59 protein-coding genes (1 of these 59 cut by a window edge) are annotated in these 53,757 nt (G+C 73.3%); 42 read left to right on the forward strand and 17 right to left on the reverse strand.

The window, feature by feature from the left end; genetic code table 11:
- The first annotated feature begins 207 nt into the window (after window positions 1-207).
- From ACW14Y_RS30690 to ACW14Y_RS30700, 3 genes are all read left to right on the forward strand, one after another.
- Complete coding sequence (locus ACW14Y_RS30690) at window positions 208-2,262, forward strand: oxidoreductase (RefSeq protein ID WP_456984118.1); 2,055 nt, start codon at window positions 208-210, stop codon at window positions 2,260-2,262.
- Window positions 2,263-2,315: 53 nt separating this feature from the next.
- Window positions 2,316-2,897 (forward strand): PadR family transcriptional regulator, encoded by a 582-nt coding sequence (locus ACW14Y_RS30695; RefSeq protein ID WP_380309713.1) that lies wholly within the window; start codon window positions 2,316-2,318, stop codon window positions 2,895-2,897.
- 92 nt (window positions 2,898-2,989) lie between these two features.
- On the forward strand, window positions 2,990-3,793 hold the full coding sequence (locus tag ACW14Y_RS30700) for a hypothetical protein (protein WP_456984119.1): 804 nt from the start codon (window positions 2,990-2,992) through the stop codon (window positions 3,791-3,793).
- Between the two features lie 19 nt (window positions 3,794-3,812).
- Here the strand turns inward: ACW14Y_RS30700 and ACW14Y_RS30705 are convergent, their stop codons facing one another.
- Window positions 3,813-4,367 carry an RICIN domain-containing protein gene (locus tag ACW14Y_RS30705; RefSeq protein WP_380309709.1) on the reverse strand — a complete coding sequence of 185 codons (555 nt, stop codon included), beginning with the start codon at window positions 4,365-4,367 and terminating at the stop codon, window positions 3,813-3,815.
- Between the two features lie 295 nt (window positions 4,368-4,662).
- On the opposite strand from ACW14Y_RS30705, the gene ACW14Y_RS30710 reads away from it, so the two are divergent.
- Together ACW14Y_RS30710 and ACW14Y_RS30715 are read left to right on the forward strand one after the other, a co-directional pair.
- On the forward strand, window positions 4,663-5,691 hold the full coding sequence (locus ACW14Y_RS30710; protein ID WP_456984120.1) for an ArsR/SmtB family transcription factor: 1,029 nt from the start codon (window positions 4,663-4,665) through the stop codon (window positions 5,689-5,691).
- A 528-nt stretch (window positions 5,692-6,219) separates the two neighbouring features.
- Complete coding sequence (locus ACW14Y_RS30715) at window positions 6,220-6,672, forward strand: hypothetical protein (RefSeq protein ID WP_456984122.1); 453 nt, start codon at window positions 6,220-6,222, stop codon at window positions 6,670-6,672.
- A gap of 192 nt (window positions 6,673-6,864) precedes the next feature.
- Here the strand turns inward: ACW14Y_RS30715 and ACW14Y_RS30720 are convergent, their stop codons facing one another.
- Window positions 6,865-7,653, reverse strand: a complete 789-nt coding sequence (locus tag ACW14Y_RS30720) for an NAD(P)H-dependent oxidoreductase (protein WP_456984124.1) — start codon at window positions 7,651-7,653, stop codon at window positions 6,865-6,867.
- A gap of 97 nt (window positions 7,654-7,750) precedes the next feature.
- On the opposite strand from ACW14Y_RS30720, the gene ACW14Y_RS30725 reads away from it, so the two are divergent.
- Together ACW14Y_RS30725 and ACW14Y_RS30730 are read left to right on the forward strand one after the other, a co-directional pair.
- Window positions 7,751-8,617, forward strand: coding sequence for a helix-turn-helix transcriptional regulator (locus ACW14Y_RS30725; protein ID WP_380391240.1), 867 nt, complete (start codon window positions 7,751-7,753; stop codon window positions 8,615-8,617).
- 867 nt (window positions 8,618-9,484) lie between these two features.
- A complete protein-coding gene (locus ACW14Y_RS30730) occupies window positions 9,485-10,156 on the forward strand; it encodes a hypothetical protein (RefSeq protein ID WP_380309012.1) in 672 nt (223 codons plus the stop codon).
- Here ACW14Y_RS30730 and ACW14Y_RS30735 read toward each other — a convergent pair.
- A complete protein-coding gene (locus ACW14Y_RS30735) occupies window positions 10,101-10,967 on the reverse strand; it encodes a helix-turn-helix domain-containing protein (protein ID WP_456984127.1) in 867 nt (288 codons plus the stop codon). The genes ACW14Y_RS30730 and ACW14Y_RS30735 overlap by 56 nt on opposite strands.
- Window positions 10,968-11,562: 595 nt before the next feature.
- On the opposite strand from ACW14Y_RS30735, the gene ACW14Y_RS30740 reads away from it, so the two are divergent.
- The 8 genes from ACW14Y_RS30740 (at window position 11,563) to ACW14Y_RS30775 (ending at window position 21,683) form a co-directional block, all read left to right on the forward strand.
- Window positions 11,563-12,342 (forward strand): alpha/beta fold hydrolase, encoded by a 780-nt coding sequence (locus tag ACW14Y_RS30740; RefSeq protein WP_380309016.1) that lies wholly within the window; start codon window positions 11,563-11,565, stop codon window positions 12,340-12,342.
- A 144-nt stretch (window positions 12,343-12,486) separates the two neighbouring features.
- Window positions 12,487-13,179 (forward strand): type 1 glutamine amidotransferase domain-containing protein, encoded by a 693-nt coding sequence (locus ACW14Y_RS30745; protein ID WP_402721943.1) that lies wholly within the window; start codon window positions 12,487-12,489, stop codon window positions 13,177-13,179.
- 191 nt (window positions 13,180-13,370) lie between these two features.
- A complete protein-coding gene (locus ACW14Y_RS30750; protein ID WP_380309021.1) occupies window positions 13,371-14,072 on the forward strand; it encodes a phosphoribosylanthranilate isomerase in 702 nt (233 codons plus the stop codon).
- Window positions 14,072-14,752 (forward strand): uracil phosphoribosyltransferase, encoded by a 681-nt coding sequence (gene upp / locus ACW14Y_RS30755; RefSeq protein WP_266273789.1) that lies wholly within the window; start codon window positions 14,072-14,074, stop codon window positions 14,750-14,752. Before ACW14Y_RS30750 ends, upp begins: the two co-directional genes overlap by 1 nt.
- 185 nt (window positions 14,753-14,937) lie before the next feature.
- Window positions 14,938-15,615, forward strand: a complete 678-nt coding sequence (locus ACW14Y_RS30760) for an NAD(P)H-dependent oxidoreductase (protein ID WP_380309024.1) — start codon at window positions 14,938-14,940, stop codon at window positions 15,613-15,615.
- A 103-nt stretch (window positions 15,616-15,718) separates the two neighbouring features.
- The gene (locus tag ACW14Y_RS30765; protein WP_456984130.1) at window positions 15,719-19,879 is read left to right on the forward strand and encodes an amino acid adenylation domain-containing protein; all 4,161 of its coding nucleotides are present in this window, start codon (window positions 15,719-15,721) and stop codon (window positions 19,877-19,879) included.
- A gap of 68 nt (window positions 19,880-19,947) precedes the next feature.
- Window positions 19,948-20,898 carry a pseudouridine-5'-phosphate glycosidase gene (locus ACW14Y_RS30770; RefSeq protein ID WP_380309035.1) on the forward strand — a complete coding sequence of 317 codons (951 nt, stop codon included), beginning with the start codon at window positions 19,948-19,950 and terminating at the stop codon, window positions 20,896-20,898.
- A gap of 68 nt (window positions 20,899-20,966) precedes the next feature.
- Window positions 20,967-21,683 (forward strand): methyltransferase, encoded by a 717-nt coding sequence (locus ACW14Y_RS30775; protein WP_456984132.1) that lies wholly within the window; start codon window positions 20,967-20,969, stop codon window positions 21,681-21,683.
- Window positions 21,684-21,750: 67 nt separating this feature from the next.
- Here the strand turns inward: ACW14Y_RS30775 and ACW14Y_RS30780 are convergent, their stop codons facing one another.
- Window positions 21,751-22,626, reverse strand: a complete 876-nt coding sequence (locus ACW14Y_RS30780) for a LysR family transcriptional regulator (protein WP_030391735.1) — start codon at window positions 22,624-22,626, stop codon at window positions 21,751-21,753.
- Between the two features lie 267 nt (window positions 22,627-22,893).
- Here ACW14Y_RS30780 and ACW14Y_RS30785 point away from each other — a divergent pair, with 267 nt between their 5' ends.
- The 4 genes from ACW14Y_RS30785 to ACW14Y_RS30800 all read left to right on the forward strand — a co-directional run bounded on the left by ACW14Y_RS30785 (window position 22,894) and on the right by ACW14Y_RS30800 (window position 26,833).
- Window positions 22,894-23,535 (forward strand): mycothiol-dependent nitroreductase Rv2466c family protein, encoded by a 642-nt coding sequence (locus tag ACW14Y_RS30785; RefSeq protein WP_456984135.1) that lies wholly within the window; start codon window positions 22,894-22,896, stop codon window positions 23,533-23,535.
- A gap of 96 nt (window positions 23,536-23,631) precedes the next feature.
- On the forward strand, window positions 23,632-24,573 hold the full coding sequence (locus ACW14Y_RS30790; RefSeq protein WP_380309031.1) for an EamA family transporter: 942 nt from the start codon (window positions 23,632-23,634) through the stop codon (window positions 24,571-24,573).
- 125 nt (window positions 24,574-24,698) lie between these two features.
- Entirely contained in the window at window positions 24,699-25,916 is a 1,218-nt protein-coding gene (locus ACW14Y_RS30795; protein WP_380309033.1) for an MFS transporter, read from the forward strand.
- Window positions 25,917-26,332: 416 nt separating this feature from the next.
- Window positions 26,333-26,833, forward strand: a complete 501-nt coding sequence (locus ACW14Y_RS30800; protein ID WP_380312287.1) for a hypothetical protein — start codon at window positions 26,333-26,335, stop codon at window positions 26,831-26,833.
- A gap of 7 nt (window positions 26,834-26,840) precedes the next feature.
- Here the strand turns inward: ACW14Y_RS30800 and ACW14Y_RS30805 are convergent, their stop codons facing one another.
- Both ACW14Y_RS30805 and ACW14Y_RS30810 read right to left on the reverse strand, forming a co-directional pair.
- Window positions 26,841-27,485, reverse strand: a complete 645-nt coding sequence (locus ACW14Y_RS30805) for a hypothetical protein (RefSeq protein WP_456984137.1) — start codon at window positions 27,483-27,485, stop codon at window positions 26,841-26,843.
- Window positions 27,486-27,646: 161 nt separating this feature from the next.
- Window positions 27,647-28,396: a GNAT family N-acetyltransferase gene (locus ACW14Y_RS30810; RefSeq protein ID WP_456984139.1), complete on the reverse strand. Its 750-nt coding sequence runs from the start codon at window positions 28,394-28,396 to the stop codon at window positions 27,647-27,649.
- Between the two features lie 112 nt (window positions 28,397-28,508).
- Between ACW14Y_RS30810 and ACW14Y_RS30815 the strand changes: the two genes are divergently transcribed.
- From ACW14Y_RS30815 to ACW14Y_RS30830, 4 genes are all read left to right on the forward strand, one after another.
- Entirely contained in the window at window positions 28,509-29,408 is a 900-nt protein-coding gene (locus ACW14Y_RS30815; protein ID WP_456984141.1) for a LysR family transcriptional regulator, read from the forward strand.
- Window positions 29,409-29,539: 131 nt separating this feature from the next.
- A complete protein-coding gene (locus tag ACW14Y_RS30820; RefSeq protein WP_456984143.1) occupies window positions 29,540-30,388 on the forward strand; it encodes a S1 family peptidase in 849 nt (282 codons plus the stop codon).
- Window positions 30,389-30,632: 244 nt separating this feature from the next.
- A complete protein-coding gene (locus ACW14Y_RS30825) occupies window positions 30,633-31,865 on the forward strand; it encodes a hypothetical protein (RefSeq protein WP_456984145.1) in 1,233 nt (410 codons plus the stop codon).
- Between the two features lie 179 nt (window positions 31,866-32,044).
- The gene (locus tag ACW14Y_RS30830; protein WP_456984146.1) at window positions 32,045-32,443 is read left to right on the forward strand and encodes a RidA family protein; all 399 of its coding nucleotides are present in this window, start codon (window positions 32,045-32,047) and stop codon (window positions 32,441-32,443) included.
- Between the two features lie 56 nt (window positions 32,444-32,499).
- Here ACW14Y_RS30830 and ACW14Y_RS30835 read toward each other — a convergent pair whose 3' ends face one another.
- From ACW14Y_RS30835 to pnuC, 3 genes are all read right to left on the reverse strand, one after another.
- Window positions 32,500-33,303 (reverse strand): class I SAM-dependent methyltransferase, encoded by an 804-nt coding sequence (locus ACW14Y_RS30835; protein WP_456984148.1) that lies wholly within the window; start codon window positions 33,301-33,303, stop codon window positions 32,500-32,502.
- A 179-nt stretch (window positions 33,304-33,482) separates the two neighbouring features.
- Window positions 33,483-34,580: an AAA family ATPase gene (locus ACW14Y_RS30840; protein ID WP_456984150.1), complete on the reverse strand. Its 1,098-nt coding sequence runs from the start codon at window positions 34,578-34,580 to the stop codon at window positions 33,483-33,485.
- Window positions 34,577-35,161 (reverse strand): nicotinamide riboside transporter PnuC, encoded by a 585-nt coding sequence (gene pnuC / locus ACW14Y_RS30845; RefSeq protein ID WP_380312658.1) that lies wholly within the window; start codon window positions 35,159-35,161, stop codon window positions 34,577-34,579. The genes ACW14Y_RS30840 and pnuC overlap by 4 nt, the downstream gene beginning before the upstream one ends.
- A 342-nt stretch (window positions 35,162-35,503) precedes the next feature.
- Here pnuC and ACW14Y_RS30850 point away from each other — a divergent pair, with 342 nt between their 5' ends.
- Entirely contained in the window at window positions 35,504-35,929 is a 426-nt protein-coding gene (locus ACW14Y_RS30850) for a hypothetical protein (protein WP_380312656.1), read from the forward strand.
- Between the two features lie 63 nt (window positions 35,930-35,992).
- On the opposite strand, the gene ACW14Y_RS30855 is transcribed toward ACW14Y_RS30850, so the two are convergent.
- On the reverse strand, window positions 35,993-36,175 hold the full coding sequence (locus tag ACW14Y_RS30855) for a hypothetical protein (RefSeq protein ID WP_380391155.1): 183 nt from the start codon (window positions 36,173-36,175) through the stop codon (window positions 35,993-35,995).
- On the reverse strand, window positions 36,162-36,650 hold the full coding sequence (locus tag ACW14Y_RS30860; protein ID WP_456984153.1) for an ATP-binding protein: 489 nt from the start codon (window positions 36,648-36,650) through the stop codon (window positions 36,162-36,164). The genes ACW14Y_RS30855 and ACW14Y_RS30860 overlap by 14 nt, the downstream gene beginning before the upstream one ends.
- Window positions 36,651-36,777: 127 nt before the next feature.
- Between ACW14Y_RS30860 and ACW14Y_RS30865 the strand changes: the two genes are divergently transcribed.
- The 3 genes from ACW14Y_RS30865 (at window position 36,778) to ACW14Y_RS30875 (ending at window position 38,296) form a co-directional block, all read left to right on the forward strand.
- Window positions 36,778-37,659 (forward strand): helix-turn-helix domain-containing protein, encoded by an 882-nt coding sequence (locus tag ACW14Y_RS30865; RefSeq protein WP_456984155.1) that lies wholly within the window; start codon window positions 36,778-36,780, stop codon window positions 37,657-37,659.
- Window positions 37,656-37,838, forward strand: coding sequence for a DUF397 domain-containing protein (locus ACW14Y_RS30870; protein ID WP_380391163.1), 183 nt, complete (start codon window positions 37,656-37,658; stop codon window positions 37,836-37,838). Before ACW14Y_RS30865 ends, ACW14Y_RS30870 begins: the two co-directional genes overlap by 4 nt.
- Before the next feature lie 167 nt (window positions 37,839-38,005).
- Entirely contained in the window at window positions 38,006-38,296 is a 291-nt protein-coding gene (locus ACW14Y_RS30875; RefSeq protein WP_456984157.1) for a DUF397 domain-containing protein, read from the forward strand.
- A gap of 161 nt (window positions 38,297-38,457) precedes the next feature.
- On the opposite strand, the gene ACW14Y_RS30880 is transcribed toward ACW14Y_RS30875, so the two are convergent.
- Window positions 38,458-38,835: a hypothetical protein gene (locus ACW14Y_RS30880; RefSeq protein ID WP_380312707.1), complete on the reverse strand. Its 378-nt coding sequence runs from the start codon at window positions 38,833-38,835 to the stop codon at window positions 38,458-38,460.
- Window positions 38,836-38,895: 60 nt separating this feature from the next.
- Between ACW14Y_RS30880 and ACW14Y_RS30885 the strand changes: the two genes are divergently transcribed.
- The 3 genes from ACW14Y_RS30885 (at window position 38,896) to ACW14Y_RS30895 (ending at window position 41,230) form a co-directional block, all read left to right on the forward strand.
- A complete protein-coding gene (locus ACW14Y_RS30885; RefSeq protein WP_380312710.1) occupies window positions 38,896-39,267 on the forward strand; it encodes a hypothetical protein in 372 nt (123 codons plus the stop codon).
- Between the two features lie 289 nt (window positions 39,268-39,556).
- On the forward strand, window positions 39,557-40,156 hold the full coding sequence (locus tag ACW14Y_RS30890) for a hypothetical protein (protein ID WP_380312713.1): 600 nt from the start codon (window positions 39,557-39,559) through the stop codon (window positions 40,154-40,156).
- Window positions 40,157-40,558: 402 nt separating this feature from the next.
- Complete coding sequence (locus ACW14Y_RS30895) at window positions 40,559-41,230, forward strand: hypothetical protein (RefSeq protein WP_456984160.1); 672 nt, start codon at window positions 40,559-40,561, stop codon at window positions 41,228-41,230.
- A gap of 264 nt (window positions 41,231-41,494) precedes the next feature.
- Here ACW14Y_RS30895 and ACW14Y_RS30900 read toward each other — a convergent pair whose 3' ends face one another.
- Window positions 41,495-41,869 (reverse strand): MerR family transcriptional regulator, encoded by a 375-nt coding sequence (locus ACW14Y_RS30900; protein ID WP_328954261.1) that lies wholly within the window; start codon window positions 41,867-41,869, stop codon window positions 41,495-41,497.
- Between the two features lie 69 nt (window positions 41,870-41,938).
- On the opposite strand from ACW14Y_RS30900, the gene ACW14Y_RS30905 reads away from it, so the two are divergent.
- Together ACW14Y_RS30905 and ACW14Y_RS30910 are read left to right on the forward strand one after the other, a co-directional pair.
- Window positions 41,939-42,865 (forward strand): aldo/keto reductase, encoded by a 927-nt coding sequence (locus ACW14Y_RS30905; RefSeq protein ID WP_456984162.1) that lies wholly within the window; start codon window positions 41,939-41,941, stop codon window positions 42,863-42,865.
- A gap of 119 nt (window positions 42,866-42,984) precedes the next feature.
- Entirely contained in the window at window positions 42,985-43,614 is a 630-nt protein-coding gene (locus ACW14Y_RS30910) for a class I SAM-dependent methyltransferase (RefSeq protein WP_456984163.1), read from the forward strand.
- Between the two features lie 59 nt (window positions 43,615-43,673).
- Here ACW14Y_RS30910 and ACW14Y_RS30915 read toward each other — a convergent pair whose 3' ends face one another.
- Window positions 43,674-44,768 carry a sensor histidine kinase gene (locus tag ACW14Y_RS30915; protein WP_456984164.1) on the reverse strand — a complete coding sequence of 365 codons (1,095 nt, stop codon included), beginning with the start codon at window positions 44,766-44,768 and terminating at the stop codon, window positions 43,674-43,676.
- A gap of 86 nt (window positions 44,769-44,854) precedes the next feature.
- Window positions 44,855-45,514: a response regulator gene (locus ACW14Y_RS30920; protein WP_456984166.1), complete on the reverse strand. Its 660-nt coding sequence runs from the start codon at window positions 45,512-45,514 to the stop codon at window positions 44,855-44,857.
- Window positions 45,515-45,849: 335 nt separating this feature from the next.
- Here ACW14Y_RS30920 and ACW14Y_RS30925 point away from each other — a divergent pair, with 335 nt between their 5' ends.
- The 5 genes from ACW14Y_RS30925 (at window position 45,850) to ACW14Y_RS30945 (ending at window position 48,490) form a co-directional block, all read left to right on the forward strand.
- Window positions 45,850-45,981, forward strand: a complete 132-nt coding sequence (locus tag ACW14Y_RS30925; RefSeq protein WP_380312036.1) for a hypothetical protein — start codon at window positions 45,850-45,852, stop codon at window positions 45,979-45,981.
- A 23-nt stretch (window positions 45,982-46,004) separates the two neighbouring features.
- Window positions 46,005-46,250 (forward strand): hypothetical protein, encoded by a 246-nt coding sequence (locus ACW14Y_RS30930; RefSeq protein ID WP_456984168.1) that lies wholly within the window; start codon window positions 46,005-46,007, stop codon window positions 46,248-46,250.
- Window positions 46,251-46,468: 218 nt separating this feature from the next.
- Complete coding sequence (locus ACW14Y_RS30935; protein ID WP_456984170.1) at window positions 46,469-47,194, forward strand: DUF2306 domain-containing protein; 726 nt, start codon at window positions 46,469-46,471, stop codon at window positions 47,192-47,194.
- A 64-nt stretch (window positions 47,195-47,258) separates the two neighbouring features.
- The gene (locus tag ACW14Y_RS30940) at window positions 47,259-47,933 is read left to right on the forward strand and encodes a TetR/AcrR family transcriptional regulator (protein WP_380312029.1); all 675 of its coding nucleotides are present in this window, start codon (window positions 47,259-47,261) and stop codon (window positions 47,931-47,933) included.
- Window positions 47,930-48,490, forward strand: a complete 561-nt coding sequence (locus ACW14Y_RS30945; protein ID WP_456984172.1) for a MepB family protein — start codon at window positions 47,930-47,932, stop codon at window positions 48,488-48,490. Before ACW14Y_RS30940 ends, ACW14Y_RS30945 begins: the two co-directional genes overlap by 4 nt.
- A 41-nt stretch (window positions 48,491-48,531) precedes the next feature.
- On the opposite strand, the gene ACW14Y_RS30950 is transcribed toward ACW14Y_RS30945, so the two are convergent.
- Window positions 48,532-49,128: a TetR/AcrR family transcriptional regulator gene (locus ACW14Y_RS30950; protein ID WP_380387131.1), complete on the reverse strand. Its 597-nt coding sequence runs from the start codon at window positions 49,126-49,128 to the stop codon at window positions 48,532-48,534.
- A 103-nt stretch (window positions 49,129-49,231) separates the two neighbouring features.
- Here ACW14Y_RS30950 and ACW14Y_RS30955 point away from each other — a divergent pair, with 103 nt between their 5' ends.
- The 4 genes from ACW14Y_RS30955 (at window position 49,232) to ACW14Y_RS30970 (ending at window position 51,882) form a co-directional block, all read left to right on the forward strand.
- Window positions 49,232-49,540: a hypothetical protein gene (locus ACW14Y_RS30955; RefSeq protein ID WP_456984175.1), complete on the forward strand. Its 309-nt coding sequence runs from the start codon at window positions 49,232-49,234 to the stop codon at window positions 49,538-49,540.
- A gap of 206 nt (window positions 49,541-49,746) precedes the next feature.
- A complete protein-coding gene (locus ACW14Y_RS30960; RefSeq protein ID WP_380312020.1) occupies window positions 49,747-50,208 on the forward strand; it encodes a hypothetical protein in 462 nt (153 codons plus the stop codon).
- 51 nt (window positions 50,209-50,259) lie between these two features.
- The gene (locus ACW14Y_RS30965; RefSeq protein ID WP_456984177.1) at window positions 50,260-51,198 is read left to right on the forward strand and encodes a MerR family transcriptional regulator; all 939 of its coding nucleotides are present in this window, start codon (window positions 50,260-50,262) and stop codon (window positions 51,196-51,198) included.
- Window positions 51,199-51,330: 132 nt separating this feature from the next.
- Window positions 51,331-51,882 (forward strand): DUF3995 domain-containing protein, encoded by a 552-nt coding sequence (locus ACW14Y_RS30970; protein WP_456984179.1) that lies wholly within the window; start codon window positions 51,331-51,333, stop codon window positions 51,880-51,882.
- Window positions 51,883-51,935: 53 nt separating this feature from the next.
- Here ACW14Y_RS30970 and ACW14Y_RS30975 read toward each other — a convergent pair whose 3' ends face one another.
- Window positions 51,936-52,391: a hypothetical protein gene (locus ACW14Y_RS30975; protein ID WP_380308747.1), complete on the reverse strand. Its 456-nt coding sequence runs from the start codon at window positions 52,389-52,391 to the stop codon at window positions 51,936-51,938.
- A gap of 623 nt (window positions 52,392-53,014) precedes the next feature.
- Between ACW14Y_RS30975 and ACW14Y_RS30980 the strand changes: the two genes are divergently transcribed.
- Window positions 53,015-53,757, forward strand: partial view of a DUF4331 family protein gene (locus ACW14Y_RS30980; RefSeq protein WP_456984181.1) — the 5' portion only. Its footprint extends 232 nt past the window's final position; the window shows 743 of its 975 coding nt (coding positions 1-743); its start codon is at window positions 53,015-53,017; the stop codon falls past the right edge of the window.

Here is a 53,757-nt window from a genome sequence, read left to right on the forward strand (position 1 = left end):
CGACCATACGCCGTGGACTGACGGTCCGTCAGCGCAGTGTCCGAGGTGTTCCCGGGGTGTTCCCTGGATCACCTATGCAACTGGTTGCATAGGGCGCTCCGGCTCGCCTACCGTGTGGTGGCCAGCCAGCCAGCCAGCCAGCCAGCCAGCCACTCCCCTCCGCCCTCCCGACCACTGCCCGCTCCCGCCCCACCAGGAGAAGCCGCGATGACGACGACCGCCAGCACCCCGCCGCCGCCCTACCCCCACCTGCTGCGCCCGCTCGACCTCGGCTTCACCACCCTCCCCAACCGCGTGATCATGGGCTCCATGCACGTCGGCCTGGAGGAGGCCGAGAACGGCTTCGAGCGGATGGCCGCCTTCTACGCCGAACGCGCCCGCGGCGGCGTCGGCCTCATCGTCACCGGCGGCATCGCCCCCAACGAGGCCGGGCGCCCCTGGGACGGCGGCGCCAAGCTCACCACCGAGGAGGAGGCGGACAAGCACCGCGTCGTCACCGACGCCGTGCACGCCGCCGGCGGCCGGATCGCCCTCCAGATCCTGCACTTCGGCCGTTACGCCTACCACCCGGCCCTGGTCGCCCCCAGCGCCGTCCAGGCCCCGATCAGCCCGTTCCCGCCCCGCGCCCTCACCGCCGACGAGGTCGAGGCCACCGTCGACGACTTCGCCCGCTGCGCCGAACTCGCCCGCCGGGCCGGCTACGACGGCGTCGAGATCATGGGCTCCGAGGGCTACCTGATCAACGAGTTCGTCGCCGCCGCCACCAACCACCGCGAGGACGAGTGGGGCGGCAGCTACGAGAACCGGATGCGCTTCCCGGTCGAGATCGTCCGCCGGGTCCGGGAGCGGGTCGGACCGGACTTCATCCTGGTCTACCGGCTCTCCATGCTCGACCTCGTCCCCGGCGGCTCCACCCTGGACGAGGTGGTCCGACTCGCCAAGGCGGTCGAGGCGGCCGGCGCCACCATCATCAACACCGGCATCGGCTGGCACGAGGCGCGCATCCCCACCATCGCCACCTCGGTGCCGCGCGGCGCCTGGGCCTGGGTGACCGAGCGGGTCATGGGCTCGGTGTCCGTGCCGCTGGTCGCCACCAACCGCATCAACACCCCCGAGCTGGCCGAGCGGCTGCTCGCCGAGGGCTGCGCCGACCTGGTCTCGCTCGCCCGCCCGCTGCTCGCCGACCCGGACTTCGTCGCCAAGGCCGCCGCGGGCCGCCCCGAGGCCGTCAACACCTGCATCGGCTGCAACCAGGCCTGCCTGGACCACACCTTCAGCGGGAAGATCACCTCCTGCCTGGTCAACCCGCGCGCCTGCCACGAGACCGAGCTGGTGCTCGCCCCGACCCGGCGGGCCAAGCGGGTCGGCGTCGTCGGCGCCGGACCGGCCGGCCTCGCCTGCGCCGTCACCGCCGCCGAGCGCGGCCACCGGGTCACCCTGTTCGACGCCGCCGCCGTCATCGGCGGTCAGCTCGACATCGCCCGCCGGATCCCGGGCAAGGAGGAGTTCGCGGAGACCCTGCGCTACTACCGCCACCGGCTGGCGGAGCTCGGCGTGGAGCTGCGGCTCGGCAGCTGGGTCGACGCGGCCGCGCTCGCCGCCGAGGGCTTCGACGAGGTGGTGCTCGCCACCGGCGTCAGCCCGCGCGTCCCCGACCCCGCCGACCTGCCGGGCGTCGACCACCCCAGCGTGCTCGGCTACCTCGACGTGCTGCGCGACGGGGCCGCCGTCGGCGAGCGGGTCGCGATCCTCGGCGCCGGCGGCATCGGCTTCGACGTCGCCGAGTTCCTCACCGACGCGGGCGACGCGCCGAGCCTCGACCCGGCCGTGCACCGCCGGCACTGGGGCATCGACGGCGACTACCGCGAGCGCGGCGGCCTCGCCCGCCCCGAGCGGCCCGAGCCGCCGCGCCGGGTCCACCTGTTCCAGCGCCGCACCACCAAGGTCGGCGCCGGGCTGGGCAAGACCACCGGCTGGATCCACCGCACCGAGCTCAAGCACCGCGGCGTCACCATGGTCGCGGGCGCGGGTTACGACCGGATCGACGACGCCGGCCTGCACTTCACCGTCGACGGCGAGCCGCAGCTGCTGCCCGTCGACACCGTGGTGCTGTGCACCGGCCAGGAGCCGCGCCGCGACCTCGACGCCGCCCTGCGCGCCCTGGGCGTCACCCCGCACCTGATCGGCGGCGCCGACGAGGCCGCCGAGCTCGACGCCAAGCGCGCCGTCAAGCAGGGCACCGAGCTCGCCGCCGCCCTCTGATCCCGGGACGCCGCCCCGGCCTCCGTCCCGGGGCGGCGCCTAGGATCGGTGCCATGTCGCTGCCGCACGCCATCCTCACCGCCCTGCTGGAGCAGCCGTCCTCGGGGCTGGAGCTGACCCGGCGGTTCGACAGGTCGATCGGCTTCTTCTGGTCCGCCACCCACCAGCAGATCTACCGCGAGCTGGGCCGGCTGGAGACCACCGGGCTGATCCGGGCGCTCCCGCAGGCCGGTCCGGTGCGCGGGCAGAAGAAGGAGTACGAGGTGCTGCCCGCCGGCCGGGCCGAACTGGCCCGGTGGACGGCCGCCGCCGACGACCCCCGGCCGATCCGCGACCCGCTGCTGCTGCGGCTGCGCGCCGCCGCCGTGGTCGGCACGGCCGGGCTCGACGCCGAGCTGCGCCGCCACCTCGACCTGCACCGAGCGCAGTTGGCCCACTACGAGGCGATCGGGCGGCGCGACTTCCCGGCGGGGGCGGAGGACGGGGCCGATCCGCTCCAGCACGCGGTGCTGCGGGCGGGCGTCGGGCTGGAGTCCTTCTGGGTGCGGTGGCTCGCGGAGACCGTCGCGAACCTGCCGCCGGCACCGGGCGAGCCGTCGGCAGAAGGCTCGGAAGTCCGGGCGAACCCCTCCTGACCTGCGGCTGAGCGCTCCGGGCGGGCGCTCCCCGGGGGCCGGTGGGACACTGGACGCCTGTCCCTGCCCGACCTCATCGATCGGGGGCCCGTATGTCCCTCCCGAGGCATCTCCGCGCGCTCACCGCGGCGGCCGTCGCCACCGTGCTCACCCTCGGCACCGCCCAGCTCGCGGCGGGAGCGCCACCCGCTCCCACGCCCGCCTCCGCGGTCTCCACGGCCTCCGCGGCCTCCGCGCTCTCCGCCGTCCCGGCGTCGGCGCCGCTGCTGCCGACCGACGAGCAGCTGCGGGCCGCCCTGCTGACCACCGCCGAACTCGGCCCCGACTTCACCGAGGCCCCGGTGGACCCGAACCCCTCGCCGGAGGCGGACGCCTCCCCGGTGGCCGGCTGCGACGCCCTGCGCGCGCTGCTGAACCGGAACCCGTCCGGGGCCTCCGTCCAAGGGCCGCACCAGGAGGCGCAGTTCGACGGGCCGGACGGCAGTCCGATGGTCACCGAGTCCCTCAGCGCCGAGGAGGCGTCCCGGCTGGACGCCGACTTCGCCACCGTCGGCGCCGCGTTCGCCGACTGCCACAGCATCACCTTCACCGACAACACCGGTGCGGCGGTGACCTTCTCGGTGACCCCGATCGCCCTCGGCGACCGCGCCGGGGCCCCGGCCGTCCGCCTCGACGGCGACCTCGCCGGGGTCCGGCTGAACGGCTACCTGGGCATCGAGCGCCTCGGCGAGGTCGCCCTCGCCTACGGGTACTTCCAGCGCGACTCCGACGACTCGCAGCTCGCCTCGCTCTACTACCGCGCGGCCGTGGCCAAGGCCGAACGCACCCTTGGTGTCAAGGCGGGCGCCACCGCCGGGAGCCCGGGTGCCACCGAGGCCCCGGGCTCCGCGGTCTGACGGTCGCGCCGCGTCGTGCTCAGCGCAGCACCCACTGCTGGTAGGCGCTCTCCTGGCACTGCCACATGTTGACGTCGCGTCGGGCGCCACCGGCCGAGTAGTAGTCCTGCAGGCACAGGCCGGACGCCACGTTCTTGAACACGACCGCGTTCGGGCCGTGCGGGAGCAGCTCCCAGCGCTGGGTCGCGGCACCGGAGCAGGCCCGCTGGACCACAGGGCTGTAGGTGTTGAGCGTGGTCGGTTCGAGACACAGGCCGGACTTCTGCACCCGCAGCTCGGTGGCCCCGTCGGCCCCGGTGTCCGACCAGAAGCGCTGGTTCGCGTCGTTCTTGCAGTCGAACTCCTGGAGCACCGCGCCCTCGGCGGTGGAGGCGCCGCGGATGTCCAGGCACTTGCCCTGGACGACGTTGACGTAGCTGTGCAGCACCGGCGCCGCCTGCGCGGGCGCGGCCAGCACGGTGGCGGCGGCGAGCACCGACCCGGCGACGACGGCGGAGCGGACGACGGCGCGGCCCTCGCGACGGCCCTCGCGGCGGACGACGGAGCGGGCGGTGGACTGGCGGCTGGATCGCATGATCGGTGCACTCCCGGTCTGGTGGTGGCCCGGACGCCCCGTGGCGGGGCGCCCCGGCCGCCAGTCTCGGCGTCCGGAAGCGTCAGGCCCAAGACCCTTCGGGGTCCGTCGAATTCGGGCGTGGCATTGTCCGTGGCGTGCCACGAACCGGTCAGGGCCGGGCAACGCGCCCGTCCGGCCGGGCGAGTGCGCATACGGTGGACCCAAGGGCGCGGCGGGCCCGGCCGCCCGAGCGGGGGACCGGGCCGGACCACCGCCGCCGTGCCCCGCCGGGGACGCCGACGGAAGGACCGGATTGCTGCGCATCCACTTCACCCACGACGACCTGACCAGGGTACGGATCGCGCGGGCACCCGACCCGCTCGCGGAGACCGTGCTGAGCCTGTCGCTCGTGCAGACCCGCGACCTGGGCGGCGTGGCGCTGGACGGATGGCGCAGCAGGACCCGAGGACGCCTGCGCCCCGAACTGCGCGTGCTGTTCGAGCTGGCGACCTCGGCGGGCGCGACCGAGGCGCCGGAGGCGTTCCTGCACGCGGGCGCCGGCAGTCTGGCGGACAGCCTGGAGCAGACCTGGTCGATGCCCCGGAAGTTGTGGGAGGCGGACCTGTGCGCCCTGGAGTACCTGCGCCCGGAGGCGCCCCGCTGGGTCCGCGAGCTGCACCGGGGGGACCGCGAGTGGCGCGGGCTGGTGCAGCGCAGGCTCCGCGAGTACCACGCCTTCGCGGTCGCGCCCTACTGGCCGCAGCTGCTCGCCGCGACCCACACCGAGCGCACCCGGCGGGCGCTGGCGGCCGCCGACACCGGACTGGACGGCCTGCTCGGCTCGCTGCACCCGGACGTCCGCTGGGAGTCACCGGTGCTGTCGCTGCCCTGTCCGATCGATGCCGACCTGAGCCTGCGGGGTACCGGGATCGTTCTGGTGCCCACCTTCTTCTGGCCCGAGCCGCTGGCCCTGACGGACAACCGGGGCCCCGAGTACCCGGTGGTGCTGCACTACCCGCTGGCCCGCGACCTGGACACCTACCGGGCGGTCTGGGCGGCCTCGGCCCCGGCGGAGCCCGACGGCGCGCTCGTCGCGCTGCTCGGCACCACCCGCGCCCGCACCCTCCGGGCGGTCGCCGACCCGGCGGGCACGGCCGAACTCGCGCGCCGCACCGGTACCTCGCCCGCCACCGCGAGCCACCACGCCACCGTCCTGCGCTCGGCCGGCCTGCTGACCACCGAACGCTCCGGCCCGGGGGTCCGCCACACCCTGACCCCGCTCGGCCGGGCCCTGCTCGACGACCGCCCGGTCGGGCCGACGTCCGGCCCGGGGCCGGGCTGACGGGCCCGGCCCCGTCGCGCGGACGGTCCGAGGGAGCAGGGCCCTTCCGCCGGTTCTTCCCGCCAGGGCGGCCGGCCATCCGTCATCCGCCGTCCACCAGTGCCCGGCGCGACCGACCCGCCCGCGTCCGCGCTGCGGCGCCCGGCCGGCCGGGCGCCGAGGCCGCCGGTAGCCTGTCGGCCTGCATCGACACGGGCGACCGAGGTCCGCCCGGTGAAGGAGGGGGCGGTGGGGAGCGCGGCCGAGGAGGGGCCCGGCATACCGGACCCGGGTGGGACCGAGCCCGGCCGGCCGGTCCAGCTGCCGGGGGACCCGACAAAGGAGGGGGCGGTGGGGAGCGCGGCCGAGGAGGGGCCCGGCATACCCGACCCGGGGCGGCCCGGCCCCCGCCCGGTCCAGCTGCCGGGGGACCCGACAAAGGAGGGGGCGGTGGGGAGCGCGGCCGAGGAGGGGCCCGGCATACCCGACCCGGGGCGGCCCGGCCTCCGCCCGGTCCAGCTGCCGGGGGACCCGACAAAGGAGGGGGCGGTGGGGAGCGCGGCCGAGGAGGGGCGCGGCATACCCGACCCGGGGCGGCCCGGCCTCCGCCCGGTCCACCTGCCGGGGGACCCGACACGGGTGGGCGACCCGGTGCACGGGCCGGTGCGCGGCTGCCTGACGGCGATCGGCGGGTTCTTCGGCGAGCTGCTGGGGGAGCTGCTGCTCGGCACGCTGCTCGCGCTGCTGACCACCGCCTCCCTCGCCGGTGTCTTCGTGCTGGCCGAACTCGCCCACCGCCAGGACCCGTTGCTCGCCTACGGCCTTGGCCTCGCCGCCGTCCTGCTGCTGTTGCTCGGCGTGCGGCAGTTGCGCCGTCCGAAGGAGCGGCGCGGCCGGGTCGGCCGGGTCCTGGCCGCCGGCACGGCCGGTGTCGGGGTCTGGCTGCTGGCCTGCGTCGGCTACGCCTCGCTCCGCGGGGCCCTGGACCTCGCGACCTTCTGACGCGGCCTGCCTTCCGGTTCGGGCGACCGTCGGAGGCTGCCCGCCTTCCGGCGTTGCCCGCCTTCGGTGCGGGCTGAGGTCGGACGCTGCCCGCCTTGCGACCCGGCCGACTCTTCGGCGCGACCGACCCCCGGGGGCGCCGGTCGACCCCTGTACGGTCGGCGCCCCCGGGGGCCGGGGACCGGCGTGCGCTCAGCGCAGGTGGAGGGCGAGGCCGGTGGTGCCCGGCTGCTCCAGCCCCTCGCGCAGGCGCATGTCGCGCTCGTAGTCGCCGCCGTCCAGGCGGCGGAACGGGACCGGCTCCTCGGTGAACAGGGCGTCCAGGCGCTGTCCGTAGGCCTCGGCGGCGGCCTCGAACTCCTCGGCCGACAGGCCCTCCGACCGGTACACGGCGAACGGTTCGAGGGCCGCGATGCCGCTGAACCAGAACACCCCGTGCTGCAACGGGAACAGCAGGTCCGCCAGCGGCCCGTGCGCGCCCCGGTCGGTGAACGCGGACTCGCGGCCCCCGACGCTCACCGCGAGCAGCCCGCGCCTGCCGCCCAGGGCGCCCTCGCTGTACGGCGGCGGGACGTCCGGGCCGTGCGCGAAGCCGAAGGTCAGCACCCGGTCGATCCAGCCCTTGAGGATCGCGGGCGCCGAGAACCACCACAGCGGGAACTGGAGCACCACCGCGTCCGCCCGGCGCAGCTTCTCCTGCTCGGCGGCGATGTCGGCCGAGAGCCGCCCGGTGCGGGTGGCCTCGTCCTGGGCGCCGAGCACCCCGAGCCGGGCGTCCGCCGGGTGGTCGGGGAAGTCGTCGGCGTCCAGGGCGGCGTGCCACTTCATCGCGTACAGGTCGGAGACCTCCACCTCGTGCCCGGCGGCGCGCAGTCGGGCGACCGCGAAGTCACCCAGCGCGGCGGTGAGCGAGCGGGGTTCGGGGTGGGCGGTGACGACCAGGACGCGCCGGGGCGGCTGCTGCGAGGTGTGGTTGCTCATGGCCCCAGCCTCCCCGGGGCGGCGGGGCGCAGCCAGGTCCCTGCCGTTCCGGCGGACTCCGGATCCTGGTAACGCGAGGGCCACCATAATGGAGCGTATGGAGACCACCGCCGCCGCTCGTGCCGCCGTTCCGCGCCCCGCGCTGGGGGAGTTCCTGCGGGCCCGCCGGGGCCGGGTCGCGCCCGAGCTGGTCGGGCTGACGGCCGGTGGACGGCGCCGGGTGCGCGGGCTGCGCCGGGAGGAGCTGGCGCAGTTGGCCGGGATCAGTGTCGACTACTACGTCCGGCTGGAACAGGGGCGGTCCACCCAGCCGTCGTTCGAGGTGCTGGAGGCGCTGGCCCGGATCCTGGGCCTGTCGGCGGCGGAGCGCCGCCATCTGGACACCCTGGCCGGCTCCCGCCGGCTGCCGCCGCCGGCGCCCCGGGTGAGCCCGCTGCTGCGCGGCATGCTGGACGCCCTGGGGGCGGGGATGCCGGCCTTCGTGACCGACCACCGGCTGGACGTGGTGGCCTGGAACCCACTGGGGGCCGAACTCATCGGCGGCCTGGGGGAGTCGGGGGGCCGGCGGGACCGCAACCAGGCCCGTTTCCTGTTCCTGGACCCGGCCGCCCGCACCGTCCACCCGGAGTGGCCGGACCGCGCCGCCGAGGCGGTCGGCCAGCTGCGGGCCTCGGCGGGGACCTGGCCGGACGACGCGGAGCTGACCGGCCTGATCGCCGAACTGTCCTCGCAGAGCCCCGAGTTCCGCCGGATCTGGGACTCCGGCGAGGTGATGAACTGCACCTCGGGGCACAAGCGGCTGCACCACCCGGTCACCGGGACGGTCGCCCTGGACTTCGAGGCCCTGCACGTCCCGGCCGCGCCGGGCGAGACCGGTCTCGTGGTGCACGTCTTCTCGGCGGGCTCGGACGCGGCCGCCGCCGAGGCCCTGGCCCGCCTCGGCGCGGCGGTGGCGGCGGGCTGACGGGGACCGGCCGTGTGAGCTGCTGACATCCCGTCGCCCGGGGGGCCGACGGTCCACCGTTTCCCGCGTCCACCGCTACGGTGAATCCGGCGGATTGATCACGACTTGATCCGGGCCCTGTCCCCGGCCGTGCCGGTCGGGCCCCGGAGCCGGGCCGCCGCGGGGCCGCGCCGTGCCCGGGGTCGCGGGCAGCGTCGTCCGGTGCCGCGTGACAACGCATGACGTCGGACGATGCCGGAGGGGCCGACGGGCGGCCCGGGGCCGGCGTCGCGGGGCCGGTCGCGGACCGTCGGGCGGGATTCGTATTCCGTCGCCCGGTGGCTGGTGAGTTTCGGCCACATGTCGTAAACCGTGCACCATGGTGGTTGTCCGAGATTTATCGTAGCCTCGGCACGCTCACACCTCGGTAACGCCGGTCCGGGGGTCGGCCGGCGCCCCTCGGGAGGGACCACTGTCAGACAGGCATGAACGGGGGGCATCGGATTCGTGCCTTGCGCGCCGGGTCGCTGTGAACATCGTGGACCCGGCCGTCGCGGGAAGCGGGGGATTCCGGGCCGACAACCTGCCCGTAAGGGCGGAATTCAGGGCCCGAGGGCTCGACGGCGAACTGCTGCGACCGATAGACATATATCATCGCGTTGCGCCCTTCGCATATCCACGAGCGAATTTGCGAGCGATTCCGAACGTTTCCGCGTGCCTTTGCGACGACTTTATGAGCCGTGCACAGAAGGGGGAATGTAGAATGCGCAGAGTAGGCTACTTACACACCCGGTGCCAAATTCTGGAAAGAGGGATCGGCGGTACGGGATCCCCGAAATGAGCGGGGCTCCTCGCCGTGGTCACGACGCGCCCGGAATTCTCTCGGGGATGTACCGGTACCGAGGTGCGGGACTGCTGCACCTCCAGGCCGAGCAGGACGGCGAGCGCCTCGTCGCCTCCATGCCCCTCCCGGACCCCTTCGACCTCGACCGCCTGGTCGGGAACCTCGCGGAGGCCAGCGGCCGGCACATCGTGCTGCGGCCGATCCCGGCGGCCCAGCTGACCGGGCTCGACGGCACCTGCGGCCTCCTGGTGAAGCACGACACCCGCCCGGTCGACCTGATCCTCCACCGCGAGGGCCGGTCGCTCTCCCACGAGGTGGAGCTGAAGGTCCATCAGCTGGTGCACCTGTGGGCCGGGGACGGCGCCGGGCTGGTCGGCCCGCCCGACGTCCTGCGGGCGCGCGGGATGGCCCCGGTCGGAGGGATCCCGGCGACGGCCAGGTCCCTGAAGCGGGACGCCTTCATCGAACTGCGCGCCGACCACGCGGCCCGGCTGATCAGCCGGCGGCGCGAGCGCGGACCGGCGCCGGGGGCGGACCACCGCGCGTCCCCGGGGACGGACCGCCGCGCCCCCGCCGGGGCCGACCACCGCGCGTCCGCCGGGGCCGGGGCTGCGGCGGAGCCCCCCGGCCGGGAGTCCCGGCAGCCGGCGGCCGAACGCCTCACTCCGGGCGTCCGTTCCCGTCCTCTGCCAAGATCTCCGCCATCGTCCCGCTGATGAAGTCCCGGAGCTGGTCCCAGGATTCCTTCGGCAGGTCCTGGCCCGCGCCGCGCGCGGCCATCACGGTGAACCTGTCGCGCACGGCCCGGGTGGACAGGATCAGCGCGTCCACCTCCGGATCGTCCTGCCGGAAGTAGACCGGCGGCACGTCGAGGGCGAGCGCCAGGGCGTCGAGCGCCGCGTCCGGCGGCTCGGCGACCTCGCCGGCCCGCAGCGAGCGGACCAGGTCCTCGGTGAGCGCGGCGGAGCCGCTCCGGCGGTTCCCCTCGGCCGCGAGGTGCGCGTCCGAGGGCGCCACCCCGCCGTACACCTCGGTGCGCAGCGCCTCCAGCTTCCGCGCCACCCGGGCGCTCTCGGCCGAGGCTTCCGCCGCGGGCTCCTCGGCCTGGCCGAAGGAGCGCCGCTGCGCCGCGAGCAGCTCGGCCCGGGTCACCCCGTAGGCGGCGGCCAGGGCCGTCACCGCCTGCTCGGAGAGCGGCCGCTTGCCCTGCTCGGCGGCCCGCACCGGCATGGGGGAGGCGGTGTTGGTGTGGCGCGCGGTGTCCGCCTGGGTCATCCCGGCGTCGCACCGCAGGTCGGCGAGATTCGGTGATTCGCCGCGCGGAAAGAGCTCGTCCAGGTCGGCGTCCAGGAATGCGGCGATCGTCGGCAAACGCTCCGGCGGGGGAGCTGCCAGGCCGTTCTCCCAGCGATAGACGGCGTTCACTTTCACATGAAGCCCGGCCGCCAGCGTGGCCTGCGACATTCCTTTGACGACTCGGAGGTTGCGCAGCTTATTGCCGTCGAACAAGCGGTCGGGCACGGGCATACTCCACTGGATGGGGTCTGAAAGAATGATAGTGCCCAGCCAGCGGAAGATCCCGACATCCGGGGCATCGGCATGAGCTCGTGACCGCGGCCGGAGTTCGGTGCGGCCGTCGACGGCCCCGCTCCCGCCATAGCCTGATGTCCGGTTTGCGGGTATTTATTGCTATTCCTGTTCATTCGATGCACACCTTCGCGCGCTACGGAGCGGACGCTGGATCACTCGAAGGTGATCTGCAAGCTTGACCGGATCGCTGGAAGTAGATAAATTCTACTTCGAGTGATCGAGGGGGCGAGGCCCGAAGGCGCTTCTTTCCCGTGCTCTGGCATGTCGTGTCCGCGTCGCAATGGCCCCGCGCTCCGTCGTGCGGACCCGCACCATCCGTCCGGCCGCCCCTCGGGCGAAGCCGGCCGGCGTTGTCGAAATCCTGCGCAGCTGCATCCCGCGGAACCCGGCGGCCTGCACCCACGCGAATCCGGTGGGGCCGGCGGAATTCTCCGTGCGCATTTCCGAACGCATGCCCGCGCCACATTTTCCGATTCCCCGGTCGGGTCTGTCGGGGTATTCCTTTCCACATCGTCACAGGAGGCGATCCGTCATGCCCACGATCTCCGTCGGGAACTCGCGCGTCCACTACACCGTGACCGGCGAGGGGCCGGCCCTGGTCCTGGTGCACGGTGTGGGCAAGGGGGGCCAGGTCACCTTCGGGCACCTCGTCGAGGACTTCGCCCGCCGCAACACCGTCATCCTGCCGGAGCTGTCCGGCAGCGAGACCGCCGAGGACGACGGTACGGCGCTGACCGTCGAGCAGCTCGCCGACGAGGTCGCCGCCGTGATCGAGCACGCCGGCCTCGGCCCGGTGGACCTGGTGGGCTTCTCGCTCGGCGGGGCCGTCGTCGCCGCCACCGCCGCGCTCCACCCCGGGCTGGTGCGCCGGCTGGTGCCGATCGGCGGACTGGTGAAGTCGGACCTCTACATCGAGAACCTGATCGGCCTGACGCTCAGTCAGAAGCACGACGCCAAGGCCTTCGGCCGCGTCCTGAGCACCACGGCCTTCAGCCCGCGCTACATCCGCAGCCAGCCCAGCCTGGGCGACGTCGAGAACCTCGGCTCCGAGCTGAGCCCCTCCAGCGGCCGCATCCGTCAGCTGGAGCTGCTGGTCCAGGTCGACATCCGCGACATCGTCGGCAAGGTCGAGGCCGAGACCCTGGTGCTGGCCCCGTACCCGGACGCCGCCGTGCCCGCCGAGCACTCCCGCGAGCTGGCCGCCGCGATCCCGAACTCCAGCTACACCGAGATCGACAGCGGCCACATGGTGATCTTCGAGCGGCCGGCCGAACTCGTGCAGCTGATCCAGGACTTCATCCACCGGGCCTGATCCTCCACCCGGCGCCACCCGGCCCCGGCGCCACCCGGCCCCGGCACCGGCCGGGGCCGGCCACCCGCCCCGCGCCCGCGCACCCCGCCCACGCACCCCGTCCGACCACTCGCGGAGCACTCCGCAGCGACTCCAGGAGGAACCATGGCCAAGATCCTGCTCGCCGTCAGCAGTCACGACACCTTGGGCGACACCGGCAACCGGACGGGCTACAGCGTCTCGGAGGCGGCCCACCCCTACAACGTCTTCGTCGGCGCCGGCCACGAGGTCGACTTCGTCTCCGTGCGCGGCGGCGAGCCGCCGGCCGTCGTCTTCCCCGGTGAGGAGGACGACCCCGAGATCGTCGGCTTCCTGGCCGACGAGACCGTCAAGGCCAAGCTCGTGGCGACCCGCCGGGCCGCCGACGTCGACCCCGCCGAGTACGCGGCGATCTTCTACGTCGGCGGACACGGCGCCATGTGGGACTTCCCGGACTCCCCGGACCTGGCCCGCATCGCCATGGACATCCACGGCCGGGGCGGCGTCGTCTCCGCCGTCTGCCACGGCCCGGCCGCGCTGGTGAACCTGCGGCTGCCGGACGGCACGCTGCTGGTGAGCGGCAAGCGGGTCGCCTCCTTCAGCAACGAGGAGGAGGACTCGCTGGGCCTGGTCGAGGTCATGCCGTTCCTGCTGGAGGACCGGCTGAAGGAGTCGGGCGCGCTGCACACCAAGGCGCCCGTGTACCAGGCCCACACCCAGAGCGACGGCCGGGTCGTCACGGGGCAGAACCCCGCCTCCGCCGCCCCCGTGGCCCGCCTCGTCGTCGCCGAACTCGCCAAGGCCGCCGAGACCCGCTGACCCGGGCCCGCCCACCCGGGCCGGTCCGCAACGCACCCGCCGGCCCGCAATGCACCTACCGGCCCCGCAACGCACCCGCCGGGCCCGCCCCGCAACGCGGCCCCGCTACACCCCCCGCCGTCCCCGGACGGCCCCCCGAAACCGTCGCAGATCGGCCCCGGCCAGGACCGCCGAGGCCAGAGGAGGCAGACATGTACGGACTGATCCAGGTCGCGGGCATCATCGACCAGGCCGAGGCCGATCTGATCATCGAGGAGGGCGCCGACTGGCTCGGCTTCGCCCTGCGCCTGCCGGCCAAGAACGAGGACCTCTCGGAGGCCGACGCCGCCGCCATCGTCAAGGCGATCCAGCCCGGCAACAAGGGCGTCATCATCACCTACCTGACCGAGGCCGACGAGATCGCCGCGTTCTGCGCCGAGATCGGCGTGAGCGCGATCCAGCTGCACGGCGACGTGACCCCGGCCGAGCTGAGCCGGCTGCGCACCCTTGCCCCGGACCTCTACGTGCTCAAGAGCCTGGTGGTGAAGTCGGACAACATCGACGAGCTGCGGGCCGTCGTCGAGACCTCCGCCGAGTGGGTCGACATGTTCATCACCGACAGCTTCAACCCGGCCACCGGCGCCAAGGGCGCGACCGGCCTGACCCACGACTGGTCGGTCAGCGCCGAGCTGGTCCGGCTCTCCCCGAAGCCGCTGATGATGGCGGGCGGGCTCACCCCGGAGAACGTCGCGGCCGCCATCGAGGCCGTCCGCCCCGCCGCCGTGGACGCCCACACCGGGCTGGAGGACAAGGCCACCCGGCGCAAGGACCGGGAGAAGGTGCGCGTCTTCGTCCAGGAGGCCCGCGCGGCCTTCGCCCGGGTCGCCGCGGAGGACGGCCGGAGCGCCTCCTGATGACCACCGGGACCGAGCCGCTGCGGGGCGTGACCCGGGTGACCCACCTGGTGCCCCAGACCAACCGCCTGCGGGCCCTGCACGCGGTCGTCCGCGACCGCGAGGCCCGCCGGGAGGACTTCGTCCTCTCCGCGAACCGGATCATCCGCGGCCTCCTGGACGCCGCGCTGGACCTGCTGCCGTACGAGCCGCGCGACGTCCGCACCCCGGTCGGGCAGGTCTACCACGGCCTGTCGCCGGCCACCCCGGTCTACGGCGTGTCCGTCGCCCGGGCCGGGGACAGCATGGAGTCCGAGCTGCGGGTGATGGCACCGGAGACCAGGCTGGGCAAGATCCTGATCCAGCGGGACAAGGTCACCAAGCTCCCGCGCCTGTACTACGCGGCGCTGCCCGCCGGGATCGGCGAGGGCCATGTGCTGCTCCTCGACCCGATGCTCGCCACCGGCGGCACGGCGCTGGCCGCGATCGGGGTGCTGCTCGACCACGGCGTGCCGGAGGAGCACATCCTCTTCGTGAACCTGCTCTCCGCCCCGGAGGGGATCCGGGCCGTGCACGACCGCCACCCCGGGGTGCGGATCGTGACCTCCTCGATCGAGGAGCGGCTCAACGAGAACGCGTTCATGCTGCCCGGCATCGGCGACTTCGGCGACCGCTACTTCGGCACCGACGTCCCCGCCTGAGAACCCTCCCCACCCGCCGGGGCGGGCGGGGTCCGGGAACCGTAACCCCGCGACCCCACCGCTCCGGCCCCCGCCGCCTGCGACCCCCACCCCCTGTTGCCCCGCCGCCTGCGACCACCGCCGAAGCCACCCACCGCCGAAGCCACCAGCCACCACGGAAGCCACCGACCCTGAGGAGCACCACCGTGTCCACCGCCGACACCTCCGCGCCGACGAGGATCTCGATCGTCTACTACTCGGGCACCGGCAACGTCCACAAGCTCGCCCTGGCCGCCGAGGAGGCCGCCGAGAAGGCCGGCGCCGTGGTCCGGCTGCGCCGCGTCCCCGAGTACGTCCAGGCCTCCCTGGCCCCGGAGTTCACCGAGTGGACCGAGGCCTGGCAGGAGAACGCCGCGGCGATCGCGGCCGTCCCCACCGCCTCCGTCGACGACCTCGCCTGGGCCGACGTGATCCTGCTCGGCGGCCCCGGCCGGTTCGGGATGATCGCCGCCCCGCTCAAGCACTTCATCGAGCTCGCCTGGCCGCTGAACGCCCGCGGCGGCCTCCAGGGCAAGGTGATGGCCTCCTTCACCTCCACCGGCGCCCCGCACGGCGGCCAGGAGGCGACGATCCTCTCCCTCAACTCCGTCTTCTACCACTGGGGCGGGATCATCGTGCCGCCCGGCGTCACCGACGAGATCATGACGGCCCCCAGCAACGGCAACCCCTACGGCGTCAGTTCGGTCTCCGGCCGGCAGGCGGTTCCGGGCCGGCTGGCGGAGAACGTCACCGAGGACAACCTCGCCGCCCTCGCGTACCAGACCCGCCGCATGATCGACGTCGCCGACGCGCTGCGCCGGGGACGGACCGCCGCCGACCGCTGACCCACCCGCCCCGCACCTCGGGACGCCAGGACACCGGGACGCCGGAGCGTCGGGACACCAGGAAAGTCGGACACCAGGACACCCGCACACCCAGGGGGACCAGATGACTGCCCAAGCGTCGGGCCGAGGCCCGGCCGACCACCCGTTACTGCCCGAACTGCTCCTGCGCACCGCCGCCGAGCGCCCCGACGACCCGGCGGTGACCGGCGGCGACGAGCGGCTGACCTTCGCCGAACTGGTCCGCCGGAGCCGGGGACTGGCCGGCCACCTGCGGAGCCTCGGAGTGACCTCGGACCAGTGCGTGGGGCTGTTCGTCGAGCCCTCCACCGAGGTGCTGACCGGCGCCTGGGGGATCCTCCTCGCGGGCGGCGCCTATCTGCCGCTGGCCCCGGAGTACCCCGAGGAACGCCTGCGCTTCATGATCGAGCACTCCGGCGTCAAGGTGGTCGTCGCCCAGGACCGGCTGGTCGAGCGGCTGACCGCGCTGGCGCCCGCCGGCACCGTGGTCGTCCGCGCCGAGGACGAGCACCCGCCGGCGCCGACCGTCCTGCCCGACCCCGCCCCCGACGCGCTGGCCTACGTCATCTACACCTCGGGCAGCACCGGCCGGCCCAAGGGCGTGATGATCGAGCACCGCAGCATCGCCCACCAGATGGCCTGGCTGCGCGCCGCCCACGGCCTCGACCGCACCCGGGTCGTGCTGCAGAAGACGCCGATCAGCTTCGACGCCGCCCAGTGGGAGATCCTCGCCCCGGCGGTCGGCGCCACCGTCGTGGTCGGCGGGGTCGGCATCCACCGGGACACCGAGCGGCTGGTCGCGGCGGTCGAGGAGCACGGCGTCACCACCCTCCAGTGCGTCCCGACCCTGCTCCAGGCGCTGCTGGAGACCGAGCGGCTGGACTCCTGCCGCACGCTGGAGCAGGTCTTCACGGGTGGCGAGGCGCTCTCCAGATCCCTGGCCCGGACCTTCCTGGAGGCCCTGCCGGGGCGCGAGTTGGTCAACCTCTACGGGCCGACCGAGTGCACCATCAACTCCTCCTCCTTCGTGGTGACCAAGTCCTCCGTCGGCGACGGCCCCAACTCGGTCTCCATCGGCTCCCCGGTCGACGGCACCGAGTACCGGATCCTCGGCCGCGACGGCGCCGAACTGGGCGTCGGCGAGATCGGCGAACTGGTCGTCGGCGGCGTCCAGGTGGCGCGCGGCTACCTGCACCGGCCGGACCTCACCGAGCAGCGCTTCACCGAGGACCCGGACGGCGGCGGGCGGTTCTTCCGCACCGGCGACCTCGCCTACTGGAACGCCGACGGCACCGTCCAGTTCACCGGCCGCGCCGACAACCAGGTGAAGCTGCGCGGCTTCCGGGTCGAGCTGGACGAGATCCGGCTCGCCATCGAGACCCACGACTGGGTCCGGCACGCGGCCGTCCTGGTCAAGGACGACCCGAGGACGGGCTTCCAGAACCTCGTCGCCTGCGTCGAACTCGACCCGAGGGAGGCCGCCCTGATGGACCAGGGCAGCCACGGCGCGCACCACCAGTCCAAGGAGAGCAAGCTCCAGGTCAAGGCCCAGCTCTCCAACCCGGGCGTGCGGTCCCCGGCCGAGCTGGCCGGCCTGCCCTCCGTCGACCTGCCCGGCCGCGCGGCCACCGAGGCGCAGCGCGCCCTCGCCTTCGCCCGCAAGACCTACCGCTTCTACGAGGGCGAGGCGCCGGTCTCCGAGCGCGACCTGCTGGCGCTGCTCGCCCGCCGCCCGGCCGCCGCCGGCCGTTCGCGGCCGCTCGCGGAGCTGGACACCGGGACGCTCGGCGCGATCCTGCGCCACCTCGGGCAGCACCTGAGCCCGGAGCGGCTGCTCCCCAAGTACGCCTACGCCTCGCCCGGTTCGCTCTACGCGACCCAGGTCTACCTGGAGCTCACCGGCTTCCCCGGCCTCCGGCCGGGCATCCACTACCACCACCCGATCGACCACCGCCTCGTCCTGGTCTCCGCGGCCCCGACGGCACCCGCCGCACCCGCGCCGCGTCTGATACCCGGACCGCGCAAGGCCCCCGACGACACGGCCGCCGCCGCGGCCCCCCGGATCCGGATGCACTTCCTCGGCCGCCGCGGCGCCATCGAGCCGGTCTACAAGACCAATATCACCGAGGTCCTGGAGATCGAGACCGGCCACATCGTCGGCCTCCTGGAGGAGGTCCTGCCGGCCTACGGCCTCGACATCGGGCCCGCCCCCTTCACCCCGGAGGTCAAGTCCCGGCTGGGCGTCGCCGAGCAGGACCACTACCTCGGCAGCTTCGACTGGACGCCCTGGCGCGGACCGCGCGAGGACCGGGACGTGGACCTGTTCGTCCAGGTCCACCCCGGCAAGGGCGTGGACCTCCCGGCCGGGCAGTACCTGCACGAGGACGGCCGGCTGCGCCTGGTCTCGCCGGACCTCGTGCTGCGCAAGCAGGTCATCGCGATCAACCAGGCCGTCTACGGCCGGGCGTCCTTCGGGGTCACCGTGATCAGCCGCAGCCCGCAGCGGTGGCGGCGCTACATCGACCTGGGCCGGACGGCGCAGCGGCTGTCGCTGAACGATCGCGACCTCGGCTTCATGTCCTCCGGCTACAGCTCCCGCGGCGGCGACGACCTGCCCTCGGCCCGGCGGTTCGACGGCATCCTGCGCGAGCTGGGGCGGCCGGGCGGCGCCTCGTACTTCCTCCTCGGCGGCCGGGTCAGCGGCGAGCAGCGGCGGCACGAGGGCATGCGGGAGGACGCGGTCCACATGCGCGGGCCGGCCGAGCTGATCCGCGACGACCTGGTCAACTACCTGCCGGACTACATGATCCCGAACAAGGTCGTGGTGCTCGACGCGCTGCCGACCACCGCCAACGGCAAGATCGACGTCAAGGCGCTGGCGGCCTCGGACCTGGTGGTCGCGGGGGCCGCCGACCGGCCCTTCGTGGCTCCCCGGGACGAGACCGAGCGCCGGGTGGCGGTGCTGTGGCAGGAGGTGATGAAGCAGGAGAGCGTCTCCGCGCAGGACGACTTCTTCGCCTGCGGCGGCAACTCGCTGCTGGCCGTCACCCTGGTCAACCGGATCAACCGGGCCTTCGGGGCGGCGCTGCCGCTGGAGGTGGTCTTCACCTCGCCGACCGTGGAGGGGCTGGCCCGCAGGCTCTCCGGCGGCCCGGCGGAGCACACCTCGCGCCTGGTGCCGCTGACCGGCTCCGGTTCCGGTACCGCCTCACCCGCGCCGACCGGACGCCCCGTCTTCTGCTGGCCCGGCCTGGGCGGCTACCCGATGAACCTGCGGCTGCTGGCCGAACGCCTCGGCACCGAGCGGCCGTTCCTCGGGGTGCAGGCCCACGGCGTCAACCCGGGCGAGGTCCCCTACCCGACGATCAGGGAGATGGCGGCGGAGGACGTCCGGGCACTGCTGGAGGTCCAGCCCGAGGGCCCGTACACCCTGTGGGGCTACTCCTTCGGGGCGCGGGTCGCCTTCGAGACGGCGTACCAGCTGGAGCAGGCCGGCCGCACGGTCGACCACGTGTTCCTGATCGCCCCCGGTTCGCCCAAGGTCCGCACCACCGGCACCCGCCCCGAGGAGCGGACCGCCAGTTACCGCAGCCGGGCCTTCGTGGCGATCCTGCTCTCGGTCTTCACCGGCACGATCGACAGCCCGCTGCTGGAGCGCTGCCTCGCGGCGGCCCGGGACGACGAGAGCTTCGCCCGCGTCGTCGGCGAGGGCATCCCCGGCCTGGACCCGGACCTGGTGCGCCGGATCGTCCGGATCGTGGGGACGACCTTCGAGTTCAACTACACCTTCCGCGAACTGCGGGAGCGCCGGGTCTCGGCCCCCATCACCGTCTTCAAGGCGCGGGGGGACGAGTACTCGTTCCTCGACGGCAGCAGCGGGTACTCCGCCGAGCCGCCGACCGTCGTCGAGCTGACGGCCGACCACTACTCCCTGCTCCGGGCGCCGGACGTCGACGAGCTGGTGACGGCCGTCCACCGCCGCCTGCACCTCCGGAAGGACACCGTGATGCCGCACGTCAACATCAAGCACTTCCCGATGGAACTCAGCGACACCCAGCAGGCCGAGCTGCTGGCGGCGGTGACCAAGGCGGTCACCGACGCCTTCGGCTGCGAGGAGGGCGTGGTGTCGATCGCGGTCGAGTCGATCGCCGAGGAGAACTGGACCGAGCAGGTCTACATCCCGGAGATCGTCAACCGCCGGGACCTCCTCGGCAAGGTGCCCGACTACCGCCCCGACGCGCTCTGATGGGCACCGCCGTGACACCCGCGACCGTGACACCCGCGACCGCGACCGCCGCCGTGACGCCGACCGCCGTGCTCCCGACCACGTCCCACTCCCACCGGGCCGTGCCGCTCACCCTGAGCGAGGAGGTGGCCGAGGCGCTCCACGAGGGCCGCCCGGTGGTGGCGCTGGAGTCCAACGTCATCACCCACGGACTGCCCTACCCGGACAACGCCGCGACCGCCCGCAAGGTGGAGCAGGCCGTCCGGGCGGGCGGCTCCGTCCCCGCCACGATCGCGGTCGAGGGCGGCCGGATCGTGGTCGGCATGACCGACGCCGACATCGAGCGCTTCGCCTCCACGCCGGGCATCCCCAAGGTCAGCAGCCGGGACCTGCCGGTCGTCCTGGCCCAGGGCCGGATGGGCGCGCTGACGGTCGCCTCCTGCCTGGTGGCGGCGGAGCTGGCGGGCATCCCGTTCTTCTCCTCGGCCGGCATCGGCGGGGTGCACCGGGGCGCGGCCACCACCATGGACGTGTCCTCGGACCTGATCCAGTTCACCCGGTCCAAGGTCGCGGTGGTGTGCGCCGGGGCGAAGAAGATCCTGGACCTCGGCCTGACGCTGGAGTACCTGGAGACCCAGTGCGTCCCGGTGGTCTCCTACCGCTCGGACGACTTCCCGGCCTTCTACTGCGCGTCCAGCGGCTTCCGCAGCCCGCTGCGGCTGGACGAGGACGAGGAGGTGGCCCGGTCGATCGAGAACCACTGGGCGCTGGGCAACCGGGGCGGCTTCCTGGTCACCACGCCGGTCCGGCCGGAGGAGGCGATCGACGGCGCGGAGGTGGACGCCGCGATCGTCGGGGCGACGGCCGCCGCCGAGCGCGACGGCATCCGGGGCCAGGCGGTCACCAAGTACCTGATGCGGGCGGTGGACGCGGCCACCGAGGGCCGCTCCTCGCGCGCCAACATGGCGGTGCTGATCAGCACCGCCGAGGTCGGCGGCCGGCTGGCCGCCGCGTACGCCCGGCTCCGGGCCGAGCTCTGATTCCGCGTCACCCGAACACTCACCGAACCCACCCCACCCCACCCCACACATGGACGGATACCGCAGACATGACGCTTCAGCAGCAGTCCACCTCCGAGGCCGAGTCCTACCGCCCGCTGGTCCCCGAGGCGCAGGTGAAGGAGATCACCGAGCTGCGCCGGGCCCTGGGCGAGCTGGGCGGCGAGGAGGGCGAGCAGACCGTCCCGTTCCTCGGCCTGACCCTGCGGGTGCCGGCCTCCGTGATGACCCCCTGCCCGGTCTCCCCGATGCTGGGCGGCGCGGTGTTCGCCGAGGTCAAGGCCGGTGACCGGGTCCTCGACATGGGCACCGGCAGCGGTTCGCTGGCCCTGATCGCCGCGAAGAAGGGCGCCGACGTGCTGGCGGTCGACCTCAACCCGGACGCGGTGGCCGCGGTGCGGGTCAACGCGGAGCTGAACGGGGTCCGCGACCGGGTGGAGGCGCGCGAGAGCGACGTCTTCGCCGCCGTCGAGGGCCGGTTCGACCTGATCGTCTTCAACCCGCCGTTCCAGTGGTTCGCCGCCGCCGACTACGCGGACGTCGCAGGCACCGACGCCGGCTACCGGGCGCTGACCCGCTTCTTCGCCAAAGCCCGCGAGCACCTGACGGAGGACGGGCGGATGGTGCTCTTCTTCAGCACCATGGGCGACGTCGCGTACTTCGAGAAGCTGGTCGCCGACAGCGGCTTCACCCACAAGAGGGTGTTCACCACCACCCAGCCCGTCCTGGACGTGGCGGTCGACTTCACCGTGCACCGCCTCTCCTGACCCCCCACCGCCGGGGCCTCCCTCCCCTCGGGGAGGCCCCGGTCCCAGCGCCTCCACCGACCCGGCGTCAGTCCTCGGTGATCCCCAGCAGCTCCAGGAAGGCCGCCGCCGCCGGGTGCGGGCTCTCCCGGCCCCAGATCACGTACTCCGCCCGGGACGGCGCGTCCGTCACCTCGATCGTGACCATGCCGGTCAGGCCCGCGACGTACCGGGGCGGCAGCAGCGCCACCCCCAGCCCCGCCGCGACCAGCCGGGCCAGGTAGTCGGCGTTGGTCACCTCGAAGGCGACCTCGCGGGTGAGGCCGGCCGCGGCGAACGCCAGATCGGACTGGGCCCGTCCGGCGGTCTTCGCCGGCAGGTCGACGAACACCTCGGAGGCCAGCCGCCGCAGGTCCACCGAGCTCTCGCCGGCCAGCGGGTGGTCCGGGGAGACCACGGCGACCAGCCGCTCGCGGGCCAGCTCCCTGGCCATCACCCCCCGGGGGTGCGCGGTGACCGGGATGCCGAGGAAGGCCACCTCGATCTCGCCCTGCCGGACCTGCTCCACCAGTTCGTCGCTGGCCCCGACGCTCAGGCTGATCCGGGCCTTGGGGTGCCGCTGGTGGAACTCGCCCAGCACGGCCGGGATGTCCACCGCCGCGACGGTGGGGATCAGCCCCACCTTGAGGAGTCCGCGCACCTCCCCGACGGCGGCCGCGACCTCGGTGGCGGCCCGTTCCGCCGCGTCCAGGCACTGCCGGGCGGCGGGCAGGAAGGCCGCCCCGGCCGGGGTCAGCCGCACCCGGCGGCTGGTTCGCTCGAACAGCCGCGCGCCCAGCTCCTTCTCCAGCCGCCCGATCTGGTGGCTGAGCGCGGACTGCACCACCAGACAGCGCTGGGCGGCGCGGGTGAAGCTGTTCGTCTCGGCGACCGCGATCACGTAGCGCATCTGCTGGAGCTCCATTCGTCCATCGTGATCCGCGATGCAACGGGTGACAAGCATGTGTTGGACTCATCGATGCGCGCGGCCCGACACTGAAGGCGACCGCACACGGTCGGAGCCGCCCCGGAGCGGCTCCGCCGGGCGGGCCCCCGACCGGGTCCGTCCGTCCTGCCCGGACGCCGTGCCGCCGTCGACCTCTCCCCGTTCACCCGTACCTGGGCGCACCCCGCCGAGGCGTGCCCGCGCGCGCCCGTGCCGCCCGTCAGACCGAAAGGACGAGCGACCGTCATGAGCGCCACGCCGGCCAGTCCCGACACGATCACCGCCGACATCTGGGTCGACCCCCGCTGCCCCTGGGCGTGGATCACCTCCCGCTGGATGCTGGAGGTGGAGCAGGTCAGGGCGGTCGAGACCCGGTTCCACATCATGAGCCTGTCCGTGCTCAACGAGGGCCGCGAGGTCCCGGAGAAGTACCGCCAGGGCATGATCGACGGCTGGGCGTGCGTGCGGGTCTGCATCGCCGCCCAGGAGCAGCACGGCACTGAGGTGCTGCGCCCGCTCTACAACGCCATGGGCCGGCTGATCCACCACGAGAAGGCCGGGCTCGGCCACGACATGATCACCGCCGCGCTCAAGGAGGCCGGGCTGCCGGTCGAGCTGCTCTCGGCCGCGGACGACGACTCCTGGGACGAGAAGCTGCGGATCCAGCACCACGAGGGCATGGACCCGGTCGGCTCCGAGGTCGGCACCCCGGTGATCCACGTGCCCGGCCCGGACGGCGAGCCGCTGGCCTTCTTCGGCCCCGTGCTCACCCCCGCCCCGCGCGGCGAGGCGGCCGGGAAGCTCTGGGACGGCGTACTGGCGGTGACGAGCACCGACGGCTTCTTCGAGCTGAAGCGCGGCCGCGACCGCGACCCGATCTTCGACTGAGCCGTCCCCGCCGGGCCGTCCCCGCCGGGCCGTCCCCGCCGGGCCGACCGGACGTATTCCCACGGTGCTTCCCACCGGATTCGAGGCGAGATCGACATGACGAGCAGACGGAACCTGTCCACGGTGGCCCTGACCGGCCTGGCGCCGACGGTGTGGGGCAGCACCTACCTGATCACCACCGAGCTGCTGCCCCCGGACCGGCCGCTGCTGGCGACCACCATGCGGGCCCTGCCGGGCGGCCTCTTCCTGCTGGCCCTCGGCCGGAAGCTGCCGGTCGGCGTCTGGTGGCTGCGCGCGCTGGCGCTGGGGGTGCTGAACATCGGCGCCTTCAACTTCCTGCTGTTCGTCGCGGCCTACCGGCTGCCGGGCGGCATCGCCGCCGTGATCATGTCGGCGCAGCCGATGTTCGTGGTGATCCTGGCGGCGCTGTTCCTCGGTGAACGGGTCAGAGGCGTGCACGCGCTGGCCTGCGTCCTGGGCGCCGGGGGTGTGGCCCTGCTGGTCTTCAAGGGCAGGGTGTCGCTGGACGGCGTCGGCGTCCTCGCCGCGGTCGGCGGCGCCCTGTGCATGGCCTCGGGCATCACCCTCACCAAGCGGTGGGGCCGTCCCGACGGCGTCAGCCTGCTGACCTTCACCGGGTGGCAGCTGACGGCGGGCGGGCTGGTCCTGCTGCCGTTCTGGCTGTCGCTGGAGGACATGCCGGACGGTCTGACGGGCGACAACGTCCTCGGCTTCGCCTACCTCATCTCCCTGGGCGCGGTGCTGAGTTACATCGTCTGGTTCCGCGGGATCGGGCTGCTGCCGGCCACCGCGGTGTCCTTCCTGGCGCTGGGCAGCCCGGTCGTGGCGACGCTGCTGGGCTACCTCTTCAAGGACCAGACGCTGTCGCTGCTCCAGCTGCTCGGCATCGTCGTGATCTTCCTGGCGGTCGTGCTCGGCCAGTCCCGTCCGCCCCGGAAGGAGCCCGGGGCCGCGCCTCCCGAGCCCCTCGCGTCCGGCACCGGCGCACGCGCCCTCGAAGAGGAACGCAGCGGATAGCGGTACGGGCGCGCCCAGCACGCCCTCCACCTCGTCGGACCCGGCGCCGCCCGGCGCCGGGTACCGCGCCCCACCGATCCGCCCGACCACTTCCGCCCGACCCACTCCACTTCCGGAGATATGACATGACCACGCAAGAAGAACAGCTCCCCACAGCGGCGACGCCGCAGAAGCGCGGTCCGGCGGCCGACGGATGGCTCGGTGTGGCCGCCATCACCGCGAGCCTCTTCGTCTTCCTCACCACCGAACTGATGCCGATCGGCCTGCTCACCCCGCTCAGCGAGAGCCTGGACGTCTCGGTCGGCACCGCCGGCCTGATGGTCACGGCCCAGGGCGTCGCGGCCGGCCTCGGCGTGCCGTTCATCGTGGCCTGGACCCGCCGGGTCAACCGGCGCAAGCTGCTGACCACCCTGCTCGGCGTGCTGGCCGTGGGCAACCTGATCACCTCGGTCGCCCCCAACTACCCGCTGATCCTGGTCACCCGCATGTTCATGGGCTTCGCCAGCGGCGTCTTCTGGGCCATCGGCGTCAGCATGGCGATGCGCATCGTCCCGGAGAAGCAGGCCAACAAGGCCGCCGCCGTCGTGATGTCCGGCATCTCGATCGCCACCGTCGTCGGCATCCCGCTCGGCACCCTGCTGGAGAGCGTCAGCTCCTGGCGCACCACCTTCCTGATCTGGGCCGGCCTCAGCGCGCTGGTGCTGCTCGCCGTCGCCGCCACCATCCCCTCGCTGCCGTCGGCGAACGCCGTCTCCGTCCGCGAGGTCTTCGGACTGCCGGTCAAGAACGTGCCGCTGCGCGTCGTCCTGGTCATGGTGGTGTTCTTCGTCCTCGGCCACTTCGGGGCGTACACCTTCGTCCGCCCGTACCTGGAGAAGAGCGCCGAGGCGAGCGTCGGCTTCATCACCGTCGTCCTGATCGTCTTCGGCATCGGCGGCGCGATCGGCAACTTCATCGGCGGCCAGAGCGTCAACAAGAGCCTGCGCGGCAGCTTCGTGGTCGGCGGCCTGCTGCTGATCGCCGCCCTGGTGATGCTGCTGACCATCGGCACCAACAACGTCGGCGTGATCGTCGCCATGGTGCTGTGGGGCCTGGCCTTCGGCGTCGTCCAGCTCAGCCAGATCAACATGACCCTCGCGGCCGCGCCGGAGACCTTCGAGGCCGCGATGTCGCTCAACACCATGGCCTACAACACCTGCATCGCCCTGGGCGCCCTGATCGGCGGCCTGTTCGCCGACCACACCGGCGTCAAGAGCGTCGTCTGGTTCGGCATCGTCCTGGTCGGCCTCGCCGTGGCCCTGCGCGCCGCCACCGGCCGCCGCGCCGTCCCGGCGGCGGGCTGACCCCTCGAACCACCGGAGCCCGGTACGGACGCCGCGCCACCCCCGTCGCGACGTCCGTACCGTCCCCTCCGGTGAGGTGGGCGCGTGCCCCCGGCGACGGCCGTACGGCGCGCGCCCACACCTCTGCCCCCGCGGGGCGCGGCCTTCCGGGCCGCGCCCCGCCGGTGCGTTCCCGGTGGCCGCGCCCCACCGGCGGTCGGCCCCGCCCGGCGCCCTCGCGCCTGCGGTCCCCGCGCCGGGCGCCCTCCACCTCGTGCTCCCACCCGGACCCCTGACTTCCCGCCAGCCCCCCCGACCCCCTGCCCGGGCGGTGCGCACACCCTGGGATGATGGCCCGACGGAGCTCGTCCGCCGTCCCGGATCAGGAAGTCGGCCGGGCCGACTTCCGACGCGGCGGCAGGATGGAGCGGGGGCTCGTGAAGCGGTGGTGGCACAGGGCGGCGGTGACGGCCGCGGCCGTGACGGTGGTCGCCGGGGCGGTGGCCGGGTGCGGCGACCCCGAGCCGAGGGCCGAGCGGCTGATCGCCGTGCGCCTGGACGCCGGACGGCTGGTCGTGCGCACGGGCGTGTGCCACGAGGAGCGGCTGCACGTGGTGCGGGTGAAGGTGTTCCCCGGATCGGAGAAGCTGGAGGTGCACCCGCGCGAGGGCCGCACCGCCGCCGAGACCGTGGACCTCGGCGCTCTCCCGCCCGGCTGGACCACCTCCGGCAAGCCCCCCGGCCCGGTGGTCGCGGACCGGCGCTACACCGTGGAGGTCGTCCGCGACCGCGCCCTCACCGTGACCGTGCCCGGTGACGTGCTGCTGGGCCTGCCCGCCGGCAAGTGGGCGGCGGGCGGCTGGGACTGGGACTACAAGCTGCTGAACGCCAAGGACTTCGAGAAGCGCCGCAAGTCCTCCTGCCAGGACGGCTCCTGACCGGGCCTCACGGCGTTCCCGTCGTCGGCGGCACCAGCGGCGGCACCCGCAGCGCGTCCGGCGGGGTCAGGCAGGCGGTGCTGACCATGAGCATGATGCCCTTGTCGGGCTTCTCCTCCACCGCGACCAGGTAGTGGTCGCCCGGCGGGCCGCCCGTGGACGCGGCCCGGAACGAGGCACCGGGGACGGTCCCCGCCGCCGGAGCGTTCGCGCCGGGTGAGGCCGTGGCCGTGGCCTCCTTGTAGTCGCTGATCAGCAGGCCCTCGCCCCGCAGGGTGTCCCGCAGCCGGCGCACGATCTCGACGCGCCCGTCGGCCGGGACGTCGAGGCTGGTGGCGGAGTTCAGCACGTACGGCTCCGTCGGCCCGGCGATGTCGGGGCCCTCGCACCGGTAGTAGCCGAGGGTCTGGCTCACCGGTCCGCCCTGGCCGACGGCGGCGTCCCGCAGGTGTTCGAGCAGTCGGGTGACCCGGTCCATCGCCTCGTCGCGGGACTTGACCGGCTGGGGTGCGCGCGTCGCGCCGTCCGTCCCCGGGGCGTCGCTCCGCGCGGCCGCACAGCCCGAGAGGGCCAGGCAACCCAGGGCGACGGCCCCGGCGGCGAGTTTGACGGCTGCCGTGCGTGCCGGTGTGCCGATCGATCGTGCGGCCACGGTGGACGCCCCCCGGGTGAAGTCGTGTACAGGTGCGGAAGGATGCTACGGCACGATCCGGAGCAGTCGACTCCGTTTGTCGGTGGCCGGGTGGCCGGGTGGCCGGGTGGCCGGGTGGCCGGGTGGTCGGGCCACCCGGCGGCCCGGTGGTCCCGTGGAGCTCATGGCTTCAGCCGGTAGTGGTAGCTGTGCGAGACCTCGAAGCCGACCCGCTCGTACAGCCGCCGCGCCGTCTCGTTCTCGGCCGTCACCTGGAGGTACAGCGTCTCCGCGCCCCGGGCCTGCGCCCAGCGGGCGCCGACGTGCAGGACCGCCCCGGCGACACCCTGCCGCCGGAACGCCGGGTCGGTGGCCATGCAGAAGACCCCGGCGCAGTCGGGCGCCGCCACCACGAGCCCGATGCCGACGAGCCGGCCGTCGCGCTCGACGCCGAGATGGGCCGCCGGTCCGGTGATGCGGCGGAAGAGCTGCTCGGCCTCCGCCCGTCCGCTGCCGGACGGTTCCAGCTCCGCGTACGCGTCGAGCCAGGCCCGGGTGGGGTGTTCGGCGAGGACGACGTCCAGCGGCGTCGCGGGCCGGGCGGCGTCGGCCACGGCGGCGGACGGTGCCGTGCAGACCAGCACCGCGCCGTCCTTCCGGTAGCCGCGCGCGTCGAGGTCGGCGTCCAGGACGGCGTGCTCCTCGGCGGGGGAGACCTGGACGGCGACCGGCAGGCCGTGTCCGGCGTAGTACTCCTCCACCCGTCCGATCCCGCTCAGCAGGCCGTCGCCCCGCCCGACCGGCAGTGCGGAGTTGGAGCGCCGGCGCGGGACCCCCGGGGTGTGCCGCAGCAGCCAGCCGTCCTCCTCCCGCACCTCCTCGGCGGGCCAGGCCCGGGCCGCGTGGCGTTCGATCAGCCGCGTGTCGATCAAGGTCTTCTCCTGTCCCCGTCCGGGCGCGTTGCCCGGTGCATGCGGCAGGATGCCCCGAAAGGATCTTTGAGGTCCACCATGTAATCCTTCACAGACCTGTAAGGACAGCTTGATGTTGGATCCGGCGCGGCTCCTCCTGCTGCGCGAACTCGCCGACCGGGGGACGATGACGGCCGCTGCCACCGCCCTCGGCCGCACCTCCTCCGCGGTGTCCCAGCAACTCGCCGTACTGGAGCGCGAGGCCGGGGTCCCGCTGCTGGAACGTGACGGCCGCCGGGTCCGGCTGACCCCCGAGGGCGTGCGCCTGGTCGCGCACGCCCGCATCGTGCTGGGCGCGCTGGAGACCGCCGAACGCGACCTGCGGGCCGCCGCCGACACCCCGCGCGGCCCGGTCGGCCTCGCCTGCTTCTCGACCTTCGCCGCCGTGCACGTGCTGCCCGCCCTGGTCACCGCCGCCGAGCGCTTCCCCGAGCTCCGGGTCTCGCTGAACGAACTCGAACCGCCCGAGGCCCTCGCCGCCCTCCGGGCCCGCCACTGCGACGTCGCCGTCCGCTACACCTACGACCTCGTCCCCGAACCCGCCGTGGCTGACGGAGAGTTCGCCGTCCACCCGCTCGCCGCCGACCCGGTCCTGCTCGCCCTGCCCGCCGGGCGCGATCCCCGCGACGCCGTCGACCTGCGCGACCTCGCCGACACCCCCTGGATCGTCGGCTCCCGCGAGGACGGCAGCGCCGCCCTGGTCCGCGCCGCCTGCGCGCAGGCCGGCTTCGCCCCCCGGATCGCCCACGCGGTGGACGACTACCACCTCGTGCTGCGCATGGTGGCCAACGGCCTCGGAGTCGCCCTGGTACCCCGGCTCGCGGCCGCAGCCCACGCCCCGGCCGCCGCCGACATCGCGCTGCGCCCGCCACTGGGCCCCGAACTCGTCCGCCGCATCCACGCCCTGACCCTCCCGGCGCCCTCGGCCCGCCCGGCCGTGGACGCCGTCCTGGCGCTGCTGCGCCCGCTCTGAGCCGGGGGATACCCCCAGCACGTGCGGGCCGGGTGGCCCGAGGGTCGGTCCACCGGCTGCCACCGTGGTCCGGTGGATCTTGGTCGACCAGGCTGGAGCACATCGGCACTTCCGAGCAAAGGGAACCAATCGTGTTCAGCGCCAAGCTCTCCCGCACCGCCGCCCGCACCACCGCCGTCGGCGCCCTCGCCGTCGCCGTCTGCGCCACCGTCATGGCCGGCAGCGCCGGAGCGATCGTCAACGGCGGCGACTCCACCGAGCGTTACCCGTTCATGGCGACGATCCCGGAGTCCGCCCCCACCCTCGGCCTGGTCGACGGCAACTGCGGCGCCTCGCTGATCGACCCCCAGTGGGTGCTGACGGCCGCGCACTGCATCGCCGTCGAGGGCATCGAACTGGAGGGCATCGTCCGGGTCGGCAGTGACCACCGGAAGACGGGCGGCACCGTCCGCAAGATCGACCGCACCTTCGTCCACCCCGGCTACGTCAACGGTGCGGGCACGATCGCCAACAAGGACGACCTCGCGCTCGTCCGTCTGGACCGCCCGGTCAGCCAGCGGCCGATCCGGATCGCCGAGGCCGGACGCCCCGGCACCGCCACCCGACTGCTCGGCTACGGCACCACCGTGGACGGCAAGTTCGCCTTCCCCGAGCGGCTCCAGGAGCTGAACACCCGCGTGGGCGCCGTGTCCGACTGCGCCCCCGGCTTCGCGGACGCGACCCGGCTGTGCACGCTCACCACCAAGGCCAAGGCCATGGCCTGCCACGGCGACTCCGGCGGCCCGCAGCTCCAGAAGGCCCGCAACGGGCGCTGGGAACTGATCGGCGTCACCTCCGGCCCGGGCGCCCCCGGCGTGCCCTGCTCGGAGGGCCCCGGCCTCTACACCAACGCGTCCGCCTACAAGGGCTGGATCCAGCAGACCCTGAGGGACAACCGCACTTCGACGCACAGCGCCGACGCCGTGCCGTCCGCAGGCTGACGACGGCGGGCCGACGACGGTACGGCCCTCCTCGTCGGTACCGGCCCCGGCTCTGCTCGTGGCCGGTACCGGTGCCGCCGTCGACCGGGCTCCTCGGCGCTGCTCCGGAGTCCGGTCGGATCCCGCCCCGGCCTCCGGCACCGCACCTGCGGCGCCGGAGGCCGCACGCGAACGGAGTAGACGGCCCGGTCGCGCGGCGGAGCAGGGGTTGCGGGCCCCGGGGGCCGGTCCGATGGTCGGTGGCATGACTCCTTCTTCTTCTTCCCGGCTCCGACCGGTGGCCCTGTCGTGGCCCCGCACGGTCGCCCTCGTCCTGTCCGTCACCGGCGGCCTGCTCACCGCCGTCCCCGCGTCGGCGGCACCGCAGCGCCCGTCCGTGCCGGACGCGCCCTCCGACGCCCGCCCGGTCGGCCGGCTCGCCGGCGAGCAGGTGTTCGCCACGCCCGGCGACTCGTCCTTCAGCATCCCCTCGGGCGTCACCGAGTTGGTCGTCCGGGTCTGGGGCGCCGGTGGTGGCGGCGCCGGTGGCGGCGGTGGGGGAGGAGGCGGCGGGGGTGGTGGCGGCGGCGAGGACGCGAACCTGTTCGCGGCCGGCGGCGGCGGTGGGGGAGGCGGTGCGAGCGGCAGCAGCGCCGGCGGAGGGGCCGGCGGAAACGCCGGGACCTTCGTCGAATGCCGCATCACGGGAACCAGTCTGACCAGCCTGAGCCAAGAGCCGTACCTGACCGTACGGGTGGGCCAGGGCGGTTCGGGGGGTCCCGGCGGGGCGAACGCCGGGGGCGGAGTCGGCGGCGCGGCGACGGAGAACGGCACCGCCGGTGGCCGCGGCGGCACCGGCGGTGTCGGCGGTCCGGGACAGCACGGCGGGGAGAGCGGCCTGTTCGGGGTGTACCGCGTTCTGGCCGCTGCGGTCGCGAGCGGGGGTCTGCCGGGCGAAGGCGGCCGGGGCGGGCCGGGCGGAGGCGGGGGCGGAGGCGGCACGACCGGAACCTCCGGGGGCAGCAGCGGGACGCCCGGAAAGGGGGGCGCCGGTGGAGCCCCCGCGCCGGGCGGCGCCGGAGGCCCCGCCGCAGAGGTCCCCGTGTTCGGCAACGACTTCTGCTCCGGCACGCAGTCGCTCACCCGCGGTGCCGAGGGCACCGGGGGAGCGGACGGTGCGGGTGGAGAGGCGGGAGGAGCGGGCAGCGACGGGGGCCAGGGCACCGGCGGGTTCGGCGGACGGGACGGACACCCCCGGTTCGGCGGCACCGGCGGCACCGGCGCCCCCACCACGTCGCCCTCGCCCGCCCTGCCCGCCGGGGTCGGCGCGGGCGGCTACGGCGGCCGGGGCGCCGCCAGCGGCCGGGGTGGAATCGGAGGCAACGGCGACAACACCGTGAGCGCGGACAACACCCCCGGCGAGGTCGGCCGGTCCGGACAGACCGGAAGCACCGGTGGCGTGGGCGGGGACGGCTACGTGATCATCAGCTGGCAGTAGCCACGCGCCGCGGCCGCCCCGCCGCGCGGACGGACCCGTACCGACCCGTACCGACCCGTACGGACCCGTACGGCGGGGCGGGCCGGGCCGTACAGGTCCGGGACGTCGGGCGGCGGCGCGCGCCGCCGCCCCGGGGCCGTGGTGGACGGGATCGCCACAGGTCACCTAGCGTGCGGCGCATGACTGAGCGACACACGATCCTGAGCGGTTCGACCTTCGAGGAGCAGATCGGCTACGCCCGCGCGGTCGTCGTCGGCGACCACGTCCACGTGTCCGGCACCACCGGCTACGACTACACGACGATGACGATCTCCGACGACGTGGTGGAACAGGCCGAGCAGTGCCTGCGCAACATCGGCGCGGCCCTCGACGAGGCGGGCTGCACCTTCGCGGACGTCGTCCGGGTGCGCTACCTGCTGCCCCGTCGCGAGGACTTCGAGCCGTGCTGGCCGGTGCTGCGCCGCTGCTTCGGGGACGTCCGCCCGGCGGCGACGATGCTGGTCGCCGGTCTGGCGGACGAGCGGATGCGGATCGAGATCGAGGTCGACGCCTACCGGGCCCGCGCGGCAGGGGAGTAGCGGCCCGGCGCGGAGTGGGAAGTCGGACGGGCCGACTTCCCACGCCGCGTCGACGGTCAGGAGCGGCGGCGCACCCGCAGCACGCTGGTGAGCAGGGGGAGGGTGAACTCGCCCTCGGCGGTGGCGGGGTGGCCCGCGAGGTGGGCGCGGGCGCGGGCCAGCAGCTCCGCGCGCTCCTGCTCGGGCATGACCAGCACGCCGGCCTTGGTGCCGAGGGTGGCGACCAGGGACTCGGCGGTCCGGCGGTGGCCGTGCGGGAACTCCGCCTGCTCGGGGGCGTGGAACGGGCTGTCCGCGCCGGTCCTGGGCAGGTGCAGCTCCGCCGTCTCGATCCGCCAGGCGGCGGGCAGGTCGCGCGGGCCGATCGCGGCCGGGCCGGTGACCTCCGCGAGCCCGGCGACCCAGTCGGTGCCGTCGTCGAAGACGTTCCACAGCCCCGCGAGCACCCCGCCGGGCGCGAGGACGCGGGCGATCTCCGGCCCGGCCGCGGCCATGTCGAACCAGTGCATCGCGTTGCCGGAGACGACGGCGTCCACCGACCCGTCCGGGAGCGGAATCGTTTCCGCACTGCCCTGGAACGCCCGGACCGAGGGTAGGCCGCGCCGCAGCTCCGCCAGCATCGCCGCGTCGGGCTCGACGGCGGTGATGTCCAGGCCGCCCAGCGCGAGCAGGGTGCCGGTGAGCTTCCCGGTCCCCGCCCCGAGGTCGAGGACTCGTCGCCCGGGTGCCCCCGCGAGCGCCCACCGCACGGCCTCGGGCGCGTAGTCCGGCCGGTGCTCGGCGTACGCGCCCGCCGCCGCGCCGAACGACGAGCGGTGGCGCTGTCGTTCGCCGTCCGTCTGTGCGTGGGTGAAAGTCATCGCGGCCCCCTGCGCCATGGATGGATGTATCGGTCCGATGTATCGAGTCGATACATCGGACCCGGACCCTCGGACCCTAGGCGCGGCCGCTCGTCGGCGCAAGATCCGCCGCTGCGGGTGGGCCTCGGTGATCGGCGGGCGTCGCGCGGCAGAGGCAAGCCACGACAGGGGCGCGCCTCTCAGCCGAGGGGATCCGCGAGGCCCCGGCCCTCGGCCAGCAGGGCGTCGACCGCGGCCAGCGCGGTGCCGAGGCGCTGCTCCCGGCTGCCGGTCAGCTCGATCCAGGGCACCGGCTGGGCGGCCAGCACCTCGCGGAAGCGTCCGTTCATCCAGGCCCGCAGGTGCTCGCCGTCGCGCAGGCCGTCGTCCTCGAACGCCACCCCGGTCTCCGAGGTGAGCAGGTACAGGGCCCGCGCGGGCATCGCCGCGGCCAGCTCCCGCACCTCGGGGGTGACCGCGCCGACGTACCGCTCCTGCCAGACGGTGGTGGCGAGCGCGTCGGTGTCGCAGACCAGCACCGGCCCGCCGGAGCGGGCCGCCCGGTCCTCCGCCTCGGTCTGCCGCCGGGCCACCAGGGCGAAGTCCGGGTCTCCCCACTCCAGGTCGAAGACGGTCGGCCCGGGCCCGTCGGCCGGGGCGAGCGCGCGGGCCACGGCGAGCTTGGCCACCGTCAGTTCCCGACCGTACTCGGGCACCCAGCCGGTCCGGGCGTGCGGCCCGCCGCGGGCCCGCAGCGCCTCGGCGAGGTCGCGGGAGAGTGTGGTCGTGCCGGTGGACTCGGCGCCCAGCACCACGACCCGGCGGGCGAGCCAGGCCCGGACCGGCGGTTCCAGATCGGCCCAGTGCGCGACCGGGTCGGCCCGCACCTTCGTCCCGGACACCGGGAAGGTGTCCCGGGCCCGGTCGAGCACCACCGGCGCCGCGTCGAACCGGCGGGCCAGTTCGACCCCGTACGGCTCGGAGCTGAACACCGCGTCCACCGGTCGCTCGCCGACCGCGTCCCGCATCAGGGCGACGTGCCCGGCCCAGATCTCCTCGCTGTGGTAGTCGACTTCCAGGTTGTCCACCGTGCCGACCACCCGCACCCGCGGCTCGGCGGCCCACGCCTCGCGGATCCACGCCACCCGCGCGGCCAGCGGTATCGACTCCACGTCGGCGGCCATCACCACCACGGTGACCCGCTCGCAGGCGTCCGCGGCGCTGCGGATCAGGAAGTGGTGGCCGGCGTGCGGCGGGTAGAACTTGCCGATCACCAGGCCGTGCCGGAAGCCGGTCACACCGCCACCGCCGCTCGGCCCAGGACGGTCCGCTCCCGCCGCCAGGCCCGCAGGCCGGCCAGGCACATCACGAGGAACAGCACGTACACCGCGCCGGTCAGGTACAGGTCCTTGGCGAGGTACAGCGGGACGTAGACCAGGTCGGCGGCGATCCAGAACCACCAGGTCTCGATCCGCTTGGTGTTCAGCAGCCACTGCGCGGCCAGCGAGAGCGCGGTGGTGAGCGCGTCCCAGAACGGCGCGCTGTCACCGGCGCGGGCCAGCACCAGGGTCAGGGCCGCGGTCACCGGGACCAGCAGAGCCGCCGTCAGCGCGACGGTGCGCGGCCCGGCGGAGCGGATCTCCCGCCGGCCGCGGCGCTCGCCACCGCGCAGCCACTGCCACCAGCCGTGTGCGCCGAGTGCCAGGAAGACGATCTGCAGCGCGGCGTCGGCGTACAGCCTGGCACCGGCGAAGAGCACCAGGAAGAACACGTTGTTGGCGATGCCCACCGGGAAGTTCCAGACACTGGCCCGGACGGTCAGGGCGACGCAGGCCGCGCCGGTGGCGAAGCCCAGTATTTCGGTCCAGTCGAGCGACATGCCGCCCCTCCTTGATTAATGTCAGAGTGACGATAAGGGAAGCGCGGGATCTTGCCAAGTGCCGGGACGGCGCCGCCGCGCCGGGCCGGGCTCCTCCGGGCACTTGGCAAAGTCGCACTTTGCAAAGTGCTGCGGTGCCCTCCTCGCTGCACTTCGCAAAGTGCGGCGAGGAGGGCACGGGTGAGGCGGGGGCCGCCCGCCTACGGTGATCGGGGGAGCGTGCGGGGCGTGCGTTCGGCGGAGCTTCGGGGCGGTGGGGGCGGTGGGCATTGCCCGGGGCGGGTGCGGCCCGGTAGACGGGAGGCTCCGAGTGCCGAACCCCACTGAAGCCCGGGAGAGTTGATGAAGATCATGCGATTGTTCACCCTGCCCGCCGTCGCCCTGGCGCTGGCCCTGAGTGCCGCCCCCGCCGCGACGGCCGCGCCCGCTGCCGCCGCGACCACGACCACGACCACGACCGTGCACATCGTCGCCGCGAACGGCGGCACCACCGTGCACGCCGGTGTGGGCGACACCGTGCAGGTGGACCTCACCGCCATGCGCGACTACACGGTCACCTGGTACTGGTACGCGCCCGTCGCCACCACGGCCGCCGTGCTGACACGGACGGCGGGCACCGCCGACCCGAACGGCGACTCCCACGCCACCTTCACCGCCTCGACCGCCGGCACCAGCGACGTCACCGCGATCGGCCGCTGCGTGCCGGACCCGCGCACGATCTGCCCGCCGTTCACCGTCCTCTGGAAGGTCACGGTGGTCGTCTCCTGACCCGACGGCCCGCACGGCGGATGCCCTCGGTTCCTCCCGGGCGGGAGGGGCCGAGGGCGCTTGTCATCGGGGGGTCGGCGGGCTGGACGTGGTGCTTGCGGGGGAGGGGTGCGGCTCGTGGTGGTGCTTGAGGACGGGGTAGATCCAGGCCACCAGGGCGAGCAGCAGGGTGATCGGCAGGACGGTGCAGACCGCGACGGTCGCGGTGGTCACGGCGTCGGGGGAGTGGCGCTCAGGCGGTGTCATCGGCCTCGAACTTGTCCTCGGGCAGGTCGATTTCGGCCCAGACCGTCTTCGCGTTGGGCTCCCGGGGGAGGGTGCCCCAGCGGTCGGCGAGCGCGTCGACGAGCGTGAGCCCGCGCCCCGACTGCGCCTCGGTGGAACACACCCTCGGGTCCGGCAGCACGGGCCGCTTGTCGCCCCGGCAGTCGGACACCTCGATGCGGAGCACGGTGGTGCGCGACCGGCGCACGGAGGTGAGCGAGAGGCTCAGCTCGAACCCGCGCCCCGGTGTGCGCCCGTGGATCGAGGCGTTCGCGGCCAGCTCGGCCACGATCAGCAGCGCGGAGTGAAAGGCGTCCGGGCAAAGGGAGTTGAGCTCCCAGGAGGTCAGTCGCTGTCTGGCCATTCGACGGCCGATGGCGGCCCCTTTGGGGGTGGCGGAGAGGAGCGCGGTGTGGGCGCGCGGAGCCGGGTCGTCGAGGGGGATTTCGGACTTCATGGGGAAAAGCCTGCCCCCCCGGCCTTACGCTGACGATGCATCGGGTGAGCACGGTAAGTGCCTGTATGCGTGCGGAACGTGTTGTGTGACGGCCCGTCGGCCGTGACCGGGAAATGGGGAGGTCGTTATGGCTGAAGTTCGGGGCGGCGGCGACAGCGGCGATGTGCGGCCCGAGTTGGAGGAGGACCTCTCGGAGGTCTCCGACTTCCTGAAGGCGATCGGGAAGCAGATCAAACTGCTGCGCGAGCGGGCCGGGTTGACGCAGAAGGAGTTCGCCAAGCAGGTCGGCTACACCGAGAGCCTGATCGGCGCGGTGGAGCAGGGGAAGCGCACGCCGCAGCGGGAGTTGCTGGAGGCGTCGGAGCGGATTCTCGACGCCGGCGGGCTGCTGATCGTCACGTCGGACGACATCGAGAGTGCCAAGGCCAAGGCGAGGGTGCGGCATCCGGAGTGGTTCAGGGGATACGCGGGTTTGGAGGCTGAGGCGGAGGAGCTCAACAACTGGAGCATGTACGGCATGCCGGGACTGCTCCAGACCGAGGAACACGCGCGTGCTGGTTACGCGATGCGTCAGCCGCTCCTGACTGAGGAGACGATCGAGAGCCGCGTAGCAGCTCGTATGGCGCGACAGGAGGTTCTCACGAAGTGGCCCCGGGCCATGTTCAGCTGGGTGATCTGCGAGAGCGTGCTCAGGAGGCCGTTGGGCGGCTGGGGCGTTCACGTGGCGCAGTTGCGTCATCTGCTGGAGGTCGGGAATACCAGGGGAATGGTGGTCCAGGTCATGCCGCTCGATCGCACCGACCACGCTGGTATGGGTGGACCGTTCATTTTGATCACCCCGAAGGGCCGTTCGCAGATGGGCTACATCGAGGTGCAGACGAGCAGTAGGCTGATCACGGATCAGAGTGAAGTCCGGATCCTGAACGCGCGGTACGGCACGCTCAGGTCGCAGGCGCACACTCCGCCGGAGTCCATGTCGTTGATCGAGAAGATTCTGGGAGAACGATGAGCAGCGAACTGGTGTGGTTCAAGAGCAGCTACAGCAGCAACGAGGGCGGCGAGTGCGTCGAGGTCGCCGAGGCGACGTCTGCCGTGCTGGTGCGTGACTCCAAGGACAAGTCCGGTCCCCGCCTCACCTTCTCGCCGGCCGCCTGGGAGGCGTTCGTCGAGTTCGCGCAGTCGGTCTGACGACCAGTCTCCCCGCTCGGCGCCCCGCGACCGTCCACCGACCGGTGGACGGTCGCTTTCTGTGTGGGCGCCACTGGCCCGCTGTGTGGGCTGTACCCGTGGCCCTCAACGCAGTTGCTCCGTATCCTGGGCGCGCGCCACCGACACCCTCACTTCAGGGAGTAGCGATGAGCAGCGAACTGGTCTGGTTCAAGAGCAGCCACAGCAGCAACGAGGGCGGAGCCTGCGTCGAGATCGCCTGGCGCAAGAGCACCCACAGCGGCGCCGAAGGCGGCGAATGCGTCGAGGTCGGCTGGCGCAAGAGCACCCACAGCGGCGACGAGGGCGGCAACTGCGTCGAGGTCGCCGAGACGACCGCCGCCGTCCTCGTCCGTGACTCCAAGGACAAGTCCGGCCCCCACCTCACCTTCACTCCGGCCGCCTGGGAAGCCTTCGTCGCCTACGCCCGCTCCGCCTGAGCCCGTGTTCGGGCCCGGCCCGGCCTGCTTGGACGGTCGGGCGAACAACTTCGACGAGTAGCTGGAGAACCGGGGGTCCGGCCCCGAAGGCCGTCCCGCCTCCAGTGGCCTGCCGACTTCTCCGTGTGGCGCGCCCAGGACGCCCGTGGCCCCGGCCTGCCCTACTGCCGCTGGTCCGGCCAGATGTGGAAGTCCCGGCCCTGCTGGATCGACACGGTGCCGTGGAAGGTGCCGCCGCTGATCTCGTTCCGCACCGAGCCCTCGCCGGTGCGGAACGACCGCGCCTGCTCCTGCCAGCGCACCAGCTCGACCCCGAACTCGGGCTCCAGCGCCGCTCGCACCGCCAGCGCCGTACTCAACGCGTGAGCGCACGCCACGTCCCCGGGTGCGCGCTCCAGGGCCACCAACTCCGCCTCGCCCGAGCCGACCCCGGTCGGCCGCCGCACCAGCGCACCGAGCGCCTCCCAGGCCCGCCGCCCGCCGTCCCCGCCGGTCCCCCCGGCCAGGTCGGCCAGCAGTCCCACTGCTACCGGATCCATCCGAGAACCCCCATTTGTCCTGACTGACGAATCGTCAAAGTGCCTCTACGGTAGGTCCACATGGGGGACAGAGGCGATCAGGATCCGAACATCTACAACCACATCTCGGGCGGGCACTTCGAGCGCCCGGTGTACCAGTTCCGGGATGTCCACGGGAATGTCAACTTCACCTGGGCGGCTCCACCGCAGAGCCCCGATGAGATCGCCTACCGCCGGCAGTTCATCGAGGAGACCCGGCGGCAGTGGGCCCGCCAGGAGCGCGAGCGGGTGGCCGGTCGCACCCGCCGGGGCTGCGGGTGCATCGGCTCCCTCGCGGTGATCGTGGGGCTCGTCGTCTTCTACAGCGTCTCGCGCGACGGGATCAGCACCTTCTTCCTGTCCCTCCTCGCGATCCCCTTCATCCGCGGCCTGCTCGGCGGTTCCAGGAGGTAGCGGGGCCGGATTGGGTCGGCTTTCCGAGAGCTCCGGCGCGCCGCGTTCCGGCTGGAGGAGCCGGACCCTCCACGGCGATGCGGAAGGGCGTTCGGCGACCGCGGCGGGCCCTTGCGGGAACCGGCTGGCCGTACCGTCGGTCGGTTTGGTGTGGTTCCGTTCGCATCGACCGATTTGGTGCGTGCACGGCTGAAATTGTGTCCGGTTTCCATGTCGCCCGCGACCCGTCGCACACGATTCTATTTCGTCTGCAAACAAGATGGCCCGACAGACGAACGGAGTACTCATCATGCGATTCCGCACGTTGACCGCCGCTGCGATCACGGCGCTCACGGTCCTCGGGACGGTTCCGGCCGCGCAGGCGGTCGCCCCGGCCGCCCCCGAGGCGGGTTTCAAGATAACGGTCGGGAAGCAGACCCCGGAGATGGAGCAGGCCGTCAACGCGGCGCGTGCCGAGGCGACGGCATCCGGTGACGCGGTGGCAGCGGGGCCCCGCCTGTGCTTCCGGGCTCACTCGAAGAACGCCGGGTGGACCCCCATCGTGTGCAGTGACCAGACGGGCCACGCCGGGACGGAGGGCCACGGCGACCCGATCGACAGGGTCGTCCTCTGGCCGAGCGGCGGCCTGGAATTTTACACCCAGGTGCACATCTCGAACATCCCCGAGAGCAGCCCTGAGCGCCAGGTGCCTTCGGGTGGCTATGTCGAAATCGACGCCGGCGACGAGACGGTCGAGGCGCTCCACCTGCGGAGCACCAACGCGCTCATCAAGGCCTCCGCCCACGTGAAGGACGTGGGCTGGAAGGGCGGGACCCAGTGGTTGCACGACCAGTGGATCGGCAGCATCGGCGAGGGTCGCTGGATGGAGGCGTTCTGGATCGACATCTGATCCGGCTCCACCGCGCCTGACCACCGCCGGGGCCGGCGTCGCATCGGCGCCGACCCTGGCGGTTCGCATGTCGCAGGCCGTGCGGGCCGGGGGCCCGAGCGGCCGCCGCGACGGCAATCAACCGGCCAGGGGCCCTCCAGTACCAACTCGGCGAACCTGTGCGGTCACAGCACCAGCGCGGCTGAGAGGTGCCCTCCACGTGCACTTGGCCTGCCTCCGGGAGCACCTCCGCGCTGACCGGCCCTCGAAGGGGGCCGACGACCCTGCGGGCGGGAGCATGGGGCCACATATCCGTCAAAAGATATGCATGTCGAGGGATTGATGCCCTCTTCCCCATTCATGGACGACTGGCGGAAAACGTGGCTGGTTTTTATACGGCGCAATCATTTTGAGTGCCATTGAATGATGTTCGCGAAGCAAGTCGACCGAGTGATCGAAAAGGGAAAAACAGTCATGCGATTTCGTGCACTGACCGCCGTCTCGGGGCTCACCGCGCTCGCGCTCCTCGGCGTGATGCCGGTGGCGCAGGCCGCCGAACCGTCCGCTCCTGCGGCGAACGAGGTGACCACGGTCGGGAAGCTGAGCCCGGAGGAGTTCCAGAAGATGCGCGCGGCGCGGGCCGACGTGAACACGCAGGGAGTCACGGACGGCGCCACGATCCAGGGGCGCGTCGTGTGCTACCAGGCGCACGTGCGGAACGCCAATGTGTGGACCAGCTTGATCTGTACCGACCAGTCGAGCTTCACCGGATCCGTGGGGCAGGGCGACCCGATCGACGCTGTCTACTTCGCCGTCGGCACGACCGGCGGGATGGACTTCAACGTGCAGCTGCACTGGGCGAACGACGGCAGGGGCGCGGAGGTCCACGTCGGTCCGGGTGGTTGGGTCCAGATGTCGAACGGCAACGGCAATGTCCTTGAGGCGATCCACCTGCGGAGCACCAACGAGAGCATGAAGGCCGGCGCCCATGTGAAGAACTTCGGCTGGAAGACTACGGACCAGTGGTCGTACGACCAGTGGATCGGCAGCATCGACGAGAACCGCTGGATGGAGGCGTTCTGGATCCACATCTGATCCGGCCCACGCCGGCGCTCGGCCGATGAGGCCGCGTACGGGCGCGGATGAGCATCACCGGGGCCGGCGTCGCACGCGACGCCGGCCCCGACGGCTCGCGCCCGCGCCGCGTGGCCGCGGGTTCGGTGCGCCGAGGACGAATCGATCGGCGGGACCACCTGGTGGTCGCCCGTCTCGCTCGGCACGGAGCGCGCGGTGGACCCCACCCGTGCATGCCCGGCCCGAACTGGTCCGGGCTCCGGTAACGAGGCGATCGGCGAAGTCCTACGCCGGCACCGGTTCGGCGGCCGTCCCGGCCTCCTGGCGGGCCGCCGCGACGATCCCCGCCAGCGCGACCCGGCTCGCCCCGAGCGCCAGCATCTGCGTGTCGATCAGGTCGAGCCGCTGCTCCAGCACCTCCAGCATGCAGGCGGCCACCGCGCCGTCGCCGTTCACGCAGGGCAGCACGTCCCGGATGGCGCTGGTGGAGAGCCCGGCCCCCAGCAGGGCCCGGATGTTGCGGACGACCGTCGGCGCGTCCTCGTCGTACCGCCGCTGGCCGCCTGCGGGCCGCCGGGGCTCCAGCAGGCCCTGCTCCTCGTAGTACCGCAGCAGGCGGACACTGACCCCGGTCCGCGCCGCCAGCTCGCCGATCCGCATGTGACGCCCCTCACATCTCGTCGTGCTCCCTTGAACCTCACACGGATGAGAGATCCTAGCGTGATCCCCATGACCAACACCGAGATCAGCATCCGTCCTGTCCGTCAGACCTTCTCCATCGGTGGTGACCTGACGCTCCACCGGATCGGCTACGGCACCATGCGCCTCGCCGACACCCCGGACATCGAGCCCGGCGACGCGGTCATCTGGCGTGCCCCGACCCCGCGCTCCGCCGCCCTCGACGTGCTGCGCGCCGCCGTCGAGCACGGCGTCCAACTGGTCGACACCGCCGACTCCTACGCCCTCGGCGGCGGCGAGGAACTGGTCGCCGAGGCGCTGCACCCGTACGCCCCGGGCGTCGTGGTCGCCACCAAGGTGGGCGTGACCCGCCCGAGCCCCTCCGAGTGGATCCCGGTCGGCCACCCCGCGTACCTGCGCCAGCAGGCCGAGCTGAGCCTGCGTCGGCTCCGCGTGGAGCGGATCGACCTGCTCCAGCTCCACCGGATCGACCCCGGGGTGCCGCTGGCCGACCAGATCGGCGCGCTCAAGCAGCTCCAGGACGAGGGCAAGGTCCGGCACATCGGCCTCTCCGAGGTCACCGTCGACGAGCTGAGGCAGGCGCTGGAGATCGCCCCGATCGCCTCCGTGCAGAACTGGTACAACCTGGCCGCCCGGCAGCACGAACCGGTGGTCGACTTCACCGCCGAGCACGGCATCGCGTTCCTGCCGTTCTTCCCGATCGCCGTCGGCGGCCACGCGGGCGGGGGCGGCCCGGTCTCCGAGGTCGCCCGGGAGGTCGGCGCCACCCCGGCGCAGACCGCGCTCGCCTGGCTGCTGCACCGCTCGCCCAACATCGTGCCGATCCCGGGCACCACGTCGGCGAAGCACCTGGTGGAGAACCTGGGTGCGGCGGCCGTCGAGCTGAGCGACGAGCAGTACGCGCGCCTGGACGGAATCGCGGCCGCCGAGGTCGCCGCCGGGGTCGAGGGTGCGTGACCGGTGTCCTGCCCGGAGTGGGAAGTCGGCCGCTCCGACTTCCCACTCCGGACAGCTGCGGCGGGCGGTAGTTGTCCGGCTCCGCCTGTGATCTCGGGAGCATGGCCTACAGTCCGCCCGTGACGAATCACCAGGACGAGACCAGGGCGGCCTACGACGGCGTCGTCGAGCTGTACGTGTCGGTGGTCGCCGAGCGGATGGACAAGCAGCCGTTCACCCGGGCCATGATCGGCACCTTCGCCGAACTGGTGCGCGCGACCGGCAATCCACGGGTGGCCGATGTCGGCTGCGGGCCCGGGCATCTCACGGCCGCACTGCACGAACTCGGCCTGGAGGCCACCGGGTTCGATCTCTCCCCGGGCATGGTCGAGCACGCCCGGCGGGCCCACCCGGCCCTGCCCTTCCACGAGGCACGGGCGGAGTCCCTGCCGGTCGAGGACGGCGCGCTCGGCGGTGTGCTGGCCCACTACTCGACGATCCACACGCCGCCGGCGGAACTGCCGGCACTGCTCGCCGAACTGGTACGCGTCCTGGCGCCCGGCGGCCTGCTCCTGCTCTCCTTCTTCGGCACCGACGGACCGGAGCCGATCCGGTTCGACCACAAGGTGACACCCGCGTACAGCTGGCCGGTCGACCGCCTCGCCGGGCTGCTGACCGGGGCCGGGCTCGACCCCTTCGCCCGGCTGCTCCACGACCCGGTCTCGGAACGGGGCTTCCTCGACGCCCACCTGCTGGCCCGGCGTCGTTAGCGGGTGCCGGGGGGCGGGGCGCTTCACGGGCCGGGGCATTGCACCGGGGGAGTCGAGCGTCAAGCGGTCTCCCGGGCGGGGAGGGTGGCGCAGACGCGGTAGCCGCCGTCGGGTGTGGTGCCGCAGGTCAGGGTGCCGTGGAGGTTCTCGGCGCGTTCCCGCAGTCCGACCAGGCCGAGTCCGGAGCCGGGCAGCTGGAGGGCGGGCCGGGTCGGGGCCGTGTTGGTCACGGTGACCTCCAGTCCCGCTGCGGTCTCCCGGACCTCGACCGTCGCGGTCGCGCCCGGGGCGTGCTTGCGTACGTTGGTCAGCGCCTCCTGGACGATCCGGTAGACCGCCCGCTGGACGGCCGCTCCGGCGCTGTCGGGCACTCCACCGACCAGGCGGGCGTCCAGGCCGCTGCCCGTCACGAGGGCGGCGAGCTGTTCCCGGGTGGGTCGGGGGGTGGTTCCGGGGTCGGTGCTGCCGGGCGCGCGCAGCAGGGTGACCATGTGCCGCAGCTCCTCCAGGGTGGTGACGCTCAGCTTGCGGATGGTGCGCGCCGCCTCCCTCGTCCCGCTGCTGTCCGCCGCTACTTGCAGGGCACCGGCACCCACCGCGATCAGGCTCACCTGGTGGGAGACCACGTCGTGCATCTCCCGTGCCAGCTGGGCGCGTTCGCGGGCCAGGACGGCCTGGGCGTGCAGTTCGCGCTCGTGCTCCTGGGTCTCGCGGAGCTCGGCCATGTTCCGGGCGAGCTCCCGCCGGGTCCGGACCAGCTGTCCGAGGAAGACCGCTGACCATGCCATTCCCGTCAAGAAGATCATGTTGTGGACGTCGTACAGGTCCTCGGCCAGTCCTTCGTTGTCCGTCCAGCGCGCTGCAACCGACAGTAGGACCGCGCAGATGCCCGGCCCCCAGGGGCTGCGCGAGCGCTCGGACAGCGTGAACAGTGCGAACAGCATGAGCGACAAGCAGTCGGTCGGCGCCACCACCACCGTCAGGGACGCGATCACGAGCAGAAGGACCGACCATCGCCTGCGGAAGAGCACTGTCAGCGCGGCGACCGACCCCACGAGCGCACCTGGGAGATCGAGGTCGATGTATCCCTGGAGCGGGTTCAGGTTCGTCAGCCAGCTGTCGACCAGCGCGAACATCGTGAGCAGGACGTCCACAGCCCATGGCGGCAGGCACCGCCCCGCCGGTGACTGCGGTGGCCTTTCGGCGGTGCTGCCCGGGACGCTTGCCGCGCTTGCCGCGCTCACTGCGCGGCCTCGGCGGTGAGCAGGCCGCTGCGCTGTGCCCACAGGGCGGCCTGGACACGGTTGTTGACCGCGAGCTTGGCGAGGAGCGCGCTGACGTGTTCCTTGACCGCGCCCTCGCTCAGGTGCATGCTCCGGCCGATGGCGCCGTTGGTCAGGCCCTGGGCGAGGAGCACCAGGACGTCGTGTTCGCGTGCGGTGAGTGCGGCGGTGCGGGCGGCGCCGGTCTCCAGGCCGCGGTGGTGGCGCAGATAGCCCGCGACCACGGTCGGCACGATCTTGGGGGCCAGGACCACGGCTCCGTCGGCGAGCGAGCGGACGAGGGGTGCGAGGTGGTCGGGGTCGGTGTCCTTGAGCAGGTAGCCGGCGGCGCCCGAGCGCAGGGCCCGGGCGAGGTACTCGTCGGAGTCGAAGGTGGTCAGCATGGCCACCACGGGCGGGCGGTCGAGCGTCCGCAGCTCGCGCAGGAGGGTCAGTCCGTCGACGTCGGGCATCCGGATGTCGAGCAGCACCACGTCCGGAGCGTGTGCGGCCACGGCTTCCAGGGCCTGTCCGCCGGGTACCGCGGCGACGACCTCGATGTCCTCGGCGGCGTTCAGGATCAGGCCGAATCCCGACCGGATCAGTGCCTCGTCGTCGACCACCACAACTCGGATCACGCCGGCGCCCCGCCCCTGTCGTCCTGATTCCCTCGGATCCGGTCGACCGTGCCGAGCCTGCCCCGTGCGCGGCGCGATCCGCGCAGCCGCCGAAGCCAATGTAGCCCGGTCGCACCGGATACGAACCGCTGTGACGGTGGAAGGCACGGGTCGAGGCACGGGGGCGGCCGACCGGGGGTGGGGCGGTGACCGTGCGGGGGCCTGCGGCAGCCGATCGGGGGGGTGGACAGGCCGACGAACGGCTGGTCCGGGGGTGGCCGGCCGGTGGGTCCGGAGCGGCCGGTCCGGGGGCTCACAGAGCCGGGCGCCGCGGGAGAGGGTGGGTTCGCCCGCCGGTGATCCGTGCAGGCCGGCAGGACGTCCTGGACGCCCTGCCGGCCTCCGGAGCCGTCGGCGGGGGAGCAGTGGGCGGGGAAGTGGGCGGGGCGGTCGAGGGTGGGCCCGAAGACTTCCTCAAGGGCGAGTGAACCGGCGTAAGGGACGTACCACCATGGAAGACCGGCAGCACCAGCCGAAGCAGGCGGGCTCCGGCCCCGAAGACCACCTGTGGGTCGTCATGACGTGCGCGTTCCTCGCCACGTGGGGGGTGCGACGTCTGCTCGTCCTGGCACTCCCGGACGCTGGCCTCGCGGGTCTGGGAGTGCACCTCCTGGCGGCGGCGCTCGCGGGGCTGGCGGTCAGCGCCGTTGTCCGCCTGCTCCAGGTGCGCCGAGCGCGCCGACGCGGCGACACGTAGCGGGGGACGGGCCGCTCGTCCACGGCCCCTGTCCCCATGCCCGGTGGGGCGACCTTCCCTCCGTCGAAGCCCGGTTGCCGGTGCGGTGCCTCGACCTGCGCGCTTTTCGGGAGTTGTTGACACCCGCGCTCGGCGGGCACTAAAACTCACACTGTACAGATTGAGCATGTGCCGCCGTTCCCGTGCTTCACCTCGCCCCGAAAGAGGGCTGCTTCGCCATGTCCGTACTGACCTCCCGCCCGCCGACGGTCACCGGTCGGCCCCGCCGCGGCTCCCGTTTCAGCTGGACCGTGATGCTGCTGCTGTCGGTGGCGATCACCGGCTGGTCCGTAGGCCAGTACGCGGCCGGCAGCCTCCAGGACCTCGCCGCCGACAAGGTCGGCCTCGCGTCGACGTACGCGGACCGGCCGTTCGCGGTCCAGGTCGCCTTCTACGTCCACATCGTCACGGCCGGAACCGCCCTGGCGGTCGGTCCGTTCCAGTTCGTCCGCGCGATCCGCCGCCGCTTCCCCCGCGTGCACCGCTGGATCGGGCGCGGCTACGTGGCCGCCGTCGGCCTCGGGTCGGTGGCGGCGCTGGTGATGTCGTGCTTCAACTCCGTGGCGTTCGCCGGGTTCTTCGGCTTCGGCAGCCTCGCCGTGCTCTGGGGATGGACCACCTACCGCGGCTACCGGGCCGCCCGGGAGGGCGACTTCGCCGCCCACGAGGCCTGGATGATACGCAGCTTCGCCCTGACCTTCGCGGCGCCGACGCTGCGGCTCTGGTTCGGCGTGCTGATCCTGGTGCAGGTCCTGGCCGGCGGTCCCGTCGGGGGAGACGTGGACCGGATGGTCAGCCAGGCGTACGCCGCGGTGCCGTTCCTGTGCTGGCTGCCCAACCTCGTCGTCGCCGAGCTGATGGTCCGCCGCCGCGACCTCCCGGGCCTGCGGTTCGTCGTGCCGTAGGCCCCCTCCTCCGGATCCCGGGCGCGAGTGGCCGCCCGGGATCCTTCCGTGCCAGGATCCCTGCATGACCCAGCCGACCCGCCGCACCCGCACGACCCGCACCACCTACCACCACGGCGACCTGCGGGCGGCGCTGATCGGAGCGGGCATCGAACTGGCCCGCACCGGTGGGCCGGAGGCGGTGGTCCTGCGCGAGGTCGCCCGCCTCGTCGGGGTCGCGCCCAACTCCGCGTACGGTCACTTCAGGACCCTGGCCGAGCTGAAGGCGGCGGTGGCCGAGCAGGCCCTGTGCGAGCTGGGGGCGGCCATGGCGGCGCAGGTCGCCTCCGTCCCGGAGCCGTCGGACCCGCGCGAGGCGGCGGTGTCCCACCTGCGCGAGGTCGGCCGCGCGTACGTGCAGTTCGCGCTCGACGAGCCGGGGCTGTTCCGGACCGCCATGGACGGCAACCCCTCGGGTGTGGGAACGCCGGGGACGCCCGGCCACGAGCCGGCCCCCGACCCCGAGGGCCGCCCGCAGCCGGACGCCATTCTCCTGGCGGCCCTCGACCGGCTGACCGACGCGGGCTGTCTGCCGCCGGAGGAGACCGCGGCGGCGGTGGTGGCCAGTTGGGCCACCGTGCACGGGCTCGCGACCATACTGGTCAACCTGCAGCCCGACCTCCCGCCCGCCGAGCGGACGGCGGCGATCGACAACGGCCTGCGCGTCCTGCTGCTGGGCATCACGGCGCTGGGCGAATGACCGGGGAGCCCGAGCACTCGGTCGGTCCCCGCCCGGAACCCTGGTCGGACACCGCTCCGGTCCACGGAGATCTCGTCGCGGCGAAGGCGCTCGTCTACGACCGCTGCGGATTCGCCTGCTCGCAGCCGGTCCCCGAGGCCGAGAGTGCCGAGTACGCCGCCCACGAGTTCACCCTCGACGGCCTCGCCGTCCGGTTCCGCGCCGCCAGGACGACCCCCACCAAGGTCGGCCAGTTCGTCACCGTCTGGAAGCGGTCCCCGGCCGGGCCGATCCGGCCCTTCGATGTCACGGACCCCGTCGACCTCTTTGTCATCAGCACTCGCGAGGAGGACCGCTTCGGCCAGTTCGTCCTCCCCGTGGACGCGCTCCGCCGGCACGACGTCGTATCGGCGAACGGCGCGGGTGGGAAGCGGGCCTTTCGCGTCTACCCGCCCTGGGTGACGCCCGCCAGCCGCCAGGCCGACCGTACGCAGGCGTGGCAGCTGGGCTTCTTCCTGCACCTGCCCCGGGGCGGGCCGGTCGACCTGGCCCGCGCCCGGGAGCTCTACCACCCGTAGGACGGCGCCGGCTGTCGGACTTCCACTGGGCGCCTGCGACGTCAACCGAGCCGATCGGTCCCGCGTCCTCCTGGCTCCGGGAGGGCGGACAGCACGGCCGCGGCGGCCCGGTCGAAGGGCGCGACACTGCCCGCCGCCCGGCAGAGGACGTGGGCGCCTTCGAGGGTGACGACCATGAGGGTGGCCAGGTCGGCGGCCTCGGACGCACTCATCCCGGCCCGGGTGAGCTTCCCGGTGAGCTCGCCGACCCAGCCGGCGAATCCCTCGGCCGCGACCGCGAGCAGGCCGCCCTGGTCGGCGATGGCCGCACCGCCGTCGATGGTGACCGCCGCGACCGCGCAGCCGCCGCCCCCGGCGGACGCCTCCACCACGGGGCGGACGTTGCCGAGGAACGCCTCCACCACCTCGCGCGGTGTGCGGTCCGGCAGTTCGCGCAGGTGGGCGCGGACGTCCGCCGCGTTCTGGCGGGCGGCTTCGAGCGCGAGCTGCTGCTTGCCGCCGGGGAAGTGGTGATAGATCGCCCCGCGCGCGGCCCCGCTCACGGCCAGGACCTCGGTGAAGGACATCGCGGCCAGGCCGTGGCGCTGCAGCAGCCCGATCGCCGCGCCGATCATGCGGGACTTGGTGTCCGCGGCCATCTCTACCCCCTTGACTAGTACGCGCATCCTACTCCAAGCTCATGCCACTAGGACGCACGTACTAGTGAGGTGGCCGAACAGGCCCCGAAGCCGGAGGTTCGTGATGGGCAAGACCTTTCTCTACACCGAGATCCAGGCGGCAGTTCCGTTCGACCGCTTCGACTGGCAGCAGGTCAACGAGGCGCTGAAGACCGCACCGGGCCTGATCCGCAAGACCTGGCTGTCCGGCGTCGGCACCCACTCCATCGGCGGCTTCTACGAGTTCGACACCGCCGAGAACGCCCTCGCCTTCGCCCAGGGCCCCTTCGCCGAGGAGGCCCGCCGGGCCGGAGCCCCGGCGACGACCCGGCTCTTCGACGGCGAGGTGGTCAGGGAGGCGAGCGTCGACCTGGACTCGCCCTACTACGGCTGACGGCCCGGCGGCCGACCCACCCCGCGCAGGAAGTCGGCCCCTCCGACTTCCTGCGCGCCTGCCCCAGGCACGGGGCCGCCCGGTGTTCCCGGAAACGCCGGAGCCGTGGCTGCTGGGCGTGGTGCAACGGCGGCTCACCGGGAGGGACGCGGTCCCCTTCGCCGACCAGTGGCGGCAGCACCGGCTCTCAATGATGTGATGGCCCCGTGACCAGCTCTCCCATCCACGACGACGAACCCCCCGAGCACCGGCGCTACGCCCAGTACCTGCTGGCCCTGGAAAGCGTCGCCGAGGCGGAGGAGGCCGGGCTGCTGGCCGCCGTCCTTCGTGACGAGGACCGGTCCATGGCCGAGGCGGCGGTGAACCAGCACCTCGAACGCCGGGCCGCCGAGCAGCTGACCGGCCCCGGGTTCCCGGCCTGGGCGGCCCTGACGGCCGAGGTCGTCGGCGAGCGGGCGTTCCTCGTCCGCCGCCTGCGCGAGTGGACCCTGCTCCGTTCCCTGGCCCTGGACGAGCCCTGGAGCGAGGAGGAACTGCTGACCGCCTCCGACTGGTTCCAGCGCACGGTCGTCACCACCCGACTCGTCACGTCCCCCGCCGCTCTCGGCCTCCTCGCCGAGCGGGGACGCACCCGCCGCGTCCGCAACGCCGCGAGCCGTCGCGGCTGATGGCCGCAGGGGGCTTGAGTCTCCCCTCGGGGGAGACGCCAGAGTAGGGGCATGGACGGCGACACGCTCTTCACCATCGGCGACCTGGCCCGGCGGACCGGGCTCACGGTCAAGACCATTCGGTTCTACGCCGATTGCGGGCTCGTGCCGCCGACCGACCGCAGCCCGGCCGGCTACCGGCTCTACGACGTCGCCGCGCTCGCCCGCCTCGACCTGGTGCGCACCCTGCGCGAACTCGGCCTCGAACTCGCCGTCGTCCGGCGGGTGCTGGACCGGGAGGTCACGGTGCCCGAGGTCGCGGCCGCGCACGCCGACGCCCTGGAGGTGCAGATCCGCATCCTCCGCCTGCGGCGCGCGGTGCTGCGCGCGGTGGCCGAACGCGGTTCCACTCCCGAGGAAATGGACCTCATGCACAAGCTCGCCAAGCTCTCCGACGACGAACGCCGACGCCTGATCACCGACTTCGTCGACGACACCTTCGGCGGCCTCGACGCCAACGCCGAGTTCGTCGACCTGCTCCGCTCGGCCGCGCCCGAACTCCCCGACGACCCCGAGCCCGAGCAGGTCCACGCCTGGGTGGAACTCGCCGAACTCGCCCAGGACCCCGACTTCCGCGCCGCCGTCCGCCGCATGGCCGAGTACCAGGCGGCCGAACGCGCCGAAGGCGACCGCACCGGCCTGCACCACGACCTCACCGAGGCCGTCCGCGACGCCGTCGGGGGCGCCCTCGACGCCGGCATCGCGCCCGCCTCGCCCGAGGCGGCGGCCGTTGTCGACACCCTGACCGCCCGCTACGCGCAGACCTTCGGCCGCGCCGACGACGCGGACCTGCGCCACTGGCTGCTGGCCCGCCTGGAGATCGCCGGCGACCCGCGAACCGAGCGCTACTGGCACCTGCTGTCCGTCGTCAACGGGTGGCCCGTTCCGCCCAGCCTGGCACCGGTGTTCGGCTGGTTCACGGCCGCCCTGCGGGCCCGCAGCGCTCAGTAGCCCCGCTGCTCTGCGCAGGACGTCGGGTGGGCCGACCTCCTGCGCAGAGCGCAGCCGTTTGGCTCTCACGGGGGAGGGGCCTCGTCCACGTGGACGAGGCCCCTCCGCCGGTCGTACTGCGACCGTGGAGGCATGTCGATCAAGAGCGGTACGGGCACGCGGTGGGGGTACGCGGTCGCGGTGTGGGGGGTGCTGTTCGCGATACCCAGCTTCCTCTGGGCGATGGGGAGCACCTTCGGCGCGCGGTCGACGGTGGCGCCGGAACTGGTGCGGCTCGCCCAGGACCGGGTGCCGTGGTTCCTGGCCGTCCTGTGGGTGACGGGCTTCCTCAAGCTCGCCGGGGCGGCGATCGGTCTCGGCCTGACGCGCCTCCGCGGCCGCCTGGCCGGCCGCTCCCTGGCGTTCTGCGGCGGCGGCGCGGCGGTCCTGCTCGTCTGGCACGGCGGCCTCTTCGTCGTCCACGGCCTCCTCGTCGAGACCGGCGCCGCGGCGGTGGACCCTGATCTGGCCGGGCTCACCCGCTGGTACCTCTACCTGTGGGGCCCGTGGTTCATCGCCGGCGGCCTCGCCTTCGCCGCCGCGACCTCCGCCCACCTCCGCCCCGTCGGCCGCCGCTTCGCCGCCACCGGCGCCCTCGGCGCCCTCCTCCTCTCCCTGGCCTCCATGGCCACCGGCCTCGGCTGAGACGTCGCGCGGGAAGTCGGCCCCGCCGACTTCCCGCTCCGCGGCCCGGACGGCTACCGGTGCCAGCCGGTCCAACGCCCGGCGGAATCCCGGGTGTTGTACCAGGTATTCGTGTTCGTGTCGTACACCTTCAGCGTCAGGGAGGAGTCGCTGATCTCGTGGATCGTCACCCAGTCCCGTCCCACGCGCCCGCCGAGCGACTGCCACTGCGTGCCGTAGTAGACCCACACGGCGTAGTCCGCCCCGACGGCGAAGACATGGGTGAGGCCGTTGATCGAGACCCGGGGCATGAAGGCGTTGAACCTGTCCCCGCAGGGGAACACGCCTCCCCCTTCGGGAATGAGCGGCTCGATCCTGACGCCGCTCGTGTTGCACTTCAGGTGGCGGTACGCCGTCAGTTCCACGTTGCCGGCATGGGCCGTGCCCGCCGTTCCGACGGCGCTCCCCAGCATCGTGGCGGCGACCACGGCCGCCGACGCGAGTGTCCTGCCGCGCTTCTTCACCTTCATTGCCGACCTCCTGATCGAGTGGGACGACGAGAGCATCACCCCCGGCCGGGTGCCCCGTCATGCGGAACCGGTGAGTAGCGACCTGACGACCGGTCGTTCATGCCTGAAAGGGCGCTCCGGAGCGACCTGATCGCTCCAACTCGGCGGCACGGCAGTGGAGTCGGCTCTCCCCTGCGGATCCGCAGCGGCTCGGGAGGCGAGCAGTTCGCGGACCGCCTCGCTGACCTCGGGCAGGCCGCCGGGATCGGCCCGCCAGCAGCTCCTCGTGATGGTCGCCGATCCTCCCGACCACGCGAGCGCACCGAGCGGCCCACTCCGGATCCCGCTCACGATGCGGGACCGGGAGCAGGCCCGGCGCCCTCCAGGGAAAGTCGGCCCGCCCGATTTCCTGAACGTCGCACCCGATTTCTCGCCCGCGGGGATCGGCCTGCCCCGGACCGTCCTCCGAGCCGGCGGCGCGCTGCACGGCCTGCTGCACGACCCGCCGGACGATATCCGGGCCGGCGGTCGCTGGGACGACGGTGTGACTGCTCCGAGTCGGGGTTCCGCCGATCGGTGGACGGCGGCGGCGTGCGTGGGTGTCGTCCGGCCGGGTTCAGGTGGGGGCTGGTAGCTCTACGGCCATGTCCCACCACCTCAGCGGACCGAACCTCCGCTCCCCGCGCGGCGACGCGCGGCTCGACCTCACGGACCTGTTCGCCTTCCCGGCCGCCGGGGGCCCCGGGCGGACGGTCCTGATCATGAACGTCAATCCCTACGCGCCCACGGGCGGCACGGAGTTCCACCCGGAGGCCGTCTACCGGATCAACATCGACAGCGACGGCGACCACCAGGCCGACGTCGCCTACTCGTTCACCTTCTCCGCGCCCGTCGGCGGTGCCCAGGGCATGACCGTGCGCCGGGCCACCGGGGAGGTCGCGCGCAAGCACGAGGCGGGCGGGGAGGTGCTGTTCGCCGATGTGCCGGTGGTCTTCGGCACCACTCCGGCTGTCGTCGAGGCCGACGGGCGCAAGGTCTCCGTCGGGTTGCGCAGCGATCCGTTCTTCGCCGACCTCGAAGGGATCGTCAACGAGTTCACCTGGACCGGCAAGGACGCCATGGCCGAGGCGAACGTCTTCGGTATCGCCCTCGAGGTGCCGGACGCGGACCTCGGGCCGGAGCCGGGGATCGGGGTGTGGGCGCGGGTCAGTCTGCACCAGGACGGGCAGTTGATCTCCGTCGACCGGGGCGCCCACCCCTCCCTCACCGCGTACTTCAACGCGGAGGAGGTCAAGGACGCGTACAACGCCGGTGAGCCGGCCGACGACTGGGAGAAGTACCGGGAGCCGTGGACGGCCGTCCTCCAGCACACCGGCGACTACACCAC

The sequence above is a fragment of the Kitasatospora sp. cg17-2 genome (assembly GCF_054031055.1).

Bases quoted from the DNA above. Each gene is read 5' to 3' on its own strand.
- ACW14Y_RS30690 (WP_456984118.1), top strand. From the start codon at position 208: ATGACGACGACCGCCAGCACCCCGCCGCCGCCCTACCCCCACCTGCTG.
- ACW14Y_RS30695 (WP_380309713.1), top strand. From the start codon at position 2,316: ATGTCGCTGCCGCACGCCATCCTCACCGCCCTGCTGGAGCAGCCGTCC.
- ACW14Y_RS30700 (WP_456984119.1), top strand. From the start codon at position 2,990: ATGTCCCTCCCGAGGCATCTCCGCGCGCTCACCGCGGCGGCCGTCGCC.
- ACW14Y_RS30705 (WP_380309709.1), bottom strand. From the start codon at position 4,367: ATGCGATCCAGCCGCCAGTCCACCGCCCGCTCCGTCGTCCGCCGCGAG.
- ACW14Y_RS30720 (WP_456984124.1), bottom strand. From the start codon at position 7,653: ATGAGCAACCACACCTCGCAGCAGCCGCCCCGGCGCGTCCTGGTCGTC.
- ACW14Y_RS30725 (WP_380391240.1), top strand. From the start codon at position 7,751: ATGGAGACCACCGCCGCCGCTCGTGCCGCCGTTCCGCGCCCCGCGCTG.
- ACW14Y_RS30730 (WP_380309012.1), top strand. From the start codon at position 9,485: ATGTACCGGTACCGAGGTGCGGGACTGCTGCACCTCCAGGCCGAGCAG.
- ACW14Y_RS30735 (WP_456984127.1), bottom strand. From the start codon at position 10,967: ATGCCCGTGCCCGACCGCTTGTTCGACGGCAATAAGCTGCGCAACCTC.
- ACW14Y_RS30740 (WP_380309016.1), top strand. From the start codon at position 11,563: ATGCCCACGATCTCCGTCGGGAACTCGCGCGTCCACTACACCGTGACC.
- ACW14Y_RS30745 (WP_402721943.1), top strand. From the start codon at position 12,487: ATGGCCAAGATCCTGCTCGCCGTCAGCAGTCACGACACCTTGGGCGAC.
- ACW14Y_RS30750 (WP_380309021.1), top strand. From the start codon at position 13,371: ATGTACGGACTGATCCAGGTCGCGGGCATCATCGACCAGGCCGAGGCC.
- upp (WP_266273789.1), top strand. From the start codon at position 14,072: ATGACCACCGGGACCGAGCCGCTGCGGGGCGTGACCCGGGTGACCCAC.
- ACW14Y_RS30765 (WP_456984130.1), top strand. From the start codon at position 15,719: ATGACTGCCCAAGCGTCGGGCCGAGGCCCGGCCGACCACCCGTTACTG.
- ACW14Y_RS30775 (WP_456984132.1), top strand. From the start codon at position 20,967: ATGACGCTTCAGCAGCAGTCCACCTCCGAGGCCGAGTCCTACCGCCCG.
- ACW14Y_RS30780 (WP_030391735.1), bottom strand. From the start codon at position 22,626: ATGGAGCTCCAGCAGATGCGCTACGTGATCGCGGTCGCCGAGACGAAC.
- ACW14Y_RS30785 (WP_456984135.1), top strand. From the start codon at position 22,894: ATGAGCGCCACGCCGGCCAGTCCCGACACGATCACCGCCGACATCTGG.
- ACW14Y_RS30790 (WP_380309031.1), top strand. From the start codon at position 23,632: ATGACGAGCAGACGGAACCTGTCCACGGTGGCCCTGACCGGCCTGGCG.
- ACW14Y_RS30795 (WP_380309033.1), top strand. From the start codon at position 24,699: ATGACCACGCAAGAAGAACAGCTCCCCACAGCGGCGACGCCGCAGAAG.
- ACW14Y_RS30815 (WP_456984141.1), top strand. From the start codon at position 28,509: ATGTTGGATCCGGCGCGGCTCCTCCTGCTGCGCGAACTCGCCGACCGG.
- ACW14Y_RS30825 (WP_456984145.1), top strand. From the start codon at position 30,633: ATGACTCCTTCTTCTTCTTCCCGGCTCCGACCGGTGGCCCTGTCGTGG.
- ACW14Y_RS30830 (WP_456984146.1), top strand. From the start codon at position 32,045: ATGACTGAGCGACACACGATCCTGAGCGGTTCGACCTTCGAGGAGCAG.
- ACW14Y_RS30835 (WP_456984148.1), bottom strand. From the start codon at position 33,303: ATGACTTTCACCCACGCACAGACGGACGGCGAACGACAGCGCCACCGC.
- pnuC (WP_380312658.1), bottom strand. From the start codon at position 35,161: ATGTCGCTCGACTGGACCGAAATACTGGGCTTCGCCACCGGCGCGGCC.
- ACW14Y_RS30850 (WP_380312656.1), top strand. From the start codon at position 35,504: ATGAAGATCATGCGATTGTTCACCCTGCCCGCCGTCGCCCTGGCGCTG.
- ACW14Y_RS30855 (WP_380391155.1), bottom strand. From the start codon at position 36,175: ATGACACCGCCTGAGCGCCACTCCCCCGACGCCGTGACCACCGCGACC.
- ACW14Y_RS30860 (WP_456984153.1), bottom strand. From the start codon at position 36,650: ATGAAGTCCGAAATCCCCCTCGACGACCCGGCTCCGCGCGCCCACACC.
- ACW14Y_RS30865 (WP_456984155.1), top strand. From the start codon at position 36,778: ATGGCTGAAGTTCGGGGCGGCGGCGACAGCGGCGATGTGCGGCCCGAG.
- ACW14Y_RS30870 (WP_380391163.1), top strand. From the start codon at position 37,656: ATGAGCAGCGAACTGGTGTGGTTCAAGAGCAGCTACAGCAGCAACGAG.
- ACW14Y_RS30875 (WP_456984157.1), top strand. From the start codon at position 38,006: ATGAGCAGCGAACTGGTCTGGTTCAAGAGCAGCCACAGCAGCAACGAG.
- ACW14Y_RS30880 (WP_380312707.1), bottom strand. From the start codon at position 38,835: ATGGATCCGGTAGCAGTGGGACTGCTGGCCGACCTGGCCGGGGGGACC.
- ACW14Y_RS30885 (WP_380312710.1), top strand. From the start codon at position 38,896: ATGGGGGACAGAGGCGATCAGGATCCGAACATCTACAACCACATCTCG.
- ACW14Y_RS30890 (WP_380312713.1), top strand. From the start codon at position 39,557: ATGCGATTCCGCACGTTGACCGCCGCTGCGATCACGGCGCTCACGGTC.
- ACW14Y_RS30895 (WP_456984160.1), top strand. From the start codon at position 40,559: ATGATGTTCGCGAAGCAAGTCGACCGAGTGATCGAAAAGGGAAAAACA.
- ACW14Y_RS30900 (WP_328954261.1), bottom strand. From the start codon at position 41,869: ATGCGGATCGGCGAGCTGGCGGCGCGGACCGGGGTCAGTGTCCGCCTG.
- ACW14Y_RS30905 (WP_456984162.1), top strand. From the start codon at position 41,939: ATGACCAACACCGAGATCAGCATCCGTCCTGTCCGTCAGACCTTCTCC.
- ACW14Y_RS30930 (WP_456984168.1), top strand. From the start codon at position 46,005: ATGGAAGACCGGCAGCACCAGCCGAAGCAGGCGGGCTCCGGCCCCGAA.
- ACW14Y_RS30935 (WP_456984170.1), top strand. From the start codon at position 46,469: ATGTCCGTACTGACCTCCCGCCCGCCGACGGTCACCGGTCGGCCCCGC.
- ACW14Y_RS30940 (WP_380312029.1), top strand. From the start codon at position 47,259: ATGACCCAGCCGACCCGCCGCACCCGCACGACCCGCACCACCTACCAC.
- ACW14Y_RS30945 (WP_456984172.1), top strand. From the start codon at position 47,930: ATGACCGGGGAGCCCGAGCACTCGGTCGGTCCCCGCCCGGAACCCTGG.
- ACW14Y_RS30950 (WP_380387131.1), bottom strand. From the start codon at position 49,128: ATGGCCGCGGACACCAAGTCCCGCATGATCGGCGCGGCGATCGGGCTG.
- ACW14Y_RS30955 (WP_456984175.1), top strand. From the start codon at position 49,232: ATGGGCAAGACCTTTCTCTACACCGAGATCCAGGCGGCAGTTCCGTTC.
- ACW14Y_RS30965 (WP_456984177.1), top strand. From the start codon at position 50,260: ATGGACGGCGACACGCTCTTCACCATCGGCGACCTGGCCCGGCGGACC.
- ACW14Y_RS30970 (WP_456984179.1), top strand. From the start codon at position 51,331: ATGTCGATCAAGAGCGGTACGGGCACGCGGTGGGGGTACGCGGTCGCG.
- ACW14Y_RS30975 (WP_380308747.1), bottom strand. From the start codon at position 52,391: ATGAAGGTGAAGAAGCGCGGCAGGACACTCGCGTCGGCGGCCGTGGTC.